The sequence below is a fragment of the Pseudomonas sp. GOM7 genome (assembly GCF_026723825.1).
GTDB lineage: Bacteria > Pseudomonadota > Gammaproteobacteria > Pseudomonadales > Pseudomonadaceae > Aquipseudomonas.
Window position 1 is genome coordinate 5188577 of record NZ_CP113519.1, and the last position, 57671, is coordinate 5246247.

The 57671-nt window shown below is 62.1% G+C and carries 46 protein-coding genes, 2 tRNA genes, 3 rRNA genes and 2 CRISPR repeat arrays (2 of these 53 running past the window's edge); of the genes, 28 read left to right on the forward strand and 23 right to left on the reverse strand.

The genetic code is table 11. The features are described 5' to 3' along the window. From OU800_RS23120 to OU800_RS23175, 12 genes are all read right to left on the reverse strand, one after another. Positions 1-1268, reverse strand: the 5' portion of a protein-coding gene (locus OU800_RS23120; protein ID WP_268179818.1) for a hemolysin family protein. The gene continues 73 nt to the left of window position 1, outside the view; only the first 1268 of its 1341 coding nucleotides appear in the window; the start codon lies at positions 1266-1268; its stop codon lies off the left edge, out of view. A gap of 62 nt (positions 1269-1330) precedes the next feature. Further along, positions 1331-2641, reverse strand: coding sequence for a phosphate regulon sensor histidine kinase PhoR (phoR, locus tag OU800_RS23125; protein ID WP_442964797.1), 1311 nt, complete (start codon positions 2639-2641; stop codon positions 1331-1333). 48 nt (positions 2642-2689) lie between these two features. Further along, positions 2690-3379: a phosphate regulon transcriptional regulator PhoB gene (gene phoB, locus OU800_RS23130; RefSeq protein WP_268179822.1), complete on the reverse strand. Its 690-nt coding sequence runs from the start codon at positions 3377-3379 to the stop codon at positions 2690-2692. A 79-nt stretch (positions 3380-3458) separates the two neighbouring features. Beyond that, on the reverse strand, positions 3459-4352 hold the full coding sequence (ubiA, locus tag OU800_RS23135; protein WP_268179824.1) for a 4-hydroxybenzoate octaprenyltransferase: 894 nt from the start codon (positions 4350-4352) through the stop codon (positions 3459-3461). A 165-nt stretch (positions 4353-4517) separates the two neighbouring features. Continuing rightward, the gene (locus OU800_RS23140; RefSeq protein ID WP_268179826.1) at positions 4518-5069 is read right to left on the reverse strand and encodes a chorismate--pyruvate lyase family protein; all 552 of its coding nucleotides are present in this window, start codon (positions 5067-5069) and stop codon (positions 4518-4520) included. A gap of 311 nt (positions 5070-5380) precedes the next feature. After that, positions 5381-5496, reverse strand: a 5S ribosomal RNA gene (gene rrf / locus OU800_RS23145). Positions 5497-5634: 138 nt separating this feature from the next. Further along, positions 5635-8527 (reverse strand): 23S ribosomal RNA (locus tag OU800_RS23150). A gap of 257 nt (positions 8528-8784) precedes the next feature. Further along, a tRNA-Ala gene (locus OU800_RS23155) sits at positions 8785-8860 on the reverse strand. Between the two features lie 22 nt (positions 8861-8882). Further along, positions 8883-8959 (reverse strand) — tRNA-Ile (locus OU800_RS23160). Positions 8960-9044: 85 nt separating this feature from the next. Further along, positions 9045-10581 (reverse strand): 16S ribosomal RNA (locus OU800_RS23165). The 16S, 23S and 5S rRNA genes sit together here with 2 tRNA genes alongside, the layout of an rRNA operon. Positions 10582-11120: 539 nt before the next feature. After that, positions 11121-12344 carry a CaiB/BaiF CoA transferase family protein gene (locus OU800_RS23170; RefSeq protein ID WP_268179827.1) on the reverse strand — a complete coding sequence of 408 codons (1224 nt, stop codon included), beginning with the start codon at positions 12342-12344 and terminating at the stop codon, positions 11121-11123. A gap of 70 nt (positions 12345-12414) precedes the next feature. Next, positions 12415-13593: an acyl-CoA dehydrogenase gene (locus OU800_RS23175; protein WP_268179829.1), complete on the reverse strand. Its 1179-nt coding sequence runs from the start codon at positions 13591-13593 to the stop codon at positions 12415-12417. Positions 13594-13761: 168 nt separating this feature from the next. Here OU800_RS23175 and OU800_RS23180 point away from each other — a divergent pair, with 168 nt between their 5' ends. From OU800_RS23180 to OU800_RS23215, 8 genes are all read left to right on the forward strand, one after another. Beyond that, complete coding sequence (locus OU800_RS23180; RefSeq protein ID WP_268179831.1) at positions 13762-14703, forward strand: LysR family transcriptional regulator; 942 nt, start codon at positions 13762-13764, stop codon at positions 14701-14703. Positions 14704-15120: 417 nt separating this feature from the next. Continuing rightward, the gene (locus OU800_RS23185; protein ID WP_268179834.1) at positions 15121-16242 is read left to right on the forward strand and encodes a Re/Si-specific NAD(P)(+) transhydrogenase subunit alpha; all 1122 of its coding nucleotides are present in this window, start codon (positions 15121-15123) and stop codon (positions 16240-16242) included. Positions 16243-16253: 11 nt separating this feature from the next. Then, positions 16254-16565 carry an NAD(P) transhydrogenase subunit alpha gene (locus OU800_RS23190; RefSeq protein WP_027591131.1) on the forward strand — a complete coding sequence of 104 codons (312 nt, stop codon included), beginning with the start codon at positions 16254-16256 and terminating at the stop codon, positions 16563-16565. A gap of 3 nt (positions 16566-16568) precedes the next feature. Further along, complete coding sequence (locus OU800_RS23195) at positions 16569-18005, forward strand: NAD(P)(+) transhydrogenase (Re/Si-specific) subunit beta (RefSeq protein ID WP_268179837.1); 1437 nt, start codon at positions 16569-16571, stop codon at positions 18003-18005. 356 nt (positions 18006-18361) lie between these two features. Continuing rightward, positions 18362-18577 (forward strand): DUF1127 domain-containing protein, encoded by a 216-nt coding sequence (locus OU800_RS23200; protein WP_268179838.1) that lies wholly within the window; start codon positions 18362-18364, stop codon positions 18575-18577. Positions 18578-18717: 140 nt separating this feature from the next. Continuing rightward, on the forward strand, positions 18718-19038 hold the full coding sequence (locus OU800_RS23205) for a DUF2388 domain-containing protein (protein ID WP_268179840.1): 321 nt from the start codon (positions 18718-18720) through the stop codon (positions 19036-19038). Positions 19039-19162: 124 nt separating this feature from the next. Further along, positions 19163-19483, forward strand: coding sequence for a DUF2388 domain-containing protein (locus OU800_RS23210; RefSeq protein ID WP_268179842.1), 321 nt, complete (start codon positions 19163-19165; stop codon positions 19481-19483). Then, positions 19480-21435, forward strand: coding sequence for a DUF7844 domain-containing protein (locus OU800_RS23215; protein WP_268179844.1), 1956 nt, complete (start codon positions 19480-19482; stop codon positions 21433-21435). Before OU800_RS23210 ends, OU800_RS23215 begins: the two co-directional genes overlap by 4 nt. A gap of 71 nt (positions 21436-21506) precedes the next feature. Here OU800_RS23215 and OU800_RS23220 read toward each other — a convergent pair whose 3' ends face one another. Continuing rightward, entirely contained in the window at positions 21507-21911 is a 405-nt protein-coding gene (locus OU800_RS23220) for a GFA family protein (protein ID WP_268179846.1), read from the reverse strand. A 106-nt stretch (positions 21912-22017) separates the two neighbouring features. Between OU800_RS23220 and OU800_RS23225 the strand changes: the two genes are divergently transcribed. From OU800_RS23225 to OU800_RS23245, 5 genes are all read left to right on the forward strand, one after another. Then, on the forward strand, positions 22018-22887 hold the full coding sequence (locus OU800_RS23225; RefSeq protein WP_268184419.1) for an AEC family transporter: 870 nt from the start codon (positions 22018-22020) through the stop codon (positions 22885-22887). Positions 22888-23090: 203 nt separating this feature from the next. After that, complete coding sequence (locus OU800_RS23230; RefSeq protein ID WP_268179848.1) at positions 23091-24395, forward strand: CitMHS family transporter; 1305 nt, start codon at positions 23091-23093, stop codon at positions 24393-24395. A 93-nt stretch (positions 24396-24488) separates the two neighbouring features. Then, positions 24489-25250, forward strand: a complete 762-nt coding sequence (locus OU800_RS23235; protein ID WP_268179849.1) for a TerC family protein — start codon at positions 24489-24491, stop codon at positions 25248-25250. Positions 25251-25410: 160 nt separating this feature from the next. After that, positions 25411-25710, forward strand: a complete 300-nt coding sequence (locus OU800_RS23240; protein ID WP_268179851.1) for a hypothetical protein — start codon at positions 25411-25413, stop codon at positions 25708-25710. A gap of 102 nt (positions 25711-25812) precedes the next feature. Continuing rightward, positions 25813-26937 (forward strand): PilT/PilU family type 4a pilus ATPase, encoded by a 1125-nt coding sequence (locus OU800_RS23245; protein WP_442964726.1) that lies wholly within the window; start codon positions 25813-25815, stop codon positions 26935-26937. A gap of 61 nt (positions 26938-26998) precedes the next feature. Here OU800_RS23245 and OU800_RS23250 read toward each other — a convergent pair whose 3' ends face one another. Further along, positions 26999-29557, reverse strand: coding sequence for a TRAP transporter permease (locus OU800_RS23250; RefSeq protein WP_268179854.1), 2559 nt, complete (start codon positions 29555-29557; stop codon positions 26999-27001). Between the two features lie 141 nt (positions 29558-29698). Then, positions 29699-30670, reverse strand: coding sequence for a TAXI family TRAP transporter solute-binding subunit (locus OU800_RS23255; RefSeq protein ID WP_268179856.1), 972 nt, complete (start codon positions 30668-30670; stop codon positions 29699-29701). Positions 30671-30951: 281 nt separating this feature from the next. On the opposite strand from OU800_RS23255, the gene OU800_RS23260 reads away from it, so the two are divergent. Next, the gene (locus OU800_RS23260; protein WP_268179858.1) at positions 30952-31953 is read left to right on the forward strand and encodes an LLM class flavin-dependent oxidoreductase; all 1002 of its coding nucleotides are present in this window, start codon (positions 30952-30954) and stop codon (positions 31951-31953) included. A gap of 86 nt (positions 31954-32039) precedes the next feature. Further along, positions 32040-32465, forward strand: coding sequence for an OsmC family protein (locus tag OU800_RS23265; protein WP_268179860.1), 426 nt, complete (start codon positions 32040-32042; stop codon positions 32463-32465). Positions 32466-32488: 23 nt separating this feature from the next. Here OU800_RS23265 and OU800_RS23270 read toward each other — a convergent pair whose 3' ends face one another. After that, positions 32489-32911, reverse strand: coding sequence for a PA0061/PA0062 family lipoprotein (locus tag OU800_RS23270; RefSeq protein WP_268179862.1), 423 nt, complete (start codon positions 32909-32911; stop codon positions 32489-32491). 112 nt (positions 32912-33023) lie between these two features. On the opposite strand from OU800_RS23270, the gene OU800_RS23275 reads away from it, so the two are divergent. After that, a complete protein-coding gene (locus tag OU800_RS23275) occupies positions 33024-34091 on the forward strand; it encodes an aminopeptidase (protein ID WP_268179864.1) in 1068 nt (355 codons plus the stop codon). 57 nt (positions 34092-34148) lie between these two features. Continuing rightward, positions 34149-34379, forward strand: a complete 231-nt coding sequence (locus tag OU800_RS23280) for a DUF1161 domain-containing protein (protein ID WP_268179867.1) — start codon at positions 34149-34151, stop codon at positions 34377-34379. 88 nt (positions 34380-34467) lie between these two features. Here OU800_RS23280 and OU800_RS23285 read toward each other — a convergent pair whose 3' ends face one another. Together OU800_RS23285 and OU800_RS23290 are read right to left on the reverse strand one after the other, a co-directional pair. After that, a complete protein-coding gene (locus OU800_RS23285; RefSeq protein ID WP_268179869.1) occupies positions 34468-35115 on the reverse strand; it encodes an HAD family hydrolase in 648 nt (215 codons plus the stop codon). 278 nt (positions 35116-35393) lie between these two features. Beyond that, a CRISPR array of direct repeats spans positions 35394-37162; the repeat unit is 28 nt; unit sequence CTTCACTGCCGAGTAGGCAGCTTAGAAA. Between the two features lie 92 nt (positions 37163-37254). Further along, positions 37255-38229: an IS110 family transposase gene (locus tag OU800_RS23290; RefSeq protein ID WP_268179870.1), complete on the reverse strand. Its 975-nt coding sequence runs from the start codon at positions 38227-38229 to the stop codon at positions 37255-37257. A gap of 437 nt (positions 38230-38666) precedes the next feature. Between OU800_RS23290 and cas1f the strand changes: the two genes are divergently transcribed. Together cas1f and cas3f are read left to right on the forward strand one after the other, a co-directional pair. Beyond that, a complete protein-coding gene (gene cas1f / locus OU800_RS23295) occupies positions 38667-39635 on the forward strand; it encodes a type I-F CRISPR-associated endonuclease Cas1f (RefSeq protein ID WP_268179872.1) in 969 nt (322 codons plus the stop codon). Beyond that, positions 39632-42982: a type I-F CRISPR-associated helicase Cas3f gene (gene cas3f, locus OU800_RS23300; protein ID WP_268179873.1), complete on the forward strand. Its 3351-nt coding sequence runs from the start codon at positions 39632-39634 to the stop codon at positions 42980-42982. The genes cas1f and cas3f overlap by 4 nt, the downstream gene beginning before the upstream one ends. 133 nt (positions 42983-43115) lie before the next feature. Here cas3f and OU800_RS23305 read toward each other — a convergent pair whose 3' ends face one another. After that, complete coding sequence (locus tag OU800_RS23305; protein ID WP_268179874.1) at positions 43116-44381, reverse strand: type II toxin-antitoxin system HipA family toxin; 1266 nt, start codon at positions 44379-44381, stop codon at positions 43116-43118. Then, positions 44381-44722 carry a helix-turn-helix transcriptional regulator gene (locus OU800_RS23310; protein WP_268179876.1) on the reverse strand — a complete coding sequence of 114 codons (342 nt, stop codon included), beginning with the start codon at positions 44720-44722 and terminating at the stop codon, positions 44381-44383. Before OU800_RS23310 ends, OU800_RS23305 begins: the two co-directional genes overlap by 1 nt. A 278-nt stretch (positions 44723-45000) precedes the next feature. Between OU800_RS23310 and csy1 the strand changes: the two genes are divergently transcribed. From csy1 to OU800_RS23340, 6 genes are all read left to right on the forward strand, one after another. Then, a complete protein-coding gene (gene csy1, locus OU800_RS23315; protein WP_268179878.1) occupies positions 45001-46362 on the forward strand; it encodes a type I-F CRISPR-associated protein Csy1 in 1362 nt (453 codons plus the stop codon). Further along, positions 46355-47356: a type I-F CRISPR-associated protein Csy2 gene (gene csy2, locus OU800_RS23320; RefSeq protein WP_268179879.1), complete on the forward strand. Its 1002-nt coding sequence runs from the start codon at positions 46355-46357 to the stop codon at positions 47354-47356. Before csy1 ends, csy2 begins: the two co-directional genes overlap by 8 nt. Positions 47357-47361: 5 nt before the next feature. Then, complete coding sequence (csy3, locus tag OU800_RS23325) at positions 47362-48381, forward strand: type I-F CRISPR-associated protein Csy3 (protein WP_268179881.1); 1020 nt, start codon at positions 47362-47364, stop codon at positions 48379-48381. A 2-nt stretch (positions 48382-48383) separates the two neighbouring features. Continuing rightward, the gene (gene cas6f, locus OU800_RS23330; protein WP_268179882.1) at positions 48384-48947 is read left to right on the forward strand and encodes a type I-F CRISPR-associated endoribonuclease Cas6/Csy4; all 564 of its coding nucleotides are present in this window, start codon (positions 48384-48386) and stop codon (positions 48945-48947) included. Positions 48948-49077: 130 nt separating this feature from the next. Beyond that, positions 49078-50970: direct repeats of the CRISPR family, unit length 28 nt; unit sequence GTTCACTGCCGTATAGGCAGCTCAGAAA. Between the two features lie 207 nt (positions 50971-51177). Next, positions 51178-51429: a helix-turn-helix domain-containing protein gene (locus tag OU800_RS23335; protein WP_268179884.1), complete on the forward strand. Its 252-nt coding sequence runs from the start codon at positions 51178-51180 to the stop codon at positions 51427-51429. Further along, complete coding sequence (locus OU800_RS23340; protein ID WP_268179886.1) at positions 51426-52712, forward strand: HipA domain-containing protein; 1287 nt, start codon at positions 51426-51428, stop codon at positions 52710-52712. Before OU800_RS23335 ends, OU800_RS23340 begins: the two co-directional genes overlap by 4 nt. A gap of 283 nt (positions 52713-52995) precedes the next feature. On the opposite strand, the gene OU800_RS23345 is transcribed toward OU800_RS23340, so the two are convergent. Together OU800_RS23345 and OU800_RS23350 are read right to left on the reverse strand one after the other, a co-directional pair. Next, positions 52996-53496 carry a GNAT family N-acetyltransferase gene (locus tag OU800_RS23345; protein WP_268179887.1) on the reverse strand — a complete coding sequence of 167 codons (501 nt, stop codon included), beginning with the start codon at positions 53494-53496 and terminating at the stop codon, positions 52996-52998. Beyond that, a complete protein-coding gene (locus OU800_RS23350; protein WP_268179889.1) occupies positions 53493-54035 on the reverse strand; it encodes a gamma carbonic anhydrase family protein in 543 nt (180 codons plus the stop codon). The genes OU800_RS23345 and OU800_RS23350 overlap by 4 nt, the downstream gene beginning before the upstream one ends. Positions 54036-54163: 128 nt before the next feature. Here OU800_RS23350 and prlC point away from each other — a divergent pair, with 128 nt between their 5' ends. Together prlC and OU800_RS23360 are read left to right on the forward strand one after the other, a co-directional pair. Then, on the forward strand, positions 54164-56212 hold the full coding sequence (gene prlC / locus OU800_RS23355) for an oligopeptidase A (RefSeq protein WP_268179891.1): 2049 nt from the start codon (positions 54164-54166) through the stop codon (positions 56210-56212). Then, a complete protein-coding gene (locus tag OU800_RS23360; protein WP_268179892.1) occupies positions 56209-56472 on the forward strand; it encodes a YheV family putative zinc ribbon protein in 264 nt (87 codons plus the stop codon). The genes prlC and OU800_RS23360 overlap by 4 nt, the downstream gene beginning before the upstream one ends. A gap of 211 nt (positions 56473-56683) precedes the next feature. Here OU800_RS23360 and OU800_RS23365 read toward each other — a convergent pair whose 3' ends face one another. Beyond that, on the reverse strand, positions 56684-57475 hold the full coding sequence (locus OU800_RS23365) for an AraC family transcriptional regulator (protein ID WP_268179894.1): 792 nt from the start codon (positions 57473-57475) through the stop codon (positions 56684-56686). Between the two features lie 82 nt (positions 57476-57557). Here OU800_RS23365 and OU800_RS23370 point away from each other — a divergent pair, with 82 nt between their 5' ends. Next, positions 57558-57671: the 5' portion of a bile acid:sodium symporter family protein gene (locus OU800_RS23370; RefSeq protein ID WP_268179896.1), read on the forward strand. It continues 882 nt past the right edge of the window; 114 of the gene's 996 nt are visible here — the first part of the coding sequence; the start codon lies at positions 57558-57560; the stop codon falls past the right edge of the window.

Sequence of the window (57671 nt, forward strand, 5' to 3'; positions counted from 1 at the left end):
TCGGTCTCCAGCACCTCTTCTTCCTCGGGCATGCGCTTGAGGCTGTCGTAGATCAGCCCGGCGAGGGTTTCGGCCTCGATATGGTCGAGGTCGACGCCGAGCAGGCGCTCGATCTTCGCCAGCGGCGTATCACCACGCACCAGCAGCTTGCCTGGCTGGTAGGCGAGGATGCCGCGCTCGGCCTTGCGGTGTTCATCCTGAATGTCGCCGACCAGCGCCTCGAGCACATCCTCCATGGTCAGGTAGCCGATCACCTTGCCATCAGCTTCCTCGACCAGAGCGAAGTGCGCGCCGCCCTGGCGGAAGCGCTCGAGCAACTGCGACAACGGCAGGTGGCGGCTGACCCGTTCCAGCGGGTGCATCAGATCCGCCAGCTTGAGCGCCGAAGGCAGCATCTCCAGCAGCGACAACTGCAGCAACAGATCCTTGATGTGCAGTACGCCGACGAACTCGCCCTTGCTCTCGTCGAAGATCGGGTAGCGGCTGTACTTGTGTCGGCGGAAGGTGGTGAACACCTGATCGAGGCTGGCATTGACTTCCAGATAGACCAGATCCTCGCGCGAGTTGGCCCAGTCCACCACTTCCAGCTCGCCAAGCTCCACCGCCGAGGCCAGCACGCGCATGTCCTGATCGCTGTCATTGCTGGCGCGGCTGGAGTGCAGGATCAGCTTGAGCTCATCGCGGCTGTAGTGATGCTCATGGTGCGGCCCCGGCTCACCTTGCCCGGCGATGCGCAGAATGGCGTTGGCACTGGCATTGAGCACGAAGATCGCCGGGTACATCAGCCAGTAGAAGGCGTACAGCGGCGCCGCCGTCCACAGCGAGAGCAGCTCCGGCTTGCGGATAGCCCAGGACTTGGGCGCCAGTTCACCGATGACGATGTGCAGGTAGGAAATGATCGAGAACGCGGTGAAGAAGGCGATGCCATGCACCAGCTTGGGCGATTCGATACCCAGAGCACCGAGCAACGGCGTGAGCAGCTCGGCGAAGGCCGGCTCACCGACCCAGCCCAGGCCCAGCGACGCCAGGGTGATACCCAACTGACAGGCGGAGAGGTAAGCATCCATCTGGTTGTGCACGGTGCGCAGGATACGCCCACGCCAGCCATGGGCCTCGGCCAGGCTATCCACCTTGGTGGAACGCAAGCGCACGATGGCGAACTCGGCAGCGACGAAGAAACCGTTGAGCAGGACCAGGAACAGGGCGAACAGCATGAGGCCGAAGTCGGCCAGATAAGCAGAGGAGGAAAGACTCGGGGAAGGATCCATGGATGTCAGGCTTGGCTAATGATCGGCTTAGGTTGGGGGCTGTGCGCGGCGATTGCAAGTCATCAGCGGCCGCGCTGCACCACCTGTGCCGTCGCGAAGTGACAGGTGAAGGTACTGCCCTGGCCCAGTGCGCTGACGATCTCCAGACGACCGCGATGGCGCAGCAGCACGTGCTTGACGATCGCCAACCCCAACCCGGTACCGCCGGTATTGCTGGCACGACTGGAGTCGACCCGATAGAAGCGCTCGGTCAGGCGTGGCAGGTGCCTGGCCTCGATGCCCATGCCGCTGTCCTGCACGGACAGGTGCGCCCCCTGCTCGTCGCCCCACCAGCGAATCTGTATGTCGCCACCGGCCGGGGTGTACTTCACGGCGTTGAATACCAGATTGGAGAAGGCGCTGCGCAGCTCCGCCTCGCTGCCCTTGAGCTTGAGATGGGCATCGGCCTCCAGGCTGATACGGTGATGCTGGTCGCCCGACAGCGCCTGGGCGTCGTTCCTGATCGACAGCAGCAGCAGATCGACCGCCACCGGCTGGTTGTCGGAGGGGTAATCGGTAGCCTCCAGCTTGGCCAGCAGCAACAGGTCATTGAGCAGGGTCTGCATGCGCGCACCCTGCTGCTGCATCTGCTGCAACGCCCGCAGCCAGCGGGGATTCACCGCCTCGACGTTGTCCAACAGGGTTTCCAGGTAGCCGGCGATCACCGTCAGTGGCGTGCGCAGCTCATGGGAAACGTTGGCGACGAAATCCTTGCGCATCTGCTCCAGTTGATGGAGACGGGTGACGTCACGCACCAGCAGCAGGTGTTCACGATTGCCGTACTGGGTAATGTGCATCTGCAGACGCCGACGATCACTGACCGGCGAGGGAATCTCCAACGCCTCGGCATAATTGCCGCGCTCGAAATACTCCTTGAAACGGGGATCGCGTAGCAGGTGCGCCAGGGGCTGGCCGCTGTCCTGAGGGGTCTTCAGGCCCAGCAGGGTTTCTGCCGCCAGGTTCCACCACTCCAGGTTGCCATGGCTGTCGAGCATCACCACGGCATCCTTGAGCGCAGCGGTGGATTCCTGCACCCGGTCGATCACCGCCTGCAAACGCCCACGCGCCTTCTGGTTGCGCCGCTGCAAGTGGTAGATGCTGTCGAATACCTCACCCCACAGGCCGTAGCCGTCGGGCGGGGGCTCATCCGGGCGATGCTCGCGCAGCCATTTGTGCAGGCGCAGCAACTGGCTGAGCGTCCACCCCAGGTGGAGGGCAAGCCCGATGACCAGCACCCAGGCATATTCCCCGGTGATGAAACCAAGCAGCAGGCAGACACCGATCAGTAGCAGCAAGCGGCGCACTACGGCGCCACGCCAGTCTTGGTTCACGATGAAACGCTTCCTTGTCTTGCAGCGGGCATGGGCAACAGGTGCGCGCTATCAGCCTTTGGTGGAGAAACGATAGCCAGTGCCACGTACCGTCTGCACCAGATTCTCGTAGACCTCACCCAGCGCCTTGCGCAGACGGCGAATGTGCACGTCCACCGTGCGCTCCTCGACGTAGACGTTGCCACCCCAGACCTGATCGAGCAACTGGCCACGGGTATAGGCGCGTTCCTGATGGGTCATGAAGAACTGCAACAGGCGATATTCGGTCGGCCCCATTTCGGCCGGCTTGCCATCGATGGTCACGCGATGGCTGACCGGATCGAGCAGCAGACCACCGACCTCGATCGGCGCTTCGCTGTCACTGGGGCCGGCGCGGCGCAGCACGGCCTTGAGACGTGCCACCAGTTCGCGCGGCGAAAAGGGCTTGGTGATGTAATCGTCGGCACCGACTTCCAGGCCCTGGATCTTGTTGTCCTCTTCACCCTTGGCGGTGAGCATGATGATCGGGATGTCGCCGGTCAGCTCGTCACGCTTGAGACGGCGAGCCAGCTCGATACCGCTGGTGCCGGGCAACATCCAGTCCAACAGGATCAGATCGGGTTTGCGATCGACGATCACGGCATGCGCCTGCTGCGCATTCTCTGCCTCCAGGCATTCGTAGCCGGCCATTTCCAGGGCAACCGCAATCATTTCACGGATCGGTGCTTCGTCATCGACGATGAGGATGTTCTTGCCAACCATTGGCCTTGCCTCTGCTCGTTATGCTGTCGTGCGCCGCATTAGATAACGGAATTATTGCAGCGATATGACAGGCCGATGCTCAGCGCAGCGCATAATCGGCCAGGATCCCGGCAAAGATCGCCAGGCCTGCCCAATGGTTGTGCAGAAAGGCCTGGAAACAGACCATGGGCTCGCGCCGACGAGTTCTGTGGTACTCCCAGATGAAACAGGCAGCAGCCCCCAGCAAACCGAGCTGGAAGGGCACACCCAGCTCGAAACGCGCGCCCGCCAGCAGCAGACAGAGCTGTGCCAGGCCCTGCAGGGTGGCGATGATCAGACGGTCGGCATCGCCGAACAGAATGGCAGTCGACTTCACCCCGATCTTCAGGTCGTCCTCGCGGTCGGCCATGGCGTAATAAGTATCGTAGGCCACCGTCCACAGCAGGTTGGCGATATACAGCAGCCAGGCTTCGGGAGGTGGCAGCTCACCGCTGACAGCGCTGAACGCCATCGGCATCCCCCAGGAGAACGCGGCGCCCAGCACCACCTGCGGGTAGAAGGTGTAGCGCTTCATGAAGGGATAGCAGGCCGCCAGGGCCAGGCCGCCGAAGGACAGCCAGATGGTCGTGCCGTTGGTGAACAGCACCAGCACGAAACTCATCGCCACCAGCACGGCGAACAACACCAGCGCTTCGCGTGGTTTGATCTTGCCGCTGGCCAGCGGGCGCAACTGGGTGCGACTGACATGGCCGTCGAAATTGCGGTCGGCGTAGTCATTGATCACACAGCCGGCCGCGCGCATGAAGATCACGCCGAAGACGAAGATCAACAAGTTCTTCATGCTGGGCAGTCCTGCCGAAGCGACCCACAGCGCCCACAAGGTGGGCCAGAGCAGCAGGTAGATGCCGATGGGCTTGTCCAGGCGCATCAACTGGATGAAGTCCCAGGCACGCGGGTGCAGGCGATTGGTCGATTGCAGCAGGCGGGTATACATCGAAGCGTCTCCGTGCAGGTTGCGCGGATTATACGGGGCATGCCAGCGTAGGGTGGATCGGGGCGCGTAGTCGACGCTTTTTTCAGCCACCGATACAGGCACAGGGTACGGCTGCGCCTTCGCGTAGCGCAGATGGCCGGTGAGAAGCACTGCGCGGTTTTCTCCTTACGCCTCGATACCCGCCGCCAGCCAGAAGGCCGGCAGAAAGACCTCGGCCACCAGCACGCCCAAGGCGCCACGGCTGAAGCATGAACGACGTGCCCACAGATGTTCCGCACACACCTCTGCCGGCAACCAGGCGGCGGGGTAACGGCAGGCCTGAAGCTCACCCCGGTCGAAGGCCTTGTCACTGAACAACAGCTCGCCGAGCGAACGACTGCCCAGCTCCGCCAGATTCAGCCCGGAACCCTCCAGAACGCTGCGGGCGGCCACGCTACGGGCGAATACCCAGGGCTGCCCATGCCCGCGTAAATACACCTCACGCACCCAGCCCTGGCTGCCAGCGGTCACGCCGAGTGCGGCACATTCGTCCTGGCGCAGAGCCTGCCAGCCCTCCTGCAGGGGCGTCACGGAGAAACCGCCAGCGGAAAGCGCGGTGAGGCGGCGGGTCAACGAGTCCTCATTGAACAGCCAGCCGTTCACATCGGCAGCAGGCTGAGGATCCAGCCGGGCCAGGGGCAGCCAACAGGGGGCATGAGCGGAAGCGGTGTGCGGCACGGTGAGAAATCACACAGATCGAAAGCGCGCGAGTCTAGCACGGCACACGGCTCTGTCAGCCAGCGTAGGGTGCGCTGCGCGCACCATGGCCATAAACCCGGAGCATCGGTGCGCACAGCGCACCCTACGCCAGGTTTCGGCTTTTCCCGGCGCAAAGAAGAAACCCCAGACCGCGTTGGCGATCTGGGGTTTCGTATAGGAGCTTGACGATGATCTGGCCGGCACTCCGGGACTCTCACCGCCACCTGCCATTTTTCGCGCACATAGAAGAACGCCCTGACCAGTTACCTGATCAGGGCGTTCGTATAGGAGCTTGACGATGACCTACTCTCACATGGTGAAGCACCACACTACCATCGGCGATGCGTCGTTTCACTACTGAGTTCGGGATGGGATCAGGTGGTTCCAACGCTCTATGGTCGTCAAGCAATTCGGTTGGGATCTCGTCGTTAGACGCTATCCCCTGGATACGTGATAGAAGCTTTGTAGTTCTTGCAAATTTTCGGCTTTCTGTCGACTTCACCATCGACACCCTCTGCACGAGGGCAGATTGTTTGGGTGTTATATGGTCAAGCCTCACGGGCAATTAGTATTGGTTAGCTCAACGCCTCACAGCGCTTACACACCCAACCTATCAACGTCGTAGTCTCCGACGGCCCTTTAGGGAGCTCGAGGCTCCAGTGAGATCTCATCTTGAGGCAAGTTTCCCGCTTAGATGCTTTCAGCGGTTATCTCTTCCGAACATAGCTACCCGGCAGTGCCACTGGCGTGACAACCGGAACACCAGAGGTTCGTCCAACCCGGTCCTCTCGTACTAAGGTCAGCCCCTCTCAAATCTCAAACGTCCACGGCAGATAGGGACCGAACTGTCTCACGACGTTCTAAACCCAGCTCGCGTACCACTTTAAATGGCGAACAGCCATACCCTTGGGACCGGCTTCAGCCCCAGGATGTGATGAGCCGACATCGAGGTGCCAAACACCGCCGTCGATATGAACTCTTGGGCGGTATCAGCCTGTTATCCCCGGAGTACCTTTTATCCGTTGAGCGATGGCCCTTCCATACAGAACCACCGGATCACTAAGACCTACTTTCGTACCTGCTCGACGTGTCTGTCTCGCAGTCAAGCGCGCTTTTGCCTTTATACTCTACGACCGATTTCCGACCGGTCTGAGCGCACCTTCGTACTCCTCCGTTACTCTTTGGGAGGAGACCGCCCCAGTCAAACTACCCACCATACACTGTCCTCGACCCGGATGACGGGCCAGAGTTAGAACCTCAAGGTTGCCAGGGTGGTATTTCAAGGATGGCTCCATGAGAACTGGCGTCCCCACTTCAAAGCCTCCCACCTATCCTACACAAGCAAGCTCAAAGTCCAGTGCAAAGCTATAGTAAAGGTTCACGGGGTCTTTCCGTCTAGCCGCGGATACACTGCATCTTCACAGCGATTTCAATTTCACTGAGTCTCGGGTGGAGACAGCGCCGCCATCGTTACGCCATTCGTGCAGGTCGGAACTTACCCGACAAGGAATTTCGCTACCTTAGGACCGTTATAGTTACGGCCGCCGTTTACCGGGGCTTCGATCAAGAGCTTCGCTTGCGCTAACCCCATCAATTAACCTTCCGGCACCGGGCAGGCGTCACACCCTATACGTCCACTTTCGTGTTTGCAGAGTGCTGTGTTTTTAATAAACAGTCGCAGCGGCCTGGTATCTTCGACCGGCATGGGCTTACGCAGTAAATGCTTCACCCTCACCGGCGCACCTTCTCCCGAAGTTACGGTGCCATTTTGCCTAGTTCCTTCACCCGAGTTCTCTCAAGCGCCTTGGTATTCTCTACCTAACCACCTGTGTCGGTTTGGGGTACGGTTCCTAGTTACCTGAAGCTTAGAAGCTTTTCCTGGAAGCATGGCATCAACCACTTCGCATTCTAAAAGAACGCTCGTCATCAGCTCTCGGCCTTGATCTCCCGGATTTACCTAAGAAACCAGCCTACCGCCTTAAACACGGACAACCAACGCCGTGCTGGCCTAGCCTTCTCCGTCCCTCCATCGCAGTAACTAGAAGTACGGGAATATTAACCCGTTTCCCATCGACTACGCATTTCTGCCTCGCCTTAGGGGCCGACTCACCCTGCGTCGATTAACGTTGCGCAGGAAACCTTGGTCTTTCGGCGTGCGAGTTTTTCACTCGCATTGTCGTTACTCATGTCAGCATTCGCACTTCTGATACCTCCAGCAAGCTTCTCAACTCACCTTCACAGGCTTACAGAACGCTCCTCTACCGCTCATCCAAAGGATGAACCCGTAGCTTCGGTGTATGGTTTGAGCCCCGTTACATCTTCCGCGCAGGCCGACTCGACTAGTGAGCTATTACGCTTTCTTTAAAGGATGGCTGCTTCTAAGCCAACCTCCTAGCTGTCTAAGCCTTCCCACATCGTTTCCCACTTAACCATAACTTTGGGACCTTAGCTGACGGTCTGGGTTGTTTCCCTTTTCACGACGGACGTTAGCACCCGCCGTGTGTCTCCCGTGCTGACACTTGCTGGTATTCGGAGTTTGCATCGGTTTGGTAAGTCGGGATGACCCCCTAGCCGAAACAGTGCTCTACCCCCAGCAGTGATACACGAGGCGCTACCTAAATAGCTTTCGAGGAGAACCAGCTATCTCCGAGCTTGATTAGCCTTTCACTCCGATCCACAGGTCATCCGCTAACTTTTCAACGGTAGTCGGTTCGGTCCTCCAGTCAGTGTTACCTAACCTTCAACCTGCCCATGGATAGATCGCCCGGTTTCGGGTCTATACCCAGCGACTAAAGCGCCCTATTAAGACTCGCTTTCGCTACGCCTCCCCTATTCGGTTAAGCTCGCCACTGAATATAAGTCGCTGACCCATTATACAAAAGGTACGCAGTCACCCAACAAAGTAGGCTCCCACTGCTTGTACGCATACGGTTTCAGGTTCTATTTCACTCCCCTCTCCGGGGTTCTTTTCGCCTTTCCCTCACGGTACTGGTTCACTATCGGTCAGTCAGTAGTATTTAGCCTTGGAGGATGGTCCCCCCATGTTCAGACAAGGTTTCTCGTGCCCCGTCCTACTCGATTTCATTGATAAGAGCGTTTCGTGTACGGGGCTATCACCCACTACGGCGGCACTTTCCAGAGCCTTCCACTACACTCAAATCAACTTAAGGGCTAGTCCCCGTTCGCTCGCCACTACTTAGGGAATCTCGGTTGATTTCTTTTCCTCAGGGTACTTAGATGTTTCAGTTCCCCTGGTTCGCCTCTTGCACCTATGGATTCAGTACAAGATACCTAGGTTATCCTAGGTGGGTTCCCCCATTCAGACATCTCTGGATCACAGTCTGTTTGCCGACTCCCCAAAGCTTTTCGCAGGCTACCACGTCTTTCATCGCCTCTGACTGCCAAGGCATCCACCGTATGCGCTTCTTCACTTGACCATATAACCCCAAGCAATCTGGTTACTGTCTCAATCGTGAAGACGACATTCGCCGAAAATTTGCGTCTTGAGAACTACAAATTTTACCTTGACCAGATCAATTGCCAGTGAAAGCAATCAATCAGTCACTTCTATCACATATCCAAATTTTTAAAGAACGATGTTTCTACCGGTCAAAAGACCAGAAATCAGCACTCACCAGGTCTACCCTGAAGTGCTCATTTCTGAACTCTTTCCTTCTACCGCAACGCGCGAGAGTGGTGGAGCCAAGCGGGATCGAACCGCTGACCTCCTGCGTGCAAAGCAGGCGCTCTCCCAGCTGAGCTATGGCCCCGTAATCTTCTGCACCAAGCAATTGGTAGGTCTGGGCAGATTTGAACTGCCGACCTCACCCTTATCAGGGGTGCGCTCTAACCAACTGAGCTACAGACCTATAACAGGGTCGCGTTACAGCATCGTCTTCGACTATGAATCAAGCAATTCGTGTGGGAACTTATGAAGAAGCTGATGTCTTCGATTAAGGAGGTGATCCAGCCGCAGGTTCCCCTACGGCTACCTTGTTACGACTTCACCCCAGTCATGAATCACTCCGTGGTAACCGTCCCCCCGAAGGTTAGACTAGCTACTTCTGGAGCAACCCACTCCCATGGTGTGACGGGCGGTGTGTACAAGGCCCGGGAACGTATTCACCGTGACATTCTGATTCACGATTACTAGCGATTCCGACTTCACGCAGTCGAGTTGCAGACTGCGATCCGGACTACGATCGGTTTTATGGGATTAGCTCCACCTCGCGGCTTGGCAACCCTTTGTACCGACCATTGTAGCACGTGTGTAGCCCTGGCCGTAAGGGCCATGATGACTTGACGTCATCCCCACCTTCCTCCGGTTTGTCACCGGCAGTCTCCTTAGAGTGCCCACCATAACGTGCTGGTAACTAAGGACAAGGGTTGCGCTCGTTACGGGACTTAACCCAACATCTCACGACACGAGCTGACGACAGCCATGCAGCACCTGTGTCTGAGTTCCCGAAGGCACCAATCCATCTCTGGAAAGTTCTCAGCATGTCAAGGCCAGGTAAGGTTCTTCGCGTTGCTTCGAATTAAACCACATGCTCCACCGCTTGTGCGGGCCCCCGTCAATTCATTTGAGTTTTAACCTTGCGGCCGTACTCCCCAGGCGGTCAACTTAATGCGTTAGCTGCGCCACTAAAATCTCAAGGATTCCAACGGCTAGTTGACATCGTTTACGGCGTGGACTACCAGGGTATCTAATCCTGTTTGCTCCCCACGCTTTCGCACCTCAGTGTCAGTATCAGTCCAGGTGGTCGCCTTCGCCACTGGTGTTCCTTCCTATATCTACGCATTTCACCGCTACACAGGAAATTCCACCACCCTCTACCGTACTCTAGCTCGCCAGTTTTGGATGCAGTTCCCAGGTTGAGCCCGGGGCTTTCACATCCAACTTAACGAACCACCTACGCGCGCTTTACGCCCAGTAATTCCGATTAACGCTTGCACCCTTCGTATTACCGCGGCTGCTGGCACGAAGTTAGCCGGTGCTTATTCTGTCGGTAACGTCAAAATTGCACGGTATTAACGTACAACCCTTCCTCCCAACTTAAAGTGCTTTACAATCCGAAGACCTTCTTCACACACGCGGCATGGCTGGATCAGGCTTTCGCCCATTGTCCAATATTCCCCACTGCTGCCTCCCGTAGGAGTCTGGACCGTGTCTCAGTTCCAGTGTGACTGATCATCCTCTCAGACCAGTTACGGATCGTCGCCTTGGTGAGCCATTACCTCACCAACTAGCTAATCCGACCTAGGCTCATCTGATAGCGCAAGGCCCGAAGGTCCCCTGCTTTCTCCCGTAGGACGTATGCGGTATTAGCGTTCCTTTCGGAACGTTATCCCCCACTACCAGGCAGATTCCTAGGCATTACTCACCCGTCCGCCGCTAAATCAAGGAGCAAGCTCCTCTCATCCGCTCGACTTGCATGTGTTAGGCCTGCCGCCAGCGTTCAATCTGAGCCATGATCAAACTCTTCAGTTCAATACTGCTTGGGTTTTGAGAAAACCCTAAACTTGGCTCAGCAATCGCAAATCTCTTACTTAAAAGAGTAACTCTCGAATTCACGAGTGTTGCTTTGTGATGCTGATAATCTGTCGACTATCAGGCTTACCTCACAAGCACCCACACGAATTGCTTGATTCAGTTGTTAAAGAACAGTTGGTTAAGCCTCTCGCCTCAACCAGGCCGCACATTCTACAGCAGCCTTTCTTTCTGTCAAGCTGTTTTTCGACTTTATTTCCGGAGAAACTTCTTTCTACTCAACCACTTGCAGCAACCTCAGCTTCATTTTTTCCGCTTCGGTGAGGCGCGCATTCTACAGCACCTCGTTACTTCGTCAAGTTGTTTTTTGAAGAAATTTTCTTTCTATCTCAACAACTTAGCGCTTCGTCAAACCTGGGTTCGTCTCAGCGAGGCGCGCATTCTACATGAGCTTGGCGAGCTGTAAACCCCTGACATGCAAAAATATTCATATATAGATCAGGTGCTTCCAGCTCTCTCATGTATAGAAACGAAAGACCTCAGATCACCCCCGCCTTGCGCAGCTCGGCAACCTGCGCCTCGCTCATGCCCAGCAGCCGCTCCAGCAGAGCATCGGTATGCTGGCCCAGCAAGGGAGGCGCCGCTCGGTAGGCGACCGGCGTAGCAGACAGACGCAACGGGCTGGCGACCTGCGGCGTGGCGCTACCCAGGGCATTGGGCAGATCGAGGCGCAGGCCGCGCGCCTGCACCTGCGGATCGGCGAACACTTGCTGCAGATCGTTGATCGGCCCACAGGGCACTCCAGCCTTCTCCAGCAGCTCGACCCATTGCGCCGTGGTCTTGAATACCGTGGCCTGGCGCAATAGCGGGATCAGCTCGGCACGGTGCGCCACCCGTGCCTTGTTGCTGGCGAAGCGTGAATCGTCCGCAAGATGGGCGATACCCGCCACCTTGCAGAACTTGCGGAACTGCCCATCGTTGCCCACGGCCAGGATGAAACTGCCATCGGCACTGGGAAAATCCTGGTAAGGCACGATATTGGGATGAGCATTACCCAGGCGCTTGGGCGATACACCGGTGGCCAGGTAGTTCATGGCCTGGTTGGCCAGACAGGCCACCTGCACGTCCAGCAGCGCTACGTCTATATGCTGGCCAATACCGGACTGCTCGCGCTGATTCAGCGCAGCCAGCACACCTACGGTGGCATAGAGGCCAGTGAGGATATCGGTCAGTGCCACGCCGACCTTGATCGGCCCAGCCCCTTCCTCCCCCTCCGGTCGCCCGGTCAGGCTCATCAGACCACCGAGACCCTGGATCATGAAGTCGTAACCGGCACGCTTGGCGTAGGGGCCGGTCTGGCCGAAGCCGGTGATGGAGCAATAGATCAGGCGCGGGTTGATCGCTTTCAAGGACTCGTAGTCGAGGCCATAGGCCGCCAGCCCGCCGACCTTGAAGTTCTCCAACAGCACGTCGCACTGCGCGACCAGCTCACGCACCAGGCGCTGGCCTTCGGGCTGGGTGAAATCCAGGGTCAGCGACTGCTTGTTGCGGTTGGCACTCTGGAAATAGGCCGCCTCCCGCGAGTCGTTGCCCTCGGCATCCTTTATATAAGGAGGGCCCCAGTGCCGAGTGTCGTCGCCGGTACCCGGCCGCTCGACCTTGATCACCTCGGCGCCCAGGTCACCGAGGATCTGACCACTCCAGGGTCCAGCGAGCACACGGGACAGATCGAGCACGCGAATATGCGAAAGGGCACCGGCCATGAGAACTCCGTAGGGTGCGCCGCGCGCACCATGAACCACTCGGTGGTGCGCATAGCGCACCCTACTACCGTTAGAAAAACGCCTGGATACCGGTCTGCGCGCGACCAAGGATCAGCGCATGCACGTCATGGGTGCCCTCATAGGTGTTGACCACCTCGAGGTTGACCAGGTGACGGGCGATACCGAACTCGTCGCTGATGCCGTTGCCACCCAGCATGTCGCGGGCCATACGGGCGATGTCCAGCGCCTTGCCGCAACTGTTGCGCTTCATGATGGAGGTGATTTCCACCGCAGCGGTGCCTTCGTCCTTCATCCGACCGAGACGCAGGCAGCCTTGCAGGGCGAGAGTGATCTCGGTCTGCATGTCAGCCAGCTTCTTCTGGATCAGCTGATTGGCCGCCAGCGGCCGGCCGAACTGGTTGCGATCGAGCACGTACTGGCGCGCGGTGTGCCAGCAGAATTCGGCAGCGCCCAGGGCACCCCAACTGATACCGTAACGGGCAGAGTTCAGGCAGGTGAAGGGGCCGCGCAAGCCGCGCACATCGGGGAAGGCGTTCTCTTCGGGGCAGAATACGTTGTCCATGACGATCTCACCGGTGATCGAAGCGCGCAGGCCGACCTTGCCGTGAATCGCCGGAGCAGACAGCCCCTCCCAGCCCTTCTCCAGCACGAAGCCGCGAATTTCGCCGGCATCATCCTTGGCCCAGACCACGAACACATCGGCGATGGGGCTGTTGGTGATCCACATCTTGCTGCCGCTCAGGCGGTAGCCGCCCTCAACCTTCTTGGCGCGGGTCACCATCGAGCCCGGATCGGAACCGTGGTTCGGCTCGGTCAGGCCGAAACAGCCGATATATTCGCCGCTGGCCAGCTTGGGCAGGTATTTCCGCTTGGTCGCTTCATTGCCAAACTCATTGATCGGCACCATGACCAGAGACGACTGCACGCTCATCATCGAGCGGTAACCGGAGTCGATACGCTCCACTTCACGGGCGATCAGGCCATAGCACACGTAGTTGAGGCCGCTGCCGCCGTATGCCTCAGGGATAGTCGCACCAAGCAAGCCGGTTTCGCCCATCTCGCGGAAGATCGCAGGATCAGTGCGCTCGTGACGGAAAGCCTCCAGCACGCGCGGCGCCAGTTTGTCATTGGCGAACTGCTGGGCGCTGTCACGCACCATGCGCTCTTCTTCGGTCAGTTGCTGATCGAGCAGGAGCGGGTCGATCCAGTTGAAGCTTGCCTTGGCCATCGCGAAAAACCTCGAAGCAGTGAATAGAGCAGTCGATGAATGACACCGATCCTAGGCCGACCTGGTGCGACGGGCAAACGCAGAATTTGCACAGATCTGTGCTTTTTACTCACTTCAAGATAGCCTGCAAGACTATATTCATGGCTCATGAGTGAGGCCTTTGCATAAATGCGCCGCAAGATCCCCAGCACCGCCGCACTGGTCGCCTTCGAGGCTGCTGCGCGCCATCAGAGCTTCACCAAGGCCGCCGATGAGCTCAGCCTGACGCAAAGCGCAATCTGCCGGCAGATCGGTGGACTGGAGAGCTTTCTCAATGTCGAGCTGTTCCGCCGCTCACGGCGCGGCGTGGTGCTGACCGAGGCCGGCGTCGCCTATAGCCGCAAGGTGGCCGCGCAACTGGATGCGGTGGAGCGCGACACCCTGGCACTGATGGGCAACCAGGGCACCAGCAGCATCGAGCTGGCAGTGGTTCCCACCTTCGGCACACAATGGCTGCTGCCGCGTCTGCGCACATTCCAGCAACTGCATCCGCAGGTAACGGTGCACCTGACCAACCGCACCCGTCCCTTCCTGTTCGCCGACACCCATTTCGATGCCGCCATCTATTACGGCGATGCCGAATGGTCAGGTACCGAGGCGCATTTTTTAATGCACGAGCACCTGCTGCCGGTGTGCAGCCCGGCCTTGCTCGGCGAGAGCCCGGTCACAGCCGAGCGCATTGCAACGCTACCACTGCTGCAGCAGACCACTCGCCCCTATGCCTGGCGCCAATGGTTCGCGGCTCAGGGCATGAATGTCTCCCGTGACATGACCGGCCCGCGCCTGGAGCTGTTTTCCATGCTCGCCCAGGCCGCGCGACACGAAATGGGTGTGGCGCTGATTCCGCCCTTCCTGATCCAGCGCGAGCTGCAGGATGGCAGCCTGGTGATCGCCCTCGATCGTGCGGTACCGAACAACGATCGCGCCTATTACCTGATGGTGCCGGAGCGCAAGGCCGAGTCGGCGGCGCTCAAGGCCTTCCGCGACTGGCTCCTGCTGCAAGCAAGCGCCTACCGCGAGGGCGAGCTCCAGCGCCACGAAGATGGCAAGAGAAAGTCAAAAAAGTCATGAGCAAGACGGGTAGCAACAAATTGGTCACACTACAGCGCCACTCTTGAGCCAATGCGCGCCATGCCCAGTACTTTCGGGTGATTCCACAATTTTGAACGCCCCGTTCGTGACTTTTCACACTGCAGCCAATGCGACCAACGGTCATTCGCTCGATGAATGCCGCGCGTGCAGCACAAAGCCCGTAAAACCTGCTGTTCCCCAGAGATGACGCGGGCTTGCCGCAGTATAAAAATCCCTCATAGACCCATTACTTGTAGTAATCCATTTTTTTTACTCCATAACTTCTTGTAAGGGTCTGCATTCGATTGCACAATCGCCGCGCCCGCCCTCTTCCGGCAGGTGTTGTGCTGATCCCCAATCGCCGGCGCGCCAGCGCAGTGCACCGGTTCACAAAAAAGATCACGCAGGAGATTAGAAGTGCACATTGGTGTTCCTCTCGAAACCCATGCTGGGGAGACGCGGGTTGCCGCGACGCCCGAGACCGTCAAGAAACTGGTTGGCCAAGGCCACCAGGTGACCGTCCAGACCGGCGCCGGCATCAGCGCCAGCATCCCGGACAGCGCCTATGAAGCCGCTGGCGCCACCATTGGCAACGATGCGGCCGCCTTCGGCGCCGACCTGGTGCTCAAGGTGGTCGCGCCGACCGACGCCGAACTGGCGCAGATGAAGAACGGCGCCGTGCTGGTGGGCATGCTCAACCCCTTCTGCAACGACACCATTGCGCGCATGAACGCCCGCGGCATCACCGCCTTCGCCCTGGAGGCCGCGCCGCGTACCTCCCGCGCGCAGAGCCTGGACGTGCTGAGCTCGCAGGCCAACATCGCCGGCTACAAGGCCGTGATGCTCGCCGCCAACCACTATCCGCGCTTCATGCCCATGCTGATGACCGCCGCCGGTACGGTGAAGGCCGCCCGCGTGCTGATCCTCGGTGCCGGCGTCGCCGGCCTGCAGGCCATCGCCACAGCCAAACGCCTGGGTGCGGTGATCGAGGCCTCCGACGTGCGCCCGGCCGTGAAGGAGCAGATCGAGTCGCTCGGCGCCAAGTTCGTCGACGTGCCGTTCGAGACCGACGAGGAGCGCGAATGCGCCCAGGGCGTGGGCGGCTACGCCCGGCCGATGCCGGCCTCGTGGATGGAACGCCAGGCCAAGGCCGTGCACGAGCGCGCCAAGCAGGCCGATATCGTCATCACCACCGCGTTGATCCCGGGCCGCAAGGCACCGACGCTGCTGCACGAAGCCACCGTACAGGAAATGAAGCCGGGCTCCGTGGTCATCGACCTGGCCGCCGCTCAGGGCGGCAACTGCCCGCTGACCGAAGCCGACCAGGTGGTGGTCAAGCATGGCGTCACCTTCGTCGGCCATACCAACCTGGCCGCCCTGGTGCCGGCAGATGCCTCCGCCCTGTATGCACGCAACCTGCTGGACTTCCTCAAGCTCGTGATCGACAAGGAAGGCCAGTTCCAGCTCAACCTCGAAGACGACATCGTCGCGGCCTGCCTGATGTGCAACGCCGGCGAAGTCGTGCGCAAGAACAGCTAAGGAGTAGGGACATGGATCTGATTTCCGACGGCATCTACAACCTGATCATCTTCGTGCTGGCCATCTACGTCGGCTACCACGTGGTGTGGAACGTCACCCCGGCCCTGCACACCCCGCTGATGGCCGTGACCAACGCCATTTCCGCCATCGTCATCGTCGGCGCCATGCTGGCCGCCGCGCTCACCGTCACCCCGCTGGGCAAGGCCATGGGCACCCTGGCCGTGGCCCTGGCGGCGGTGAACGTATTCGGTGGCTTCCTGGTCACCCGGCGCATGCTGGAAATGTTCAAGAAGAAGGCCCCCAAGGCCCAGGTGGAGAAGTAAGCGATGAGCATGAATCTGATCACCGTTCTCTACCTTGTCGCCTCGGTGTGTTTCATCCAGGCGCTCAAGGGTCTGTCGCACCCGACCACCTCGCGGCGCGGCAACCTGTTCGGCATGGTCGGCATGGCCATCGCCGTGCTCACCACCGTCGGCCTGATTCACAAGCTGGGCGCAGAGCTGGCCGTGCAGGGCATCGGCTTCGTCATCGTCGGCCTGCTGGTCGGCGGTACCGCTGGCTCGATCATGGCCAAGCGCGTCGAGATGACCAAGATGCCGGAACTGGTCGCATTCATGCACAGCATGATCGGCCTGGCCGCCGTGTTCATCGCCATCGCCGCCGTGGTCGAGCCGCAGTCGCTGGGCATCGTCGCCGCCCTGGGTGATGCGATTCCAGCCGGTAATCGCCTGGAGCTGTTCCTCGGTGCCGCCATCGGCGCCATCACCTTCTCCGGTTCGGTGATCGCCTTCGGCAAGCTGTCGGGCAAGTACAAGTTCCGCCTGTTCCAGGGCGCGCCCGTGGTGTTCAAGGGCCAGCACCTGCTGAACCTGCTGGTGGGCATCGCCATCGTCGCACTGGGCCTGTACTTCACCTTCACCGGCGACATCCGCGCCTTCGCCATCCTGGTGGCCCTGGCCTTCGTCATCGGCGTGCTGATCATCATCCCCATCGGCGGCGCCGACATGCCGGTGGTGGTGTCGATGCTCAACAGCTACTCGGGCTGGGCAGCGGCCGGTATCGGCTTCTCGCTGAACAACTCCATGCTGATCGTCGCCGGCTCCCTGGTGGGCTCCTCGGGCGCCATCCTCTCGTACATCATGTGCAAGGCGATGAACCGCTCGTTCTTCAACGTCATCCTCGGCGGTTTCGGTGCCGATGCCGACGCGGGTGCCGCCGCGGGCAGCCAGGAGCAACGCAGCGTCAAGTCGGGTTCCTCCGACGACGCCGCCTTCCTGCTGACCAACGCCGACACCGTGGTCATCGTCCCCGGTTACGGCCTGGCAGTGGCCCGTGCCCAGCACGCGCTGATGGAGCTGGCGGAGAAGCTGACCCACCGCGGCGTCACCGTGAAGTACGCGATCCACCCGGTGGCCGGTCGTATGCCGGGCCATATGAACGTGCTGCTGGCCGAGGCCGAGGTGCCCTACGAGCAGGTGTTCGAGATGGAGGACATCAACTCCGAATTCGGGCAGACCGACGTGGTGCTGGTGCTTGGCGCCAACGACGTGGTCAACCCGGCGGCGAAGAACGATCCGAAGTCGCCGATCGCCGGCATGCCGATCCTCGAGGCGTACAAGGCCAAAACCGTGATCGTCAACAAGCGCTCGATGGCCAGCGGCTACGCCGGCCTGGACAATGAACTGTTCTACATGGACAAGACCATGATGGTCTTCGGTGATGCCAAGAAGGTCATCGAGGACATGGTCAAGGCCGTTGAATAAGCGCTGACCAACCCGACAGGAAACCCGGCCTCGTGCCGGGTTTTTTGTGTCCGGGTTCTCGGGAAAAATTGATTTTCAGGTCAGAAACAAAAGCCAATCAATTCCAAACTGTACTGCTTGAAAGGCTGTATTTTTTGGGTTGCACCCAGTTAAAAACACTGAGAATTATGGTTGCACCCAGTATTTTCACTTATTACCGGTACAGTTAAATCAAATTTTTATATAACAGTTACAAAGCAACCTATCTAATAGCACGACAATTTTCTCCATCTGTGACTACTGGGTCTTCTCTGCGCTCGGGATAATTTGCCCATCGACAGCAAACACACCCCGCCACAAGCGGAAGGATGAACATCATGGAACGTACCCTCAGTTCCGCCCTGCTCCAGACCCACAGCGCCGCCAGTGACAAGTCCCCCTGGCCGCTCCGCGTGATCGCCACCGTCACCCAGTGGCAGCGCCGCATCGTCAGCCGTCGTCAACTGGCTCGACTCGATGCCCGCCTGCTGGCCGACGCCGGCATCACCGAAGATCAGCGTTACCTCGAACTGCAGAAGCCGTTCTGGCGCTGATACCCCTTTGCTCCATCCCGTTACGGGATCTTCTGAGAGCTCTACCGTCTCTGCGCGGTAGGGCTTTCGTTTTATTCACGCCCTGCATAAGCTCGCCTGACCGCTCAACGATAACGAGGCGGCATTTTCGGAGCCTTGCCATGCACATCCGTTACCTGATCAGCCTCACCCTCCTGATGACACTGGCAGGCGCTGCCTCTGCGAGCAGCTTCGTCGCCACCACCGATACCCTCGGCAGTGCCTTGGCGGGCAGCGCAGAAGCCAGCTCGGACGCCACCTCCTCGCTGCGCGACAGCAAGGTCGTGCAAGCCGCCCAGGATGATGCCGCCAGCTTCATCGCCAGCAATGGCCAGGTGCGCGGGGTTCGACTGGAAAGTGCACTGCGCTATCTGCGGAGCCAGTCGGCGGCCCTGCAAAGCGTCAGCGACCTGCAACTGGCCAGCGCCATCCTCGCGCGCTGAATGCACCGCGCCGCTGCTGACCGCCGCGCCTTCGCCCCGTAAACTACGGCGACACCCTCGCCAGCGGAACCGCGCTGGCCAGGGCGCGTCCAATCGTCCGTCCTGCAGTTCCCGGAGCTATCTCATGCGTCGTTCACTCGTCATCGCCCTAGCTGCCTGCGCCCTGTTCAGCGGTATCGCCCAGGCGCAAACCGTGGTCGCCACCAGTAACATCGTGGTGCGCGCCCTGGATCGCAGCATCAACTTCACCTCCGATACCACCACCTCGATACGTGACATGAAAGCCGTGGTACAGGCCCGTGACGATGCCGCCAGCTTCGTCGCCAGCGCTGGCGAGATTCGCGGCGCACAACTGGAAGCTGCGCTGCAAACCCTCCGCCAGCAATTGCCCGAGGCGCAAAGCGCCAGCGATCTGCAACTGGCCGAAGCCATCCTCGCCCTGTGATACGCCTTGCCGCCTGGTGCTGCGGCGCGCTGCTGGCCCTGGCCGCAGGCGTCGCCCAGGCGCAATTGCGATTGACCCTGGACAACCGCGGCCTCGACGCCGGCCAACGCCAGGCCAGCCATGCTCTGCTTGACGAGGCCATGGCAGCACTGCCGCCGCGCTTCGTCGAACGCCTGGATCGCCAGGTGCGGGTCAGTTGGCGCGCCGACATGCCGGCCGAGGTGTACGGCCAGGTCGGGCGCTATAGCGGTATCGAACTCAACGCCGGACTGCTGCCGAAACTGGTCGATGGCTCGGCAGCGCAGAACCGCACCGGTCGCCCCCATGGCACCCAGCGCCAGGAACTGCTGGCCACCTTGCTGCATGAGCTGACTCATCTCTACGACCGCGCCCGCCTCTGGCCCGCCGCCCAACGCCGGCAGATCGTCCTGTGCCGGCAACGCACCAAATCCACAGGGCTGGTCGGGCTGCCAGATGCCTGTCGCGGCCAGACCGAGCGCCGTTTTACCCTCAGCGACGATCCACACCTGCTCGACCTGGCCGGCTGGCCACAACGGGTCGGTCGGCGCGGCGCGCGTGATATCGACAACGGTCAGGTGGCGCGCAGCCCAGACAGCTACGAGCTAAGCAACCCGCTGGAGTTCGTCGCAGTCAACCTCGAGTACTTTCTGCTCGACCCCAGTTACGCCTGCCGCCGCCCGTCCCTGGCCCGCTACTTCCGTGAGCATTTCGACTGGACGCCGCCAAGCCAGCCCTGCGCCGAGGGCTATGCCTACCTCAACGCCGGGCGCGACTTCGCTCGTCAGCCGCTGGCGCGCATAGACCCCGAACGGGTCTACGCCGTGGACTACCTGTTGGCCGAAGCCAACGACGCCTGGATGAGCCGCTGGGGCCACAGCATGCTGCGCCTGGTGATCTGTGCACCTGGACGACCGCGCGGCCCGGATTGTCGGTTGGATCTCGACCAGCACCTGGTGCTGTCCTACCGCGCCTTCGTCGGCGATGTGCAACTGTCGAGCTGGGACGGGCTGACCGGCGCCTATCCTTCGCGCCTGTTCGTCCTGCCGCTGGAACAGGTGATCGACGAATACACCAAGGTCGAGCTGCGCAGCCTGGCCTCGGTACCGCTGCGCCTGTCGCGCGACGAACTGGAGCGCCTGGTGGCACGGGCCGCCGAGCAGCACTGGAGCTATGACGGCGACTACTACTTCATCTCCAACAACTGCGCGGTGGAAACCCTCAAGCTACTGCGCAGCGGTACCGGCAATCCGCGCCTACAAGCCCTCGACAGCATCCTGCCCAACGGCCTGCTGGACATGTTGGCAGCGCGCGGGCTGGCCGACACCTCGGTACTGGACGACCCGCGCGAAGCCCTGCGCCTGGGCTACCGCTTCGACTCTTTCCGTGACCGCTACCAGGCCATGTTCGCCGTGCTGCGTCAGCGCCTGCCGATCACTCAGGACAACGTGGAAACCTGGCTGGCACAACCTGCGCAGCAGCGCCAGCAATGGTTCGCCAAGGCCGACCTGCGCGCCAGCGCCGCCCTGCTGCTGCTGGAGCAAGCAGCGCTACGCCGACAACTGCTGCTCGCCCAGGACGAACTCAAGCGCCGCTACCTGACCGGCCGCGCGGCCGGCGACCCGAGCCTGAACAAGGCCGGCGCCGCGCTGGAGCAGATACTGACCAACAGCGGTTTTCTAAGTCGCCCGGCCGAATTGCTCGAAGGCGGCTACGGGCTGCCGCAGCAACAGGAATGGGAGCGCCTGGAGGCGAGCAGCCGCGAACGCCAGCAGCAACTGCGCCAGCTCAGCGATGAACTGGACGGCGAAGTGCGCAACCTGTTGCTGCCCGAGCGCCGAGCCGAACTGGAAGCCAACGAAGCCAACCTGCTCGCCCTGGGTGAACACCTGCGTGCCCTGCACAAGGCCAGCGGCGGCCTGCAGTTACCCTAGCCTCGAGAGTAATGAGTAGCCCGGATGAAATCCGGGAAATCGCTCTGCCCAGCCCCCGGATTGCAGCCGGGCTACGGGATGATCTCTTCGTCTTCTTCCGGCAGTTGCGGATCGACCGTCAGCCAGGGCAGTCGGCTGCCTACCCAGATATGCCGATTGGCCGGGACCTGCTCGGGCTCGTCGAGGGTAGCCACGGTCACGTCCAGCGTCTGCGGGCTGAGCGAGGTGAACAGCGCCAAGTGTGCACCGCAGTCGCCGCAGAAATAGCGCGTGCAGCTAGCCGAAGAGGCGAAGGCCTTCGGCGTGCCCCGCAGCCACTGGAACGCCTGGCGCGGCACCGTGACCCAGGTGGTGAGAATGCCGCCGCTGCTGCGTCGGCAGATCGCGCAGTGGCAATGCGCACTGTCGTGCAACACGGCCTCGATGCGATAACGCAGCGCCCCGCACTGACAGCCACCTTCATGACGCTCGCTCATTCGCCCCTCCTTGCATTGCCCCGCCCCGCTGACCAAGATAGCGCGACCATCGCCACCGAGAATTGCCGTGATCGATCTGCTGCTGGCCCTGTGGCCGTTGTTCGCCATGATAGTCGCCGGCTACTGGCTACGCTCGCGTGAGTTTCCCAGCGAGGCCTTCTGGCCTGGCGCCGAGCGCCTCAACTACTTCATCCTGTTCCCTGCCCTGCTGTTCTCCAGCCTGGCCAAGGCACCGTTGAACAATCCGGCCTTGCCGCGCCTGGCCCTGGCGGTGCTGCTCGGTCTCGGCATCGCCTGGATCGCCCTGCTGCTGATACGCCGTCTACGCAGCTGGCCGGCAGGGCGCTTCGGGGCATTCAGCCAGGGTATCCTGCGCTTCAACACCTACCTCGGCCTGGCCGCTGTCGGCAGCCTGTTCGGTCAGCCAGGCCTGACCCTGGCAGCCATCATGCTCGCCCTGATGGTGCCTACGGTGAATGTGCTGTCGGTGTGGTCGCTGACCGCCGAGCGCGGCGTCAGCGCGCGCAGCCTGTTGCTGCCGATCATCAAGAACCCGCTGATCCTCGCCTGTGTCGGCGGCGCATTGTTCAACCTCACCGGCATCGGCCTGCCGGGCGGTACGGATCGCCTGCTCAGTCTGCTCGCCGCCGCCAGTCTGCCACTGGGTCTGCTCTGCGTCGGTGCGGCGCTCAAGCCCGAGCAACTGGGCGGCGAGATTCCCGCGCTGGGCTGGAACAGCACCCTGCGCCTGCTGGCCATGCCGCTGCTGGCCTGGGGCGTGGCCTGGGGATTAAGCCTGCCGTCCATGGAAAGTGCCGTGCTGGTACTGTTCTTCGCCCTACCCACCGCGCCCACCGCCTACGTGCTGACCCGCCAGCTCGGCGGCGACAGCCAGTTGATGGCCGGCATCATCACCCTGCAGACCCTGCTCGCGGCTGGCAGCCTGCTACTGGTGATGGCCGCCCTGGCACCCTGAACTCCGGTAGACGATTGGTGGCAAGCTGAAAGCTCGCCGAAAGCGACTGTATCTAGCATGGCGCGGTCGCCGGTACCTGACAGGTTCGGCAGCCTACAAAAACAATACAGGTAGCCCAACCATGCTCCGTGCCCTACCCCTCCGTGCTTGTCTGCGCGCGCGCCTCAGCGCCTGCTACTCAATCTGACTCACGGAGAACCGCCATGCTGACTTTCCTTGGCTTCGCCATGGTCTCGACCTTCATGTTCCTGATCATGAGCAGACGTCTGTCGGCGCTGATCGCGCTGATCATCATCCCCATCCTCTTTGCTCTGATCGGCGGTTTCGCCACGCAGATCGGCCCGATGATGCTCGAAGGCATCAGCAAGCTCGCGCCTACTGGCGTGATGCTGATGTTCGCCATCCTTTATTTCGCCATCATGATCGACTCGGGCCTGTTCGATCCGCCCGTGCGCCTGATCCTCAAACTGGTCAAGGGTGACCCGCTGAAAGTGGCAATGGGCACCGTGGCTCTGGCCCTGATCGTATCGCTCGATGGCGACGGTTCGACCACCTACATGATCTGCGTTGGCGCCATGCTACCGCTCTACAGCCGCCTGAAGATGAGCCCGACCATCATGGCCGGCCTGATCATCATGGCCGGCGGCATCATGAACATGACGCCCTGGGGCGGCCCGACCGCACGTGCCGCCAGCGCCCTGCACGTCGACCCGTCGCATGTATTCGTGCCGATGATTCCCGGCATGATGCTCGGCGCCATCGTCCTGTTCGCTATCGCCTACCTGTACGGCCTGCGCGAGCGCAAGCGCCTGGGTGTACTGCAACTGCCGGACGAGCAACTGCAGCAGGAAGAGATCAGCGTTTCGCAATTCCCGGAAGCGCGCCGGCCGAAACTGCTGTGGATCAATGCGATCCTCACCGTGGTACTGATGAGCACCCTGATTGCTGGCCTGCTGCCGATGCCGGTGCTGTTCATGATCGCCTTCAGCATCGCCATGATCATCAACTACCCCTGCCTGCAACAGCAGAAGGAACGCGTCGCCGCCCATGCCGGTAACGTCCTGGCCGTGGTCGGCCTGATCTTCGCGGCAGGCATCTTCACCGGCATTCTCAGCGGCACCGGCATGGTCGAAGCCATGTCCAAGAGTCTGCTGGCCGTGATCCCGGATGCCTTCGGCCCCTACCTGGCGGTGATCACCGCGCTGGTGAGCATGCCGTTCACCTTCTTCATGTCCAACGACGCCTTCTATTACGGCATTCTGCCAGTGCTCAACCAGGCGGCTTCGAACTACGGCATCAGTGCCGTGGAAATGGCTCGCGCCTCGATCGTTGGCCAGCCGGTGCACCTGCTCAGCCCGCTGGTGCCCTCGACCTACCTGTTGATTGGCCTGGCCAAGATCGAGTTCGGCGACCTGCAGCGCTTCACTCTGAAATGGGCGGTGCTGGTCTGCATGGCTATCCTGGCGGCGGCGCTGCTGCTGGGTGTCTTCCCACTGCTGAGTCGCTGAAAATCGTGATTTGACGAAATTTTCACAAGCAGCCGTGTAACATGCGGCGCCCACTATCGCGTGGGCTCCGCTCAACGCTTACGAGAATCGAACATGGAATGGCTGACCAGCCCTGAAATCTGGGTTGCTTTCTTGACCCTAACTGCCCTGGAGATCGTCCTCGGCATCGACAACATCATCATGATCGCCATCCTGGTCGGCCGCATGCCCCCGCACATGCAGGCGCGCACGCGCTTCTTCGGCCTGGCCCTGGCGATGGTCACGCGCATCGGCCTGCTGCTGTCGATCACCTGGATCATGCGTCTGACCAACGACCTGTTCCACCTGTTCGGCCAGGGCATCTCCGGGCGCGACCTGATCCTCTTCTTCGGCGGCCTGTTCCTGCTGTGGAAGAGCAGCACCGAGATGTACCACAGCCTCGAGGGCGAGGATGAAGCCGAGCAGACCCCGGGCAACGGCGCGGCACGCAACTTCATCGGCACCATCATCCAGATCGCCATTATCGACATCGTGTTCAGCCTGGACTCGGTGATCACCGCCGTCGGCATGGTGTCCCACGTGCCGGTGATGGTCGCAGCGATCATCGTCGCCGTGCTGGTGATGATGCTGGCCGCCGGCACCATCAGCAATTTCATCGACAAACACCCTTCTTTGAAGATGCTGGCGCTGTCCTTCCTCGTGGTAGTCGGCACCGTGCTCATCGCCGAGGCCTTCGAGGTGCACGTGCCCAAGGGCTACGTCTACTTCGCCATGGCCTTCTCGCTGGGCGTGGAGGCGCTGAACATCCGCATGCGCGTACTGCGCGGGCGCAAGGAAGACCCGGTCAAGCTGCGCAAGGACATCCCGGGCCAGTAAGGCCGGCTGCCACCCAGATCAAGGGCCTCGATAACGAGGCCCTTTTTCTTTGCCTGACGAAAAGTGCAGCACGTTGCCACAGCCGCTCCAAAAATTTTTTTTTTGATTGATAAATCATGGTGTTAGCCTTCTCGCCCCGCGAAACCATACCCGGTCACAGATGAAGAGTACCGCTACCCTACCCAAGTATCGACAACCTCAGCTCGACGATAACCGCAGCCTTGCCGAGCAGTTATCAGCATCATCGCCTGCCTCTTCTCGTACCCCTGTTCCGCTGCGCGGCCAGGGCAAGGTCGTACCGCTGAAGCGTCCCGAAGCAAAACGTGCAACGGGATTTTTCGATGCAGTGCCTGGCGCCAACATTGAAACGGCTTTGCTGCTTTTCGGCGTGGTTGCCCTCGGCATTGCCATAGGCGTTCCGCTAGGTGCCTGGATGTTCGTCAGCGCGGCGGTAGGCTGAAGCGCGCGCCCATGTAGACATAGAGGATTGATACCGCTCAGCACGCAACCGGGCCGCGACGACTATGCTTGCCGGCATTCGATCCAGCACAGGGTCATGCCGATGAGCGACGCCAGCGACACCCTCGACGTCTTCCCCTATCTGCAACTGATGCGCCAGCATGCAGGCTCCGACCTGTTCTTCAGCGTCGGCGCGCCGCCACACATGAAGGTCGAGGGCCATAGCCAGCCGGTCGGCCAACGTGCGTTCCAGGCAGGCGAAGTGCAGCAACTGGCCTACCAGTTGCTGAGCCAGAAGCAAATCGCCGAGTTCGAGCGCGATCTGGAGATGAATCTGGCGGTGAGTCTGCAAGGTTCTGGGCGCTATCGGGTCAACCTCTACTACCAGCGCGGCGAAGTGGCCATGGTGGTGCGCCTGATCAAGAGCCAGATCCCAGGCTTCGACGCGCTCGGCCTGCCCCGGCTGCTGGAGAAACTGGCCCTGCAGGATCGCGGGCTGATCCTCGTCACCGGCGCCGCCGGCTCGGGCAAGTCCACCACGCTGGCGGCCATGCTGGACTATCGCAACCGCCACAAGAGCGGGCATATCCTCTGCATCGAAGACCCCATCGAGTTCCTCCACAGCCACCAGCGCTCGATCATCGACCAGCGTGAGGTGGGCCTGGACACCCACAGCTTCGCCGATGCTCTGCGCAACGTGCTGCGCGAGGCGCCGGACGTGATCATGCTTGGCGAGATTCGCGACGCGGCCACCATGCAGCACGCCCTGCATTACGCGGAAAGCGGCCACCTGTGCGTGGCCACGCTGCATGCCACCAGCAGCAGCCACGCCATCGAGCGCATCGCGCGCTTCTTTCCCGACGAGGCGCGCAAGCAGGTGCTGGCCGACGTCGCGCACAACCTGCTGGCGGTGATCGGCCAACGCCTGATACCCGGCCTTGACCACAAGCGCGTGGCGGCGGTGGAGCTGATGCTCGGCACCCCCTATATCCGCGACCTGATCCAGCGCGACGAGCTGGACGAGTTGCGCGAGGCCATCGGCCGCGCCGCCGAACAGGGCCTGCAGACCTTCGACCAGCACCTGTTCGCCCTGCTCGCAGCCGGGCGTATCGGCCTGGCCGACGCGCTGAAATTCGCCGACTCACGCACCGACCTCAGCCTAAGGTTCAAACTCGAACGCGGATTCTCCGCCGACGAGGCCGAGCTCAAGGTGCTGCGCGACGCTTGAGCCGGGCCAGAAACGCACAAGGCAGCCGAAGCTGCCTTGTGTATGCCTTGCCCCCAACGGGTCAGGCTGGTTGCAGCGCCTTGCGCCGACGCTGCAGGGCGACGACCAGGGCGAACAGCAGGAAGCCCGGAATCCACATCAGCTCCTTGACCCAGCGGTCGGTGGGCGCCTTGATGCTGAGGATCTGCTGATCGAACTCCAGCCCCGCTTCGGCCGCCGGGCTGCCGAAACCGACGCTGTCGATCAGCACCTTGCCGTTGTCCTCGTAGGTCATCAGGCCCAGCTTGTCCAGCCGCGCCTGGCCGTCCTCACCCGCAGGCACCGGCAGCAGCACGACGAACTCGCGCGGATCGCCCACGGAATCTTCGCCGCGTATCCACACGCGCAGCGAGCTGCCGTCTTCGACATTGCCCAGCGCCTGCGCCAGTTGCGCTGGCGGCACTTCCCGATAGGGGTCGTGCAACATGTCCATCCAGAACCCGGGGCGGAACAGGGTGAAGGCCACCAGCAGCAGCAGCATGCTCTCGTACCAGCGGCTGCGCACCAGGAAGAAGCCCTGGGTGCCGGCGGCGAAGATCAACATGGCGATGGTGGCCACGATGAAGATCAGCACGCCGTGCCAGAAGTCCACGTCGATCAGCAACAGATCAGTGTTGAAGATGAACAGGAACGGTAGCGCGGCGGTACGCAGGCTGTAGAAGAACGCCACGAGGCCGGTCTTGATCGGGTCGCCCTTGGACACCGCCGCTGCAGCGAACGAGGCCAGCCCCACCGGCGGCGTCACATCGGCCATGATGCCGAAGTAGAAGACGAACAGGTGCACCGCGATCAGCGGCACGATCAGGCCGTTCTGCTGCCCCAGCGCCACCACCACCGGCGCCAGCAGGCTGGATACCACGATGTAGTTGGCGGTGGTCGGCAGGCCCATGCCAAGGATCAGGCTGAACACCGCCACCAGCACCAACATCAGCAACAGGTTGCCCATCGACAGCAGCTCGACCAGGTCGGCCAGCACCAGGCCGACGCCGGTCTGCGACACCGCGCCGACGATGACGCCAGCCGCCGCCGTGGCGATGCCAATGCCGATCATGTTGCGCGCGCCAGCGATCAGGCCTTCGCGCAAGTCGATCACGCCGTCCTTGAAGGTGCCGTGGTCATGGCTGCCATCACGGCGCATCCAGCTCAGCAGCGGACGCTGGGTGAGCAGGATGATCACCAGCATCACGCTGCCCCAGAAGGCCGACAGGCCGGGCGACAGGCGCTCGACCATCAGACACCAGACCAGCACCACCACCGGCAGCAGGAAGTGCAGGCCCGACAGCAGCACCGCGCGGGTCTGCGGCAGTTCCTCCAAGGGGGCGTTGGGGTCTTCCGGCGGCAGTACCGGCACGCTGGCCGCGACCTTCAGCAGGCCCAGATAGACCACCGCGAGCAGGGCGCCGATCACCGGCAGGGCATGCTCGCCCAGCAACGGCTTGAGCCAGCCCAGGCCGTAATACACCGCCAGGGACAGCCCGCTGATCAGCGCCGCACCGAAGGCGAAGCCGGTCAGGCGCCGTAGCCAGGGCCTGGGCTGCTGCCCGCCGATGGGCTGCAGCCCCAGCTTGAGGGCCTCCAGGTGGACGATGTAGAGCAGCGCAATGTAAGAAATCGCGGCCGGCAGGAAGGCGTGCTTGATGATCTCGACATAGGGCATGCCGATGTACTCGACCATCAGGAAAGCCGCCGCGCCCATTACCGGCGGCATGATCTGGCCGTTGACCGAGGACGCCACCTCCACTGCGCCCGCCTTCTCCGAAGAGAAGCCAGTACGCTTCATCATCGGGATGGTGAAGGTACCAGTGGTGACCACGTTGGCGATGGATGAACCGGAGATCATCCCGGTCAGGCCGGAGGCCAGCACCGCAGCCTTGGCCGGGCCGCCGCGGAAGTGGCCGAGCAGGCTGAACGCGAGCTGGATGAAGTAATGCCCGGCGCCGGCCCGTTCGAGCAGCGCACCGAACAGCACGAAGAGGAAGACGAAGCTGGTGGAAACCCCCAGGGCGATGCCGAACACCCCCTCGGTGGTGATCCACTGGTGGTTGGCCAGCGCCTGCAGGCTCACCCCACGGTGCGCCAGCAGGCCCGGCATGTAGGGGCCGGCCAGGCTGTAGACGAGGAATACCAGAGCGATGATCGCCAGGGGCGGGCCAAGCGCGCGACGGGTGGCCTCCAGCAGCAGCGGAATGCCGATGCAGGCGGTGACCAGGTCTGCCGTGGTCAGGCTGCCGGGGCGCAGCGCCAGTTGCTCGTAGAAGACGAACAAATAGGCCGAACTGGCCGCCGCCACCAGGCCGAGGGCGATGTCCATGAGCGGCACCCGGTCGCGTGGCGAGCGCTTGAAGGCCGGATAGGCGAGAAAGGCCAGCAGCAGGGCGAAAGTCAGGTGGATAGCGCGGGTCTGGGTATCGTTGAGTACGCCGAAGCCGAAGATGAACGGCAGCGGCGAGGCGATCCATAGCTGGAACAGCGACCAGAGCAGGGCGAGGCCAGTGATCACCTGGGCCATGAGGCCGACAGGCGAGCGCGCGCCGACATCCTGGGCGATCAGTTCCTCGGTGGACAGTTGCTTGTCAGGCATGGAGTGGAACCTGCGTTTGAATGATTCGGAAAACGGCAAAAACCCGCAGGCCTGCGCCATGCGGGTTTTGCCGAGACTGCCGGATACCGCCGGCAGCGGGGCGTTACGGGTTCACCAACAGCTATCGGCGAACCCTGGGCCTTACATCCAGCCGCGTTCCTTGTAGTAACGCACGGCGCCTTCATGCAGCGGCGCACTCAGGCCGACCTTGATCATGTCGGTCTCCTTGAGGTCGGCGAAGGCCGGGTGCAGACGCTTGAAGCGGTCGATGTTGTCGAATACCGACTTGACCAGTTGATAGACAACTTCCGGGTCGGCCTTGGCGCTGGTGGACAGCACGGCCTTGCCACCGATGGACGGGGTCGGCTGATCGTTGCCCTTGTACAGCCCGCCGGGGATGTCGGCCTTGGTGTAGTAAGGCTTCTCGGCCAGCAGCTTGTCGATCTCGGCGCCGGTCACCGGCACCAGCACGGCGTCGACGGTGGTAGTGGCTTCCTGGATCGCGCCGTTGGGATGACCGACGAAGTAGGTCATGGCGTCGATGTTGTTGTCGCCCAGGGCGCTGGCCTGCTCAGCCGGCTTCAACTCGGCGGCCAGGGCAAAGGCGGAGCGATCCCAGCCCTTGACGGCCATGATCTCTTCCAGGGTGTCACGCTGGCCGGAACCGGGGTTGCCGATATTGACGCGCTTGCCCTTGAGGTCATCGAAGCTTTTGATGTTGGCGTCACGACGGGCAAGGATGGTGAACACCTCGCTCTGCAGCGAGAACACCGCGCGGATGTCCTCCATGGGGCCTTCGGCCTCGAACGGCGCCGTCCCCTTGAGCGCCTTGTACTGGTGGTCGGACTGCATGATGCCGAAGTTGAATTCGCCACTGCGAATGCCATTGACGTTGGCCACGCCACCGCCGCTGGCCGGCGCGTTGCACTTGATACCGTGCTCGGCCGAGCCACGGTTGAGGAAGCGGCAGATGGATTGGCCTGCCACGTAATACACGCCGGTCTGGCCGCCGGTGCCGATGGTGACGAACTTCTCGTCAGCCTGTGCCATTCCACCGAAGGTGGTGCCTGCGAGTACGGCAGACAGAGCCCATGCCAAGGATTTGCCTTTCATGGGGAATCTCCTTTTTCTGTTTTATGGAGCCGGCGCACACCTCGTGGGCACGCGCCGGGGAACTTGCAGTCTAACCGCTGAGCACGAGAATGCACGCCCGGCGTGCCCTGGGGCTCGTAACCGCTTGTGTAACGCGCTTCTTGTAACGCCGTGCGAGCAGAGGCGCTGGGGAGGCGGCAGCCAAGCATCCTCGTCGCCAGACAAGTACTTGCCGGCAGGGTTTGGCGCCCTGTCGGCAAAGCCCGTAGAGTGTTCACCCTGTTGTCATGAGGATTCCATCCATGAGCCGACTGGCCTCCATCAAGCTCTCCACCCTCGACCTGGCGCCGATTCGTGATGACGGCAACGCCGCCCAGGCCCTGCACAACTCGCTGGCCCTGGCCCGCCATGTGGAAAGCCTGGGTTTCGAGCGCTTCTGGGTCGCCGAGCACCACAACATGGACGGCATCGCCAGCTCCGCCACCGCCGTGCTGATCGGCTACCTGGCCGCCGGCACCTCGCGCATCCGTCTTGGCGCTGGCGGCGTGATGCTGCCCAACCATGCGCCTCTGGTGATCGCCGAGCAGTTCGGCACCCTCGCCACCCTCTACCCTGGCCGCATCGACCTGGGCCTGGGCCGCGCGCCCGGCGCTGATCAGTACACCGCCCATGCCCTGCGCCGCAGCCGCGATGGCAGCGCCGAGGACTTCCCCAACGACGTCGAGGAACTGCAGGCCTATCTCGGTCCGCGCCAGGAGGGCCAGCAGGTCATCGCCATGCCCGGCAGCGGCACCGAAGTGCCGATCTGGCTGCTCGGCTCCAGCCTGTTCAGCGCCCAGCTCGCCGGCATGAAAGGCCTACCCTACGCCTTCGCCTCGCACTTCGCGCCGCGCTACCTGCACGAGGCGATCCGCGTCTACCGCAACCACTTCCGCCCCTCGGCGGTGCTGGACAAGCCCTACGTGATGCTCGGCGTGCCGCTGCTGGCGGCCGACAGCGACGAGCAGGCGCAACGCCTGGCCACCTCGGCCTTCCAGCGCATCCTCGCGCTGATCCGTGGCCAGAGCCTGGTGCAGCGCAAGCCGGTGGCGAGCATGGAAGGCCTGTGGCTGCCACACGAGCGCCAGGCCGTCAGCGAGTTCCTCGGCCTGGCCGCCATCGGCGGGCCACAGACCGTGCGCAACCGTCTGGAGCAGTTGCTGGAGCAGACCGAGGCGGACGAGCTGATCTTCACCTGCGACATGTATGACTTCGCCGACCGCCTGCATGCCTTCGATATCCTCGCCGAGCTGCAACACAGCTAAAGCCGAACTTGTGCGCCACGAAGGCCTCTGAATGCACGAGGGGCCGCCAGCCGGGCGGCCCGCCATCAAGCAATGGGAGAACGCGCATGAAGAAGACAGCATCGGCCCACTGGCAAGGCGGCATCAAGGACGGCAAGGGCACCATCAGCACCCAGAGCGGCGCCCTCAAGGACAACCCCTACGGCTTCAATACCCGCTTCGAGAACGAGCCCGGCACCAACCCCGAGGAGCTGATCGGCGCGGCCCATGCCGGCTGTTTTTCCATGGCCCTGTCCAAGGAGCTGGGTGATGCCGGCATGACCGCCGAGAGCATCGACACCAAGGCCGAAGTGAGTCTGGACAAGGTGGAAGGCGGCTTCGAGATCAGCGCCGTGCACCTGTCGCTGCGGGCCAAGATCCCCGGCGCCGACCGAGCCGCCTTCGAGAAGGCCGTGGAAACCGCCAAGACCGGCTGCCCGGTCTCCAAGGTACTCAACGCCAAGATCACCCTGGAAGCGGTACTCGACAACTAAGGCCATGGAGTGCGCTACGCTGGCTAGATCGCCGTGCCACAGCGCCTCACCTCGCCCCGCGCCAACATCCGGCGCTGTTCGTCGTAGAGCCAGGCCTGCGCCTTCATCAGCAGCGGCCTGGCCACGATGCGATAACGCTGGCCGGGGGCGAAACCCTGATAGCGCAGGGTGATCTCGCAGGTCATGCGCAGCGGCTCGCTCTGCATGCTCAGCGCCCCCCCCCCGCGCACCTCGAACTGGAAACGGGTCTGTAGCTCATGCTCGCCGGGCATTACCTGAAAGTAACGACCGTCTGGCCAGCGCTGGCCATCCAGGCGGTCAGCCATCAGCAGTGTATCGGCGCTGGAGTACAACTCGACCCAGGCCTGCTGCGGGTCGGGCTTGGGCAGTGGCGAAGCGCAGGCGCCGAGCATCAGCAGGGCGGGGGCGAGAAGCAGGGCGCGCATGGCGACCTCCGATCAGGGTTCAGACACCAGCCTACACCGGGAGGCAGGCGAAACCGAGACGAAGCACACAAAAGACGATGCGCTGGCCGAGTGGATCGGCTAGCGTGAGCGCATGCCTGACGTCTCCCCTATCGACCTCCTGCGCCGCCTGGCGGTTCCCCTACTCGCCCTGCTGCTTGGCGGCTGCTCGACCCTGGACTACTACACCCACCTGGGCCAGGGCCAGTGGCAACTGCTGCAAGCGCGCGAGTCGGTCGAACGCCTGCTCGCCGACCCGGCCACCGACCACGATCTGGCCCGGCGCCTGCGCCTGTCGCAAACCGCGCGGGACTTCGCCAGTGCTCAGTTGCACCTGCCGGATAACCGCAGCTATCGCCTGTACGCCGACCTGCACCGGCCCTTCGTGGTGTGGAACGTCTTCGCCACCCCGGAATTCTCCCTAGACCCCGAGCTGCATTGCTTCCCCATCGCCGGCTGCGTCGCCTACCGCGGCTACTACCAGCTAGGCCGTGCCCGAGGCGCCGCCGCGCTGCTGCGCGAGCAGGGGCTGGACACCTACATCGGCGGCGTGGAGGCCTACTCCACCCTGGGTTGGTTCGACGACCCGCTGCTCAGCACCATGCTGCGCTGGAACGACGAACGCCTGGTGGCGGTGATCTTCCACGAGCTGGCGCATCAGCAGTACTACCTGGCGGGCGATACCGCCTTCAACGAATCCTTCGCCACCTTCGTCGAGCGCGAAGGCCTGCGCCAGTGGCACGTGGCCCGCAGCGAAACGCCACCGGCCAGCGATGATCGCCAGCGCCAACAGTTCGTCGAACTGGTGCTGGCCAGCCGCGAACGCCTGCGCCAGCTCTATGCCAGCAACCTGCCAGCCGCCGCCATGCGTAAGGCCAAGCAGGCCGAATTCGCACGCCTGCGCCGTGATTATCGCGCCTTGCGCCAACGTGAATGGGGCGGCCAGGGGCGCTTCGATGCCTGGATCGACAGCCCGATGAACAACGCCAAGCTGCTGCCCTTCGGCCTCTACGACCAGTGGGTGCCAGCCTTCGCTGCGCTATTCGAGCGTGAAGGGCGCAACTGGCCAGCCTTCTATGCCGCCGTCGCCGCATTGGGCCGGTTGCCTGCGCCCGAACGCCAGGCCGAACTGCAAGCCCTGCTGCAAAAGAGTCAGAACTGAGCGGCCATTTGCCAGTCCAACCTACTCAGGTTTCGCCCAACACCGGAGGTACAAGCGATGCAACGACTGATTCCCGCTCTGGCCATGATGCTGCTCACAGGCAGCGCAATGGCCGCGACCAAACCCTGCGAAGAACTCAAGCAGGAAATCGAAGTGAAGATCCAGGCCAACAACGTGCCCAGCTACACCCTGGAAATCGTCGCCAACGACGAGGTCAAGGATCAGAACATGGTGGTGGGTAGCTGCGACGGCGGCACCAAGAAAATCATCTACCAGCGCAACGACTGACACCCAGCGCCTGTAGGAGCGAGCTCTGCTTGCGAAGCATTTATCTGCATGACAGGTTTCGCGAGCAGAGCTCGCTCCTACACGACCTTCAGCCGATCAAAGCCCTGTGCAATTCTGCCAGCGTCTCGAAGTGATAGGCCGGCGCCTCGCCGAGCAACTCCTCACGGCTGCCGAAACCATAGCCCACCGCCACTGCCTGCAGCCCATTGCTGCGCGCCCCGATCAGATCGTGCTTGCGGTCACCGACCATCAACGCCGACTCGGGCGTCAGCTTTTCCGACGCCAGCAGATGCGCCAGCAGCTCCACCTTGTTGGTGCGCGTGCCATCCAGCTCGCTGCCATAAATGCGCTTGAAATAACGGTCGAAGCCGAAATGCCGAGCGATTTCCTCGGCGAACACCGTCGGCTTGCTGGTGGCGATATACAGCGTGCGCCCCTGCGCCACCAGCGCTTCCAGCAGCCCCTGCACCCCCTCGAACACACGGTTCTCGTACAGGCCGGTCACCCGGAAACGCTCGCGGTAGTGATTGACCGCCTGCCAGCCGGTGGCTTCGTCCAACCCGTAGGTAATCATGAAACACTGCAGCAAGGGTGGACCGATAAAGTGCTCCAGCGCAGTGATATCCGGCTCGTCGATACCCAGCTTGGCCAGGGCGTACTGCACCGAACGGGTGATGCCCTCGCGCGGGTCGGTGAGCGTGCCGTCGAGGTCGAAAAGGATTGTGGAATGCTGCATGGCGAAGACCTGTTGGTAAGCGCAACGGCCCCGCAGGATACCCGCCTTTGCCGCCTGCTTCACCCTCAGGCAGCTTGCGCTCGCCCACGATGACAACAGCCTGGGACGGAGATGGGCGTTATGACTTGGGCAGGCCAGCCCTGCTCACACCCTCTTTTCCAGAGCAGATGAAGCACTGTTCAAAATCAACGAGTTACGAACAAGCCAGAAAAAAGGGTCTACGACGACTCAATCGCGCCAGGCCTTGAGCCACAAGGCCTGGCCAGCTATCGTCTCTACTTCACTGCCGAGTAGGCAGCTTAGAAATCGACCGCTTCGAGTTCCAGGTCTTGAATGGCCTTCACTGCCGAGTAGGCAGCTTAGAAAGTAGGTCGGCGACAGCGGGTCATAGTCCAGGGCTTCACTGCCGAGTAGGCAGCTTAGAAATACCGCGTGCGCGACCGTCGCGGCAAGGGCTCCTTCACTGCCGAGTAGGCAGCTTAGAAATGCCGGCTGCCGGTGGCGCGGGTCAGATCGTCCTTCACTGCCGAGTAGGCAGCTTAGAAATGCGCGCCCTCGAAGACTGGGCCGGCGCCCTGCTTCACTGCCGAGTAGGCAGCTTAGAAATCATGAGGGCGGCGAGGTTGCCGCGCGAGCGGCTTCACTGCCGAGTAGGCAGCTTAGAAAAACTGCGCCCCGAGCTACAAGCCGCTGCTGGCCTTCACTGCCGAGTAGGCAGCTTAGAAATATCAGGTGCGTCATTGCTACAGCAAGACGGCCTTCACTGCCGAGTAGGCAGCTTAGAAATGGGCCAGGCTGCGCAACTGGTGAACTCGTCGCTTCACTGCCGAGTAGGCAGCTTAGAAATAGGAGGCATCCGAAAAGCAGCTTGTCACTGCCTTCACTGCCGAGTAGGCAGCTTAGAAAGGAAGGGGCGACGCATTACATGCCAGGAAGCCCTTCACTGCCGAGTAGGCAGCTTAGAAAATGCTCCTTCCGACCGATACCAGCGGCGGAAACTTCACTGCCGAGTAGGCAGCTTAGAAATCTCAGGTAGGCACCGCTCAGGTCGGCACCGCCTTCACTGCCGAGTAGGCAGCTTAGAAAAGGCCAAAACGCCGCACAGAGCGCCTGCGGCTCTTCACTGCCGAGTAGGCAGCTTAGAAAAGCAGCGCGTCCGTGATGAAATTGACGCATATCTTCACTGCCGAGTAGGCAGCTTAGAAAACCACCCTCAAACATCCGGTCGATCACCCGCGCTTCACTGCCGAGTAGGCAGCTTAGAAATGAAAGGTGAGCCCGCCAAGTCCGAAAGTGCATCTTCACTGCCGAGTAGGCAGCTTAGAAATCTTCGACACGCTTCTCGTAGAAACGGGTGGCCTTCACTGCCGAGTAGGCAGCTTAGAAATCAATCGGCATCGTCTCCAGCAGAACGCGGACCTTCACTGCCGAGTAGGCAGCTTAGAAAAATCTCGCCGCCGGCACGCCGGCTGAACTGGCCTTCACTGCCGAGTAGGCAGCTTAGAAAATCCGAAGGCCGGCGAGCTGATGCCGTTCCTGCTTCACTGCCGAGTAGGCAGCTTAGAAAAATCGCGCCGTCAAAGAGAAAGAGGCGACGATCTTCACTGCCGAGTAGGCAGCTTAGAAAATTCTCGACGTAGTAGAACGCGTCCGGCTGCACTTCACTGCCGAGTAGGCAGCTTAGAAACGCCGATGCGGACGCCGGCATACATGAGCCAGCTTCACTGCCGAGTAGGCAGCTTAGAAATGCGCGAGCGCGTCCAGATGGCCATGGAAGGCCCTTCACTGCCGAGTAGGCAGCTTAGAAAACGTACACCCCGGCCAACCGCTGCCAGGCGGCCTTCACTGCCGAGTAGGCAGCTTAGAAATTCGGGGCTGTCGTCTTCTTCGTCGACTGCGGCTTCACTGCCGAGTAGGCAGCTTAGAAATAGTCCCAATAGACTTGCCCGGTGCCGATGGCTTCACTGCCGAGTAGGCAGCTTAGAAAAGCCAGTCCAGCCCATGCTCTGCGAAGAACGCCTTCACTGCCGAGTAGGCAGCTTAGAAACTGGTCGTTCAAATCGGCTTCAAGGGCGAGCCCTTCACTGCCGAGTAGGCAGAGAAATGGTGTCTGGGCAGCCGTAGATACCGTCTTACCCGTCATCTCGCAATGGCTAGCTGCGGGTCAAAGGGTTTGCCGGATTTGAGTACGCCGTAAGCGATGCAAAGCAGCTTGCGCATGGCCGCGCAGACGATCTGTTTGCCGGCCTTGCCTCGTGCCTTTAGCCGCTTGGCCATCGCTCGGATCGCGGCGTTGTGGGTCAGGGAGACTACTGCTGGCAGGTAAAGCCCTGCACGTAACACTGAAGAGCCCATCCGCGATATGCGCACATGCCCTTTGTGCTTCCCCGAGTCCTGCAGCTTAGGGTTCAAACCTGCAAAAGCCGTAACATCGCGACTGTCACCGAAACGTTGCATGTCGCCCAGCTCTGCCAGCAGCAACGTAGCGGTTCTGTCGGCAATGCCATCGATGCTTTTAAGCAAGTCGCGCTGGCCTCGTAGGTCATCGTTGTCATCGAAGTGCTGCTTGATCGCTTTCAGCGTCTCAGCGATCTGCTGGCGAATATGCTCAAGTACCGACCGAATCGACGCAGCGACTTTGACATCGCTGGTCACGTCCAGACGGTTCTGTTCCATGCGCTCCAACTCCTGAAGATCCTTCAGACGATGATTCAGGGCTTTGAGGCGCTTGATCTCCGGTTGCTCGGGCTTCCAGGCACGCAACTTATGCTGATGCAGATGGCCATAATCGGCAATCAGCTTGGCGTCCACCTTGTCGGTCTTCACGCGCTGCAACTGGCTGCGGGCATAAAGCGCAATCTGCGTCGGATTCAATACGCAGATCTTATAGTCATGCTCGTACAACCATTCAGCCAGCGCTTCGTGATAGATGCCGGTCGCCTCCATCACGATCCAAGCCTGCGGTTCAGCATGCTTGCCCAACCATTGCAGCAGAACTTTAAAGCCCTTCGGGTCGTTGCTCAGCTTGGCCTTGGTGCGATGCTTGCCATTGGCCTGAAGGGTCGCGATGTCGAAGGTGTGCTTGGCGATGTCGATACCCACAACTGTGCTCATCTCCTCCTCCTTTGGGTAGCTGATCGTCACTGCATCCGTCCAACCTTGTTTATGCGAGCTCGAGGCTCTGGATACCGTTCGGACTTACTGGATGAGTGCGGAGGAGCGCAGCGCAATCTACGTTACAGGCTCAAGGCTTCAGGGCGTACTCGGCTTGCAACTCCTCCCCCGATGATCAGTCGGGAACCATAGCCTCACTGAAAGGCTTTGGTCGAGATACAAGGGCGTACTCGCGAAGCAGTACGCCGCCATGAGGTCTGCGGCAGACTGTTCGCTGGCGCTCCTGAGTCCGCCCTACCACTGGTGCTACGAGCGGCCGGCGTACCGGTCGCCCTGCCGCTCATGAATGGGCCATGAGATCGTCAACGAAGCCGCCCCTGCACTTGGCACCTTCTGGCAAAAGCGCTTAACTGCCGGCATTGCCTCAGGAGTCTTTCATGGACGACATCAGCCCCTCCGACCTCAAGACCATCCTCCATTCCAAGCGCGCCAACCTGTACTACCTGCAGCACTGCCGGGTGCTGGTCAATGGCGGGCGGGTGGAGTACGTCACCGATGCTGGCAAGCAGTCGCTGTACTGGAATATCCCCATCGCCAATACCACCACCATCCTGCTCGGCACCGGTACCTCGATCACCCAGGCGGCGATGCGCGAGCTGGCCAAGGCCGGTGTGTTGGTGGGCTTCTGCGGTAGCGGCGGCACGCCGCTGTTCTCGGCCAACGAGATGGACATGGAAGTCGCCTGGTTCTCACCACAGAGCGAATACCGCCCCACGGAATATCTGCAGAAGTGGGTAGGGTTCTGGTTCGATGACGGCAAACGCCTGGAGGCAGCCAAGGCCTTCCAGTTGGCGCGCCTGCAACGCATCCGCCAGGGCTGGCTGAACAGCCGACCACTGAAGGATGCCGGTTTTCAGGTCGATTCCGCCGCTCTGGAAAATGCCCTCGATGCCTCGCAGCGCGCCATCGTCGCCGCGCCGGACAACACCTTCCTGCTCACCGAAGAAGCACGCCTGAGCAAGCAACTGTTCGCCTTGGCCGCCCGCGCCGTCAGCTATGGCGACTTCACCCGCGCCAAGAAGGGCAGTGGCAGCGACCCGGCCAACCGCTTTCTCGATCACGGCAACTACCTGGCCTATGGCCTGGCCGCCAGCGCTACCTGGGTGCTGGGCATCCCCCATGGCCTGGCCGTGCTGCACGGCAAGACGCGCCGTGGCGGCCTGGTGTTCGACGTGGCCGATCTGGTCAAGGACGCGACCATCCTGCCGCAAGCTTTCGTCAGCGCCGTGCGCGGCGACGAGGAACAGGAGTTCCGCCAGGCCTGCATCGAGAACCTCACCCGCAGCGAGTCACTGGACTTCATGATCGACACCCTCAAGGCCGTGGCCGAGCAGGTTGGCGCATGAACGTGTTGCTGATCAGTCAGTGCGACAAACGCGCACTGGTGGAAAGCCGGCGCATCCTCGACCAGTTCGCCGAGCGCCGCGGCGAGCGCACCTGGCAAACGCCGATCACCCAGGCCGGGCTGGATACCCTGCGCAAGCTGTTGAAGAAGAGCGCCAGGCGCAATACCGCCGTGGCCTGCCACTGGATACGCGGCAAGGACCACAGCGAGCTGCTGTGGATAGTCGGCGACGCTAGCCGCTTCAACGAACAGGGCGCGGTACCGACCAATACCACCCGCCGCGACGTGTTGCGCAAGGATGACGAGAACGACTGGCACAGCGCCGAGGACCTTCGTCTGCTCAGCGCCCTGGCCGCGCTGCTGCATGATCTGGGCAAAGCCAGCCTGGCCTTCCAGAACCGCCTCAAACCTGGCGCGCCCATGGAGCGCAACCTGTATCGCCACGAATGGACATCGCTGCGTCTGTTCCAGGCCTTCGTCGGGAATGACGACGATCAGGCCTGGCTGGCACGCCTGGCCAGCCCCAGCGAGCAGGACGACGCCACCTGGCTGAGCCGCCTCCAACGCGATGGCCTCGACCCCAACTGCGACAAGCCCTTTCGTAACTTGCCGCCTCTGGCCGCCGCCCTGGCCTGGCTGGTACTAACCCATCACCGCCTGCCCCTGATGCCCAGCGAGGACGCGCGCCTGGGCAGCAAGATCCGCCACTTACAGCTCGGCATGTTGAAGAACCTGCCAGGAGATATCGACGCCAGCTGGAACGAGCATTGTGCCACCCAGGACAGAGGGCAGATCGAACCTTACTGGCACTTCCCCCACGGCCTGCCCGTGACCACCGAGCGCTGGCGCAAACGGGCCGCCAAGCAGGCCCAACGCCTGCTGGCGCTGCTGCCACGCCGCCCCCAGCGAGACTGGCTGGGCAGCCCTTACCTGATGCACCTGGCACGCCTGAACCTGATGCTCGCCGATCACCACTACTCCAGCCTCACCGGCCCAGGCCGGGTGCAGGGCGAGGCGGGTTATCCGCTGTGGGCCAATACCGAGCGCAAAAGCGGCAGGTTCAATCAGGGACTCGACGAACACCTGCTGGGGGTCGAGGCCAACGCCGGGCTGATCGGCCATCGCCTGACCGACTTCGAGCGCAGCCTGCCACGCCTGGCCCGGCACAAGGGTTTGAAGAAGCGCAGTAGCAACGAACGCTTTCGTTGGCAGGACAAGGCCTTCGACCTGGCTGCCGGCATGCGCGAACAGGCTTCCCGGCACGGCGCCTTCATCGTCAACATGGCCTCCACCGGCTGCGGCAAGACCCTGGGCAATGCACGCATCATGTATGCCCTGAGCGACCCCGAGCGCGGCATGCGCTGTGCCTTCGCTCTGGGCCTACGCAGCCTGACCCTGCAAACCGGGCGCGCCTTCCGCCAACGCCTGCGACTGAACGAGGATGACCTGGCCATTCGCGTCGGTGGCACGGCCAACAGCACCTTGTTCGAGCACCAGCAGGCGCTCGCCGAACGCAGCGGCTCGGCCTCCTGCCAGGCACTGTTCGAGGACGATGGCCATGTGCGCTTCGACGGCAACGCGGACGCCCATCCGTTGCTCAACAAAGTGATCCACGAACCCCAGGTGCGCGCCCTGCTGGTCGCGCCGGTACTGGTCTGCACCATCGACCACCTGATCCCAGCCACCGAGAGCCAGCGCGGCGGGCGACAGATAGCCCCCATGTTGCGCCTGATGAGCGGCGACCTGGTGCTCGACGAGCCGGACGATTTCGATATCGCCGACCTGCCTGCCCTGGCGCGTCTGGTGCATTGGGCCGGGCTGCTGGGCGGCCGCGTGCTGCTGTCCTCGGCCACCCTGCCGCCCGCCCTGATCCAGGGTTTGTTCGAGGCCTATCGTGCCGGGCGTATCGAGTATCAGCGCCACCGTGGCGAACGCCCCGGTGAATTACCAGCCATCGCCTGCGCCTGGATCGACGAACAGCGGCAAAGCCGCCTGGACTGCAGCGACAGCGCCGCGTTCAGCGCTGCCCACCACGACTTTGCCCAACGCCGCCACGCCTGGCTCGCGACGCAGCCCGCGCGCCGTCATGCGCAACTGCTGCCCCTGCGCTTTGCCAGCCAGCGCCCGGAGGAGATTCGCCCGGCCTTCGCCGAACAGCTACTGACCGCCGCCCGCAGACTGCATGAGGCCAACGCCACGACCGACCCGCACAGCGGCAAGCGCGTGAGTTTCGGCCTGGTACGCATGGCCAATATCGAACCGCTGTTCGATGTAGCGCTGGCGCTGTTTCACCTGGGCGCCGCCGAAGGCACTCGTATCCACCTGTGCGTCTATCACTCGCAGTTCCCGTTGCTACTGCGTTCGGCCATCGAACACCGCCTGGATACCACCCTGCAACGAGAAGAGCCGCAAGCGGTTTTCGCCCTGCCGGACATCCGCCAGCGTCTGCTACGCCACGACGAGCCGGATCAGTTGTTCATCGTGCTCGGCTCGCCCGTGACCGAAGTGGGCCGCGACCATGATTACGACTGGGCCCTGGTCGAGCCCTCGTCGATGCGCTCGCTGATCCAGTTGGCCGGGCGCGTGCGCCGCCATCGCCCCGAGCCCTGGAGCGCAACCAATGTGCAGATATTCGACAGCAACCTGCGCCATGCCGAACGGCGCGACCAGCCAGCTTTCTGCAAGCCCGGTTTCGAGACGGAACACCCTTGGCGGCTGAATAGCCATCGTCTGGACAAACTGCTGGAGGCCGAGCAGTACCAGCAGATCGATGCCCGCCCGCGCATCCTCGAACGCCCCGCACCACTGGATGCCAAGAACAACCTGGTCGACCTGGAACACGCTCGCCTGCAAGGCTGGATGCTGCAACCCGCCGAAACCGACCCGACCACGCTGTCTCCTCGCGAACGGCGACGGCAAAGCAGCCAGCCGCGCGAAATGAACGCCCATGACGGCTGGAGCCAGCCGCTGTTGCACCTCACAGCCCTGGCGCAGCAGCAACAGCCCTTTCGCCTCGACACCCAACCCAGGGTCGAGCTGATCCTGCTGCCGAATGAAGACGGCGAGGATTACCAACTGCACCGTATCGACCCCGGCCAGCGCCGCTACGAGCAGATCTACGTGCCGGTGGAAAACAGCCTGCACCAGCGCATCGACGACAGCGAACTGGCCGGCCCGCGCATCAGCCCCTGGGGCACCACCGGCTACATCGAAGCTCTGGCTGAACTGGCGCAGGAGCTGGACATGAGCCTGGAGGGCTGTGCCCAACGCTTCGGCACCGTCAGCCTGCCCGAGAGCGAGCGCGGCTGGCGCTTTCACCCGGCGCTTGGGTTTGCCAAACGCAGGTGAGATTCCCCTACACCCTGCGCGGCGTGTAGCAGGGCTACAGCATCGCGGCCAAAGCCCCTACCACGGCATTTGAAGACCTGTGGGAGAGGCTTTAACCGCGACTCAGTTGGGTAGGAACCCGTGATGTCAGCAGCTAACTATCAATCCGAAAATCCCCATGCAGCGCCCGCCAGTGCTCGCGCAGCGCAGCCTTGTGCGCATCGTGCATGGGGCTGTCGCGCAGGGCTGCCGGCCATCGCTCGCGCGCTTTGCCGATGGCGGCCTTGAGGTTGTAGAGAACCGGTGATTCCGGCAGATCCGCGCGCCTGGCCCAGCGCCGGAAGTGTTCTAGAGATACCTCGTACCACTGCTTGGTCTGCGCCATGTTCAGCGCATAACGCTGCTCGTCCGGGATGTAGGCACGGGTGAAGAGAATGTCGTAGGCCGGCGACAGCACCGGGCTCACGCCATCGGGGTAGAGAATGCTCCAGTTCTTCAGATGCGCGTCGCCATTGCCCAGCAGGATGTTGACCAACAGGCGCACCCCCATCTGCGCCACGTCACGCTGGCCGCTGTAGGTGTTCTGGTAGATCAGCCGGGCGATCTGTTCGTAGCTGGCCTTCTGGTACTTGTCCGCCGCATAGGCGAATAGCACCTGGGCGAAATCCTCGGCGTGCACACGTTGCCCATCCACCCGGTCGAAGCGTCGAATGCCATAGGCGTAGCCCTCGTCGGGCAGCTTGATCTGCGGCAGGCGCTCGATCTTGTCGAGCGCCACCAGGCGAACTTCCGGTATATCCACACCGGCCAGCTCGGCCAGGCGCATGCAGGTGTATTCGTTGAGCGGTACATGACTGTGCACCGTCGATGGCGTCTTGATGATCCAGTCACCAGGCTCTGCCGCATCCCCCAATTGATAACGACCATCGCGCTGGTGCATGGAAAACTTCATCTGCACCCCGGCCAGGGAAAAATGCGCCACACGATCCACGGCATTCACCGCCACTCGGTCGAGCCGTCCGAGATCGCCGAAAGCCACATCGGGAATGGCCTCTGCGGCGATGGGCTCGGCAATCAGCGCCCCCGGCAAGTCACCGCCCAGGTGCACCAACAGCGGGAACTCGTTGTGCTCGTGGATCTTCAGGCGTTGCGCCAGCAACTGGCGCAACGCGCCTTCAGGCAGCAGGTTACTCAGCAACGGATGCAGCTGCATCTTGCTTGCCACGGGGAACAGCTTGCCGGCACGCGCGGCGAAGGTATCCGGGTTGGCCAGCGACAAGGTCAATGCCAAGCGATTGCGATTGGCCACGAACGACGGCGCCAGCGACAGCACCGTGCGGCCATGGGCATAACCGGCAACATACCCAACCAGTTGGCCATGCAGCGTCAGCTTGAGCGCCGATACCTGCTCCCCGGCCATCAGTCATCACCCAGCACTTGCCAGGGGTCTTCGATGGTTTCCTTGATTCCCACCTCTGGCGCTGATGCCGGCGTGCGGTTCATTCCGTAGTTCTGCTGCACCCCGGCGGGGCCGGCCTCCAGCAGTTGCTCGACCTCACGCGCCAACTCCTTGGGGATCAGCATCAGGGTGGCGTCGAGCCCCTCGGCAATCTTGTCCAGCGTGGCCAGGCTGGGGTTACCGTCTTTTTCGATCTTGCCGTACTGCTGGCGATTGAGTCCGGCCCGCAACGGCATATCCGTGCCCTTCAGGCCAAGCTGCAAGCGACGGCGTTTGATCTGGGTCAGCACTTTGCTGCGCATGGGCTCCCTCACTCGCTCTAGCAAAAATGCAGCATAAAAGGCTCTATTAGAGAAAAAGAGCCTTTTATGCTGCAGAAAAGTCTCTTTGAATGTTATGTGCTTCATTAGTAAATGAAGTTTAAAAGCTTCACAAGTCTTTATTTGAAGCATAAATGCTGCTTTCAGAGGCTAATGCAGCATATAAAGATCATTCAAATTGAGTCAGGCGGGCAGCCAAGGCCACAGTGGCAAAACAATGCTACTTTTCGTGTTGCTTCCCAGCACAAGGATTCGTTGCTATGCACAACCCCTCCTCCGGCCGACGACAGGCCATCCGCGACCTGCTTGAACACTTTATCGCCGAACGCCTGGCCACCAAGCTCGAAGGCCTGGCCGAAGAAGACCCCAAACGCGCCACCCTGCTTGCCCAATACGCCCCGGACGTATGGCTGGAAGATGCCGCGCGCCGTGCCGGGCAGATCCAGGCAGTCACCCATACGCTCAAAGCCATTCACCCGGACGCCAAGGGCACCAACCTCTATTGCCTGCCGAACAGCCTGCCCCGGCATGCTCTGGTCGGCAGCCATTGCCTGGGCGACGACTTTGCCGGCGATGTGGTGGGCAACGCTGCCGCGCTGGATGTCTACAAACTGCTCAAGCTGGAGCACGACGGCCAGTCGTTGCTCAGCCTGCTGCTGGCCGATGATGCCGACGCCATTGCCGCGCTGCATGAGGATGGCGAGCAAGCGCAGATCCTGGCAGCAGCCTTTACCGGCATCACCCGCGCCCGCGACGGCCTGGCCTCCCACACCCACGGCAAGCAGTTGTACTGGCTGGTTGGCGAAGATCCGCGCGACGATGAGCAATACCATCTAATCGCCCCGCTATATGCCAGCTCGCTGGCGCATCGGGTCTACCAGCAAATCCAGGCCGACCGCTTCGGCGAGCCTGCCAAGGAAGCGCGCCAAGCTCGCCGCGACAAGCAGTTTCACCCAGGTGTAATTCACGAGTACCCCGACCTGGCCGTACAAAAGCTCGGCGGCACCAAGCCGCAGAACATCTCCCAGCTCAACAGCGAGCGCCGTGGCGATAACTACCTGCTCGCCTCCCTGCCGCCAAGCTGGCAGCAGCGCGAAGTGCGCCTGCCGATCCGTACCCGTGACGGCTCGATCTTCCCTGCCTTCGGCCAGCGCCCGGCAGTGGCCGAACTGGTGCGCCACCTGCGCGATTTCCTGCTCAGCGGCCCGCCACCCAATGTGCATACCCGCAACAGCCGCGATGAACTGCTTACCGAGCTGATCGACGAACTGCTGCTGTATGCAGCCGAACTCTGGGCTTTCGAGCCGGGCTGGTCGGCCAAGCCCGAGTGCAACCTCAACCGCGCCGAGCAACTGTGGCTGGATTTCCGCCGCGCCGAGCACGATGCCATCTTCGCCAGCGAATGGCGGCGCATGGAATGGCTCTTGGAAATCCGCGAGCGCTTCGCCAACTGGCTCAACGCCCGCCTGGTCAGCAAGCTCTCGGTCGGCGATGTGGAAAACAGCTACTGGGCCAAACAGGCTGGCAGCAATGCCCTGTGGCTCGACCTCGACCGGCTGAACCAAGCCTGGGTCGATCAGTTCGAGCGTGAACAACGCGACCTGGAGGCCGAACATGAGTGAACTGCCCACCTCCAACGGCCTGCTGATCGTCCCCCACCTGCGGGTGCAGAACGCCAACGCCATCTCCAGCCCACTGACCTGGGGCTTCCCCGCCATCAGCGCGTTCATTGGCCTGATGCAAGCATTGGAACGCAAGCTCGATGGCCGCTTCGCCCTGATGTTTGACAGTGTCGGGGTGGTCTGCCACAGCCACGAGGCGCAGGTCACTGGGGGCTATCAACGCGCCTTCCGCCTGACCCGCAACCCGGTCAACGAGCGCGGTGAAACCGCCGCCATCGTCGAAGAGGGACGCATCCACCTGGATATCACGCTGATCTTCGGCGTCAGCGGCTATAGCGAAGACGGCCAGCCCGACCCGGTACAGGGCGACTGGCAACAGCGCCAGCAGATTGCCCGCGACATCGCCGAACTGCTGGGCGGCATGCGTATCGCCGGGGGCAGTGTATTCCTCGACCCGCAGCACAAGCCGATGCTGCAGCCCCTGGCCCAGGGCGAGGAACGCAGTGCCCAGTTCCGTCGGTTGCGCCGCCGCTGGTTACCGGGCTTTGCCCTGGTCAGCCGCGACGACCTGCTGCACACCCATCTGCAACATCTGCGTGACGAGAACGCCAGCGCCGACCTGCTCGATGCCTGGCTCGATCTGTCACGCCTGAACCTGCGCGCTCAGGAAGCCCGCCCGGCCAGCGAAACCCAGGCGGCCAAAGTGGAGTGGCGCGCCCAGCGCGTAATGCCCAACGGCTGGCTGGTGCCAATCCCGGTCGGTTATGGCGCCCTCGGCCCGTTGCAGGCCGCCGGCAGCGTAGCCAACGCGCGGGACGGGCAAACCCCGCTGCGCTTCGTCGAAAGCCTCTACTCCATCGGCCAATGGCTCAGCCCTCACCGGCTGCGCGATGTCGATGACCTGCTCTGGTACGCCGACGCTGCCCCCGAGGCCGGCCTGTACCGCTGCCACAACCTTTACAGCCAAACCCTCTGCACTGATGACATGGAGTGACCATCATGACCACCGCCCCTCTGAAAACTGCTTCCGTCCTGGCCTTCGAGCGCAAGCTCGACCCTTCCGATGCGCTGTTTCATGCCGGTGACTGGCAGACGCGCGACAACTGGCAACCGCTCGCCGTGCGGGAAAAATCCGTGCGCGGCACCATCTCCAACCGCCTCAAGGCCAAGGATCAGGATCCGGCCAAGCTCGACGCTGCCATCGAGAACCCCAATCTGCAGACCGTCGATGTCGCGGCCCTGCCCCATGACGCCGACACGCTACGCGTCAGTTTCACCCTGCGCGTGCTCGGCGGCGCTGGCACCCCCTCGGCATGCAACGACGCCGGCTACCGGCAGAAGCTGCTGGACACCGTACAGGGCTACGTCGCCAGCCACGGCTTCGCCGAACTGGCGCGCCGCTATGCACATAACCTGGCCAATGGTCGCTTCCTCTGGCGCAACCGCATCGGCGCCGAACAGGTGGAAGTGCAGATCGCTCATTTGGTGGATGGCAAGGCCACCCAGCAATGGAGCTTCGATGCCCTGAGCCTGTCCCTGCGCAACTTCGACGCCAGCGGCCCGGTGGCCATGGCCCTGGGCGAACTGACCAATCTGATCGCTGCAGGTCTCGGTGGCGAGCGTCACCTGCTGCTGGGCATCACCGCCTATGTGCGCATGGGCGCAGGCCAGGAAGTCTTCCCCTCGCAGGAACTGATCCTCGACCGGGGCAAAGGCGACAAGAGCAAAACCCTGTACAGCGTCAACGGCGTCGCCGGTATGCACTCGCAGAAACTCGGCAATGCCCTGCGCACCATCGACACCTGGTATCCGGACGCAGGCGAACTCGGCCCCATCGCCGTCGAACCCTACGGCTCGGTAACAACCGAAGGTCGCGCCTATCGCCAGCCGAAGGCCAAGGCGGACTTCTACAACCTGCTGGACAACTGGCTGCTCAAGGACAAGGAACCCAGCGTAGGCGACCAGCATTACGTCATGGCCACCCTGATTCGCGGTGGCGTCTTTGGTGAGGCGGGCTAGCCATGGATCACTACCTCGACCTCAAACTCCTGCCCGACCCGGAATTTCCGGCCACGCAGTTGATGAGCGCGCTGCTGGCCAAACTGCATCGTGGCCTGCATGACCTGCGTCGTAGCGATGTGGGCATCAGCTTCCCGGATGTGGAAACAGCGGGCTCCGGCCTCGGTGCCCGCCTGCGCCTGCATGGCAGTGCCGAGGCGCTGGATCGGCTGATGGTGCTGAACTGGCTCACCGGCATGCGCGACCACCTGCATCTGGGGGAGCTGGCGCCGATCCCGGCGCAGGTACGCTGGCGTTGCGTCAGCCGTGTGCAGGTGGACAGCAACCCGGAGCGTGCCCGCCGCCGCCTGATCAAGCGCCACGGTATCAGCGAAGCGGAGGCGCGCCAGCGCATCCCCGACAGCGCCGGCAAACGCTGCGACCTGCCTTATGCCAGCCTGCGCAGCAACGGCAGCGGCCACAGCTTCCGCCTCTTCATCCGTCACGGCCCACTACTCGATAAACCCACCCCAGGCACCTTCGGCGCCTACGGCCTGAGCGCCCAGGCCAGCGTGCCCTGGTTCTGACCCTTTTTTCCAAGCACAAACGGAGCCCCCGCAAAATCAATGACTTGCAGGTGGCTCCGAAAAAAGGGGTAACAGCGATAAAACAGGGATGGTTCTTTAACAATCAAAGGGTTAGGGTTTTCAGGCTCTAGTTCACTGCCGTATAGGCAGCTCAGAAATTGCCGGTGTCGTGGTCGATGATCGCGACGGTGTTCACTGCCGTATAGGCAGCTCAGAAACTCCAGATCCATCATGTCGGTCTGGAACAGGAAGTTCACTGCCGTATAGGCAGCTCAGAAAGTGCTCAGACTCGATTGAAACAAGGTCTCTGTGTTCACTGCCGTATAGGCAGCTCAGAAACAGCGCCGACGGCCCCATGACCTTCAACAGCTGTTCACTGCCGTATAGGCAGCTCAGAAATGCATTTTCTGGATGGCGCTCTGGCCTTCCTTGTTCACTGCCGTATAGGCAGCTCAGAAATGGATGCATGCCAGTGAGGCCAAGGCGACCAGGTTCACTGCCGTATAGGCAGCTCAGAAATGGTCGGCCAGCTCGTACACCACGCGCAGAGCGGTTCACTGCCGTATAGGCAGCTCAGAAATCTCTCACAACCGAGGCACAGCACCATGAAAGGTTCACTGCCGTATAGGCAGCTCAGAAAAGGCGCACATACAGCGGCGCCAGGCGGGAATCGTTCACTGCCGTATAGGCAGCTCAGAAAACTGACAGCTGATCGATATAGCAACTGACCAAGTTCACTGCCGTATAGGCAGCTCAGAAAATGAGGTGCTGCTTGAGGCTGTTGGGTTTGTTCGTTCACTGCCGTATAGGCAGCTCAGAAAAACGGCGCCGACCCTGTGCCAGCCCCTGGCCAGTTCACTGCCGTATAGGCAGCTCAGAAAGTGCGTGCCTCGGCCTTGCCGCTGGGCAGGTTGTTCACTGCCGTATAGGCAGCTCAGAAAAATGCCGACTCATCGAATCGGCATCAGTGAAAGTTCACTGCCGTATAGGCAGCTCAGAAATCGACCATTTCCTGCATTACTGCTTGAGCGTCGTTCACTGCCGTATAGGCAGCTCAGAAAGAGGGAACTGGCGGTAATTACACCACTGCATTGTTCACTGCCGTATAGGCAGCTCAGAAATGCACGCCGGGCGGGATGACGGTAATGGGCCGGTTCACTGCCGTATAGGCAGCTCAGAAAAGGGCTGAGGCTAAGGCGCTGATCAACAAGCACGTTCACTGCCGTATAGGCAGCTCAGAAAACGACATGGCAGAGCCCGATAGCGATGTGGCTGTTCACTGCCGTATAGGCAGCTCAGAAAGCCATGTCCCTTTCATCTTCTAGATAGACCTCGTTCACTGCCGTATAGGCAGCTCAGAAACGGACGTGCGGGGGCTGGTGGAGGCGCTGGAGGTTCACTGCCGTATAGGCAGCTCAGAAAAGACCGCATGTCCTTTCAAGCTTACCCCTTGGAGTTCACTGCCGTATAGGCAGCTCAGAAAAATGCGCGCTTAGGGTTCGCATCGGTGATTAAGTTCACTGCCGTATAGGCAGCTCAGAAAACGAGCACGGGTGTTCGTTCGGAACATGCGGCGTTCACTGCCGTATAGGCAGCTCAGAAATCGTCAGGAATCACTACCCCACCCGCAACGTCGTTCACTGCCGTATAGGCAGCTCAGAAATATTCGTCGGCCGAGTGCGTCACGCCGTCCTGGTTCACTGCCGTATAGGCAGCTCAGAAATGCATGTTGTACCCCCGCGCCCTACAACCCCCGTTCACTGCCGTATAGGCAGCTCAGAAATCAGTCTGGCCCGGACGTGCGGGGGCTGGTGGGTTCACTGCCGTATAGGCAGCTCAGAAATGGGCGTGTTCGTGTCCGTCTCCGCGCTGGCTGTTCACTGCCGTATAGGCAGCTCAGAAAAGTCCCGGCCACACATCAGCATCACGGCACTTGTTCACTGCCGTATAGGCAGCTCAGAAAAACGACCTGCAGAGTCAGAATCCGCCGCTCTTGTTCACTGCCGCACAGGCAGCTCAGAAACAGTATGCCAGCCAGTTCCAGCGCCCCAACCGACGAGGTCTGGCGCTGGCATAAAACCCTGGCTGCCGCCCACAAGTGATAGTCCTTACGATCATGAGGATATCGTTAATAGCAAGGCTATCCAGCCATAAATCCTCGCAAACATGAGGATTTTATTGATCAAGAAGGCATTCCGCGCCAAAATCCTCACGAAAATGAGGATTTCAGATGCAAACCACACTCAAGAGCGCCGCCGAACTGGGCGAATTGATACGCCGGGCACGCAAGGCGCAGAACATCCGCCAGGATGACGCCGCTGGCAGCATCGGTGTCAGCGAGAACTTCCTCGGCAAGGTGGAGCGAGGTAGCGAGAGCGTGCAGTGGGGCAAACTGTTCCAGGTGCTCGATGGCCTCGGCCTGCGGCTGATCGTCGACCTGCCAGATGAGGTGGCAAAACTGCCCGGCGAGCCTGAAGCATGAAACGCGAGCTGCTGGCCTGGATCGGTGATCGCCTGATGGGGCATCTCTACGACGACAATGGCGTGTGGAGTTTCCGCTATGCGCACGACTGGGGCGCTTTCGACCTCTGCCCGAACCTGCCACGGGCACGAGGCACCATCCTCGACAACAGCAGCCAGCGCCCCGTGCAGTGGTACTTCGACAACTTGCTGCCCGAGGAGGGCCAGCGCCAGTTGCTGGCTGCCGATGCCCGCCTGGAGGCCAGCGACGCCTTCGCCCTGCTGGCGTACTACGGCGCCGAATCGGCCGGTTCCCTGACCCTGCTGCCGCCGGGCGAGACATTGCCGACAGGCGAACTGCGCGCCCTGACGGACGAAGCATTGGCCAGGCGCATCGCCGCCATGCCGCGCCTGCCACTGACCCACGCAGCCCGCAAGCGCATGTCCCTGGCTGGCGCCCAGCACAAGCTGGCCGTGGTGCTCAAAGGCGGCGAGCTGTATGAACCGGTCGGCGACGCACCCTCGACGCATATTCTCAAGCCGGATCACCCCGAGCGCGCCTTCGCCCATTCGGTGATCAACGAGTGGTTCTGCATGCGCCTGGCCGCCCGCGTCGGTGTGGCCGTGCCCAACGTCAGCCGTCATTACGTGCCCCAGCCGGTCTATCTGATCGAGCGCTTCGACCGCCAGGCACAGGGCGACACCTGGCAACGCCTGCACAGCATCGACGCCTGCCAGATGCTCGGCCTGGATCGTCATTTCAAGTACCAGGCCGGCAGCATCGAACGCCTGGTTCAGCTATTGGGGCTGACCACAGCTCCGGCAGTGGCGCGTACCCGTCTGTTCAACTGGCTGCTGTTCAACCTGCTGATCGGCAATACCGACGCCCATCTGAAGAACATCAGCTTTCTGGTCGGCCCACGCGGCCAGCAGTTGGCGCCGTTCTATGACCTGTTGAGCACCGCCGTCTACGAAACCCGCGCCTTCGAGCAGGATCGCTGGCCGCAGGCGACCACCCTGGCCTGGCCGCTCCTCGGCGAATCGCACCTGGCACGTATCGACCGCCAGCACCTGCTCGATGCCGCCGAAGCGCTGGGCCTGAAACGCTCCCCGGCCAACGCGCAGTTGCAGCGCATGCAGGGGCGCATCGTCGCGCACGCCGACGAATTGCTGGAACAGACAGAGCGGGAAAATGCCGGGCTGGCAGCCGAACGCCCAGAGCTACGCGCCACCTTTGCTGGTGAGATGCGTTGCCTGCGCGCAATTCGGGCGCTGGTAGCGGAGCAGGCCGCTCGGCTGCAATAAACACTGAGGTGCATAAAGAATCGCCATTTTCTTTACGCGTAGCACTCAGCGCTCGACGCATAAAGAAAATGGCGATTCATGAGACTGCTTGCTGGGCGGTTTGCTGTACAGCGCACTGCCGCACAGACAGCCCCCGGCGGGCTGTTCGCGTCGATGTTCGGCGTCAGGCCTGTAGCCTGGGTGGAGCGGAGCGATACCCGGGGCAGCGTTTCCCGGGTTTCGCGGTGCTCAACCCAGGCTACTTATCGGCTCGGTTTATGCGCAGGCGCGTTTTGCCGCCCCCTCAATCCAGCAAACTGCGATACATCACATAACAATCCACCAAACCATGCCGAGCGTGACGGTAGGCCTTGGGCAGGGTGCCGACTATCTCGAAACCGTGCTTCTGCCACAACGCCACGGCCACCGTATTGGTGGCCACCACGCTGTTGAACTGCATGGCGCTGAAACCCAGCTCGCGCGCCACTTCCAGGGAATGGGCGCAGAGCCGGCTGGCGATGCCGCGACCACGTGCGGCTGGGGCGGTCATATAGCCGCAGTTGCAGACGTGGTCGCCGGGCCCGGCGGCATTGGCCTTGATGTAGTAGGTGCCGAGAATCTGCCCACCCTCTTCGGCAACGAAGGTGGCGCGCGGCAGCTCGACCCAGAGTTTCCAGGCTGTTTCACGATCCATGTCGGGGTCATAGGCGTAGGTTTCCTGCGCCTGTACCACGTCACGGATGATCGGCCAGACCTGGTCGAAATCTGCAGCCTCGATGGGGCGGATGATCAGTGCGTCGCTCATTGGTCGTACCCCTCGGCCAGGTGCTGATCCTTGAGTTTCACGTAGTTGCCCGCCGTGTAGCTGAAGAAGTTGCGCTCCTTGTCGGTCAGAGGGCGAGCCTGTTTCACCGGGCTGCCGACGTACAGATAGCCGCTTTCCAGGCGCTTGCCCGGCGGCACCAGGCTGCCTGCGCCGATGATCACGTCATCCTCGACCACTGCACCGTCCATGACGATGCTGCCCATGCCCACCAGGATGCGGTTGCCCAGGGTGCAGCCATGCAGGGTGACCTTGTGCCCGACGGTCACTTCGTCGCCGATGATCAGCGGGAAACCCTCCGGGTTGAACGGGCCGGCGTGGGTGATGTGCAGCACGCTGCCGTCCTGCACGCTGGTGCGCGCACCGATGCGGATGCGGTGCATGTCGCCACGGATCACGGTCAGCGGCCACACCGAGCTGTCCTCGCCCAGCACCACGTCGCCGATGACCACGGCGCTGGCGTCGACGAAGACGCGCTCGCCCAGTTGCGGGAGGTGCTGTTGGTATTTGCGAATGGCCACGATAGAGGCTCCTGGGCTGCGAGAAAGCTTGATTGTAATTAAGATGCCCCCATGTCTGTTGTCAGCATGCTGGATTCTCGGATGCCAGCCACCTCAACACCGCCTTCCTTCGCCACAGGTATCTCGTCGTGACCGCGAACAACCCCCTGCTGCAAGACTTCGACCTGCCGCCCTATTCGCAGATCAAACCGGAACACGTCGAACCCGCCATCGACCAGATCCTGGCCGACAGCCGCGCTGCCATCGTCACCCTGCTCGAACAACAGCAGGCCAAGCCGAGCTGGGACGGCCTGGTGCTGGCCCTGGACGAGTTGGGCGCGCGCCTGGGCCGCGCCTGGAGCCCGGTGAGCCACCTCAACGCGGTGTGCAACAGCCCCGAACTGCGCGCCGCCTATGAAGCCTGCCTGCCCAAGCTGTCGCAGTACTGGACCGAAATGGGCCAGAACAAGCCGCTGTTCGACGCCTATGACGCGCTGGCCAAGAGCCCGGCAGCCGAAGGCTTCGACGTGGCGCAGAAGACCATCCTCGAGCACGCCCTGCGTGACTTCCGCCTGTCCGGCATCGATCTGCCGGTCGAGCAGCAGAAGCGCTATGGCGAAATCCAGATGCGTCTGTCCGAGCTGACCAGCAAATTTTCCAACCAGTTGCTCGACGCCACCCAGGCCTGGACCAAGCAGGTCACCGACGAAGCCCTGCTCAGCGGCCTGACCGACTCGGCCAAGGCGCAGATGAAGCAGGCCGCCGAAGCCAAGGGTCTGGACGGCTGGCTGATCACCCTGGAATTCCCCAGCTACTACGCGGTGATGACCTACGCCGACGACCGCGCCCTGCGCGAAGAGGTGTATGCCGCCTACTGCACCCGCGCCTCCGACCAGGGGCCAAATGCCGGGGAGAACGACAATGGCCCGCTGATGAGCGAGATTCTCGACCTGCGCCAGGAGCTGGCGCGCCTGCTCGGCTTCGCCAACTACAGCGAGCTGAGCCTGGCCAGCAAGATGGCCGAGAACACCGAGCAGGTGCTGAGCTTCCTGCGTGACCTGGCGGTGCGCAGCAAGCCCTTCGCCGAGCAGGATCTGGCCGAGCTGCAGGCCTTCGCCGCCGAGCGTGGCCTGAACGATCTGCAGAGCTGGGATGTGGGCTACTACAGCGAGAAGCTGCGCCAGCAGCGCTACAGCATTTCCCAGGAAGAGGTGCGCGCCTGGTTCCCGGTGGACAAGGTGCTCAGCGGCCTGTTCGCCATCGTGCGCAAGCTCTACGGCATCGAGATTCGCGAGCTGAAAGACTTCGACACCTGGCACCCGGATGTACGCCTGTTCGAGATCACCGAGAACGGCCAGCACGTCGGGCGCTTCTTCTTCGATCTCTACGCCCGCGCCAACAAGCGCGGCGGCGCCTGGATGGACGGCGCGCGCGACAAGCGCCGTGATGCCCAGGGCAAGCTGATCGCCCCGGTGGCCAACCTGGTGTGCAACTTCACCCCGCCGGTCGGCGGCAAGCCGGCGCTGCTGACCCACGACGAGGTCACCACCCTGTTCCACGAATTCGGCCACGGCCTGCATCACCTGCTGACCCGCGTCGAGCATGCCGGTGCCTCGGGCATCAATGGCGTGGCCTGGGACGCAGTCGAGCTACCCAGTCAGTTCATGGAGAACTGGTGCTGGGAACCGGAAGGCCTGGCGCTGATTTCCGGCCACCATGAAACCGGCGAGGCGCTGCCGCAGGCCCTGCTGGACAAGATGCTGGCGGCGAAGAACTTCCAGTCCGGGCTGATGATGGTGCGCCAGTTGGAGTTCTCCCTGTTCGACTTCGAGCTGCACGCCACCCATGGCGACGGTCGCAGCGTGCTGGACGTGCTCGAAGGCGTGCGCCGCGAGGTGTCGGTGATGCGCCCGCCGGCCTACAACCGCTTCGCCAATGGCTTCGCGCATATCTTCGCCGGCGGCTATGCGGCTGGTTACTACAGCTACAAGTGGGCCGAGGTGCTCAGCGCCGATGCCTTCTCCAAGTTCGAGGAAGAAGGGGTGTTCAACGCCGACACCGGCCGCGCCTTCCGTGAGGCCATTCTGGCCCGTGGCGGCTCGCAGGAACCAATGGTGCTGTTCGTCGACTTCCGTGGCCGCGAACCGAGCATCGACGCCCTGCTGCGCCACCTTGGCCTGAGTCAGGAGGCCGCATGAAGAAGCGATTCATCGCCGGCGCCGTGTGCCCGGCCTGCAGCGAGCAGGACAAGATCCAGATGTGGGAAGAGGACGGCGTGCCGCACCGCGAATGCGTGGCCTGCGGCTACGCCGATACCCTGGATGCCAACGGCAACTCGGTGCCCAAGGAACTGCCGACACGTGTCAACGTCAGCGGCCTGAAGCCCAAGCCTGCCGATCCCAAGGTGCAGTCGGTGCAGTTCTTCCCCAACCCCAAGCTGAAGAAGCCGAGCGAATAACCACGCAACCCGGGCCGCCGCCGAACCGTAGGGTGGGTTAGCGGCGCCGGGCACGGGCTCGCCAACACCTGTGAACCTCACGCGCCGCGTAACCCACCGAACAATGGCGCGCCTGGCACCTTCGGCGGGTCATGCCACGAAATCGGGGAAGGACGTGCCAGCGTCAGCCCCGGATTGCATCCGGGCTACAGGTCTCAGTGCACCATCCGCCTCAACCACGAAAGAACTCCCCCGGCGTCGCGCCGAACTGCTGGCGAAAGGCGGCGATAAAGGCCGAGGTGGAGTCATAGCCGCAGCTCAGGGCCACGTCGGTGACGCGCTCGCCACGCTGCAGCGGCTCCAGGGCATGCAAGAGGCGCAGACGCTGGCGCCAGGCGCGGAAGGTCAGGCCGGTTTCACGCAGGAACAGGCGGCTGAGGGTCTTCTCCGAGGCACCGAGCACCTGGCTCCACTGCGCCAGGCTGCGGCCGTCATCCGGTTGCTCTTGCAAAGCACGGCACAGGCGCAGCAGGCGCGCGTCCTGCGGCAACGGCAAGGACAGCCCCACCTCCTGCGCCGCGCGCAACTGATCCAGCAGCACCTGCGCCAGACGGCCATCGGCGCCCTGCTCGTCGTATTCCACCGGCAGCTCGCAGAAGCCTCGGATCAGCTCGCGGGTCAGGCTGTTGATGGCCAGCACCCGGCAGCGTGGCGGTGCCCAGGCGCTGACGGCGCAGTCGATGTACAGGCTGCGCATCTCGGTGCCCGGCGAGCTGATCACTTCGTGCTCGAGATCGGCGGGAATCCAGATCGCCCGCTGCGGCGGCGCGACGAAACGACCGGCGGCGCTGTGCACGTGCAGCACCCCTTCCAGGGCATAGGAGAGCTGCACCCAGGGGTGGCTGTGGCGCGGTGTGCTGACCGCCTGTGCCAGGGATTCGTTGCGCGCATAGAGCGGCCTGGGCAGATGGGGCAGGCGCGGTACCGCACGTTCGGGCAGCGGATTTTGTCCGTTAAGCGACATTCTCTGGCCTGATGGCGTTAGTCGGTCGATAAGACACAGGCTAGAGTGGCCGGGCCAGTCTGACAACAACCGGATCTCGAACATGGCCCGCTCCCGCCTGCTGCCCGACAATTTCACCCTTACCCTGCTCGCGGTGGTGCTCACCGCCTCGCTGCTGCCCGCCAGTGGCCAGGTGGCCACGGTCTTCGAGTGGGTC

Bases quoted from the DNA above. Each gene is read 5' to 3' on its own strand.
- OU800_RS23310 (WP_268179876.1), bottom strand. From the start codon at position 44,722: ATGCGCAGCAAAGTGCTGACCCAGATCAAACGCCGTCGCTTGCAGCTT.
- OU800_RS23275 (WP_268179864.1), top strand. From the start codon at position 33,024: ATGCCTGACGTCTCCCCTATCGACCTCCTGCGCCGCCTGGCGGTTCCC.
- OU800_RS23225 (WP_268184419.1), top strand. From the start codon at position 22,018: ATGATAGTCGCCGGCTACTGGCTACGCTCGCGTGAGTTTCCCAGCGAG.
- OU800_RS23280 (WP_268179867.1), top strand. From the start codon at position 34,149: ATGCAACGACTGATTCCCGCTCTGGCCATGATGCTGCTCACAGGCAGC.
- OU800_RS23335 (WP_268179884.1), top strand. From the start codon at position 51,178: ATGCAAACCACACTCAAGAGCGCCGCCGAACTGGGCGAATTGATACGC.
- OU800_RS23210 (WP_268179842.1), top strand. From the start codon at position 19,163: ATGCGTCGTTCACTCGTCATCGCCCTAGCTGCCTGCGCCCTGTTCAGC.
- OU800_RS23190 (WP_027591131.1), top strand. From the start codon at position 16,254: ATGGATCTGATTTCCGACGGCATCTACAACCTGATCATCTTCGTGCTG.
- OU800_RS23220 (WP_268179846.1), bottom strand. From the start codon at position 21,911: ATGAGCGAGCGTCATGAAGGTGGCTGTCAGTGCGGGGCGCTGCGTTAT.
- csy1 (WP_268179878.1), top strand. From the start codon at position 45,001: ATGCACAACCCCTCCTCCGGCCGACGACAGGCCATCCGCGACCTGCTT.
- OU800_RS23180 (WP_268179831.1), top strand. From the start codon at position 13,762: ATGCGCCGCAAGATCCCCAGCACCGCCGCACTGGTCGCCTTCGAGGCT.
- OU800_RS23195 (WP_268179837.1), top strand. From the start codon at position 16,569: ATGAGCATGAATCTGATCACCGTTCTCTACCTTGTCGCCTCGGTGTGT.
- phoB (WP_268179822.1), bottom strand. From the start codon at position 3,379: ATGGTTGGCAAGAACATCCTCATCGTCGATGACGAAGCACCGATCCGT.
- OU800_RS23290 (WP_268179870.1), bottom strand. From the start codon at position 38,229: ATGAGCACAGTTGTGGGTATCGACATCGCCAAGCACACCTTCGACATC.
- cas6f (WP_268179882.1), top strand. From the start codon at position 48,384: ATGGATCACTACCTCGACCTCAAACTCCTGCCCGACCCGGAATTTCCG.
- OU800_RS23170 (WP_268179827.1), bottom strand. From the start codon at position 12,344: ATGGCCGGTGCCCTTTCGCATATTCGCGTGCTCGATCTGTCCCGTGTG.
- OU800_RS23255 (WP_268179856.1), bottom strand. From the start codon at position 30,670: ATGAAAGGCAAATCCTTGGCATGGGCTCTGTCTGCCGTACTCGCAGGC.
- cas1f (WP_268179872.1), top strand. From the start codon at position 38,667: ATGGACGACATCAGCCCCTCCGACCTCAAGACCATCCTCCATTCCAAG.
- OU800_RS23340 (WP_268179886.1), top strand. From the start codon at position 51,426: ATGAAACGCGAGCTGCTGGCCTGGATCGGTGATCGCCTGATGGGGCAT.
- OU800_RS23235 (WP_268179849.1), top strand. From the start codon at position 24,489: ATGGAATGGCTGACCAGCCCTGAAATCTGGGTTGCTTTCTTGACCCTA.
- csy2 (WP_268179879.1), top strand. From the start codon at position 46,355: ATGAGTGAACTGCCCACCTCCAACGGCCTGCTGATCGTCCCCCACCTG.
- OU800_RS23360 (WP_268179892.1), top strand. From the start codon at position 56,209: ATGAAGAAGCGATTCATCGCCGGCGCCGTGTGCCCGGCCTGCAGCGAG.
- cas3f (WP_268179873.1), top strand. From the start codon at position 39,632: ATGAACGTGTTGCTGATCAGTCAGTGCGACAAACGCGCACTGGTGGAA.
- OU800_RS23200 (WP_268179838.1), top strand. From the start codon at position 18,362: ATGGAACGTACCCTCAGTTCCGCCCTGCTCCAGACCCACAGCGCCGCC.
- OU800_RS23250 (WP_268179854.1), bottom strand. From the start codon at position 29,557: ATGCCTGACAAGCAACTGTCCACCGAGGAACTGATCGCCCAGGATGTC.
- OU800_RS23230 (WP_268179848.1), top strand. From the start codon at position 23,091: ATGCTGACTTTCCTTGGCTTCGCCATGGTCTCGACCTTCATGTTCCTG.
- OU800_RS23240 (WP_268179851.1), top strand. From the start codon at position 25,411: ATGAAGAGTACCGCTACCCTACCCAAGTATCGACAACCTCAGCTCGAC.
- OU800_RS23365 (WP_268179894.1), bottom strand. From the start codon at position 57,475: ATGTCGCTTAACGGACAAAATCCGCTGCCCGAACGTGCGGTACCGCGC.
- OU800_RS23245 (WP_442964726.1), top strand. From the start codon at position 25,813: ATGAGCGACGCCAGCGACACCCTCGACGTCTTCCCCTATCTGCAACTG.
- OU800_RS23285 (WP_268179869.1), bottom strand. From the start codon at position 35,115: ATGCAGCATTCCACAATCCTTTTCGACCTCGACGGCACGCTCACCGAC.
- OU800_RS23260 (WP_268179858.1), top strand. From the start codon at position 30,952: ATGAGCCGACTGGCCTCCATCAAGCTCTCCACCCTCGACCTGGCGCCG.
- OU800_RS23265 (WP_268179860.1), top strand. From the start codon at position 32,040: ATGAAGAAGACAGCATCGGCCCACTGGCAAGGCGGCATCAAGGACGGC.
- OU800_RS23205 (WP_268179840.1), top strand. From the start codon at position 18,718: ATGCACATCCGTTACCTGATCAGCCTCACCCTCCTGATGACACTGGCA.
- ubiA (WP_268179824.1), bottom strand. From the start codon at position 4,352: ATGTATACCCGCCTGCTGCAATCGACCAATCGCCTGCACCCGCGTGCC.
- OU800_RS23270 (WP_268179862.1), bottom strand. From the start codon at position 32,911: ATGCGCGCCCTGCTTCTCGCCCCCGCCCTGCTGATGCTCGGCGCCTGC.
- csy3 (WP_268179881.1), top strand. From the start codon at position 47,362: ATGACCACCGCCCCTCTGAAAACTGCTTCCGTCCTGGCCTTCGAGCGC.
- OU800_RS23345 (WP_268179887.1), bottom strand. From the start codon at position 53,496: ATGAGCGACGCACTGATCATCCGCCCCATCGAGGCTGCAGATTTCGAC.
- OU800_RS23305 (WP_268179874.1), bottom strand. From the start codon at position 44,381: ATGGCCGGGGAGCAGGTATCGGCGCTCAAGCTGACGCTGCATGGCCAA.
- OU800_RS23175 (WP_268179829.1), bottom strand. From the start codon at position 13,593: ATGGCCAAGGCAAGCTTCAACTGGATCGACCCGCTCCTGCTCGATCAG.